This is a genomic window from Pseudomonas sp. UW4 (assembly GCF_000316175.1).
Classification (GTDB): domain Bacteria; phylum Pseudomonadota; class Gammaproteobacteria; order Pseudomonadales; family Pseudomonadaceae; genus Aquipseudomonas; species Aquipseudomonas laurylsulfatiphila.
This window is the reverse complement of record NC_019670.1, coordinates 4780755-4837240: the sequence shown is the minus strand read 5'-3', so window position 1 is coordinate 4837240 and position 56486 is coordinate 4780755. Positions and strand designations below refer to the sequence as shown.

Here is a 56486-nt window from a genome sequence, read left to right as displayed (position 1 = left end):
CAGCCCGGGCTTGTGCAGGGCGTTGCCCTCGGCGATGTCGATGATTTCATCAAGGGTCAGAATCTTCAGGCCGGCGAAGGCAGGACGCGCGCGATCCGGGTAGGCGGCATTGAACCAACTGCCCGCATCCAGGGTTTTCAGCTCGGCCATGGTGAATGCATTGGCCGGGCTGTCCTTGCGCTCGGGGAATTTGCTGGCGACGTCGGTCGTGCGTTGCAGGTTGTTGTCGTGCAGGGCGAACAGTACGCCGTCCTTGCTGCGCTGCAGATCCAGTTCCAGGTAATCGGCGCCCAGGTCGCGGGCCGTCTTGTAGGCAGCGGCGGTGGATTCCGGCGCATCGAAAGACGCGCCACGGTGGGCGATCACCGCTGGGTGCGGAATGCCCAAACGGGTCGCCAGTTCCGTGGGACCGGGTTCGTTGGCGGCCTGTGCCTGGCCGAGGCCTAGCAACAGGCTCAACAACAGGGCGCTTTTAGTAAAGGTGGCGGGCATGCTTGAGATCCTTTCGCAATGAGTGAGCGGTCCCTTTTAACAACTCATCTTTGCGGGCGCTATCGCGAGACCGACATAAATCTGCCTGAAGCTGATTTTCGTCAGCACTTTTGTGCGCCCGTTTGCAGTACGCTGGGCCTTGCAATTTCCCCGGCAGAGGGAAACGCAGGCCCTGCGTGTAAACCAACGATCACCATTGCGGGGTTTACCATGCGCATCACTTCCCAACTGATCTGCCAGGCGGCCGACCAACTCAAAGGCTTCGTCGGCCTCAACCGCAAGACCGGCCATTACCTCGTGCGCTTCAGCGAAGACTCGTTCGGCATGGACGTGGCGGATGACGGCATCATCCCGACCAGCGAATTCGTCTGGGGGGCTGGGCCCGGGCAGGCGATGACGCTCAAGCGCGAATTGATCCAGTTGTTGCTGGACCAGAACATCGATGACCGGATCAACATCACCGAGCCATTGCGGGTGTACATGAACCGGGGGGAAGTGCCGGAGATATCGGCGGTTCGCAGTCTGGTTCGGGGTTGAGTTTTTTGGGGTGACTGTTCTGGCCTCTTCGCGGGCAAGCCCGCTCCCACAGGTTTTTGCGTTGGGAACATATCTTGTGTACACCCGCGTCCCCTGTGGGAGCGGGCTTGCTCGCGAAGACAGCTTCAAAAACACCGCATCATTTACAGACTGAACCCGTAGGCCCGCTCAACCCGACACACCCGCGTATGACACCGCGCATACCAGGTCGAACGCCCACGCTCGCGAATCGCCGTATGCTCTGGATGCTGCTTCCACGCCAGAATCGCCGCCTCGCTGGCCCAGTACGACACCGTAATTCCAAGCCCATCCTCACCCCGCGCCGACTCCACACCAAGAAACCCCGGCTGTTCACGGGCCAGTTCCAGCATCCTTGCGGCCGCTTCGGCATAACCCTGATCGTCCTCGGTGCGCAGCGAAGTGAAGATCACCGCGTAATAAGGCGCCGTTGGGGTATTGGCGATCATGACGAGCGTCTCGCACAGGTTTCGACAAAGGCGCCAACCAGCGGCGGCAAGATGCCCCCGAGTGCCGACCGCTCGGGCTGAAACAAGGTCGCGACAAAGAACGGATGGCCGCTGAGTTCGACCGCGCGCAGTCCCTGTTGTGAATCGTGGCCGACGGCGTGCAGCTCGCGCTTGAGCAGCTCTCCTTCGAACTGCGGATTCACCCCATAGCGACAGCGATAGCCTTCACGAATCTCGGCGCTTTCGTACGCCTGTGCGATCAACGAGCCTTCAGCCAGATGAATCGAATCGATGGTCTCGACCAGCGCACACGACAGTGGCGTCAGCATCGCCCGTGCTGCATCGGGTGCCGTCTCGCCGTGTTCGGCATCCGACCAGCCCAGCACATTGCGCGCATATTCCAGCACCGCGTGTTGAAAACCGCCGCAGGTGCCGAGGAAAGGTCGCCGTTGTTCACGGGCAAAACGGATCGCCAGCAATGCACCGTCCATGTTGCGATACGGACTGGCCGGCACACACCAGAAGCCATCGAACGGGTGCAGCGGAGTCTCGGCGTGGATTTCATCGGTGGCCAGCCATTGCCATTGCACCTTCAGGCCGCTGTGTTCAGCAGCCATTTCAAGGGCTGCGGGAATGGCCTGGTGGGCGGTGACTTGCGGGTCGTAGTCGCCGATCAGGGCGATGCGAATCGGACGGTTTTCCATGAGTGGCCTCTGCACTTGTTGATTCCTGAGGCCCACTATAGATTGGCGTTCACGCACTCAATATTGGCATTTTCCCAAGTGATCAATGCAGCAACGCACTATCGACTGGACTACCCGGACCTGGCCCTGATCCTCGCATTGGTGCGCGGCGGCTCTCTGGCCCGCGCCGCACAGCTGTTGAAGGTGGACGTCTCGACGGTGTTTCGAGCGGTGCGCCGGCTGGAGGCTGCGCTGGGTCAGCAATTGTTCGAAAAAAGCCGCGCCGGTTACCTGTCCACCACCCTGGCGCAGTCACTGGCCGAGCAGGCCGAGCGCGCTGAACAGGCGCTGGAGGCGGCGCGCATCGGTGTGGAGCAGGGCGGTGAAGTGATCAGCGGCATCGTGCGCCTGACCTGTACCGATTCGGTCCTGCAAGGTTTGCTGTTGCCGGCGCTGGCGCAGTTCATGCCGAACTATCCGGCCCTGACGCTCGAGCTCAGCACGTCCAATGATTTTGCCAACCTCAGCCGCCGGGATGCCGATATCGCCCTGCGCCTGACCCGCACGCCACCGGAGCACCTTGTAGGACGGCGACTGGCGGACATTGCCTACCGCGTGTGCGCCAGCGAGCGATACCTGCAATCGGTCAACACCACAGACCTGGCCTCATTGACCTGGATCGCCCCGGATGACTTCCTGCCGGACCACCCGACCGTTACCTGGCGTCGCCAGGCCTTGCCGGGCGTAACGCCGGGTTACCGTTGCAACAGCATGCTGTCGGTTACCGAGCTGGTCAGGGCGGGGCTGGGTGTCGCGGCGTTGCCGGACTTCTTGATTGGCGAGGGACTGCGCCCGCTGGGCGAGCCCTTGCACGGATATGACACCGCGCTGTGGCTGCTGACCCGTCCCGACTGCCGCGCCTTGCGCTCGGTGGTCACCTTGTTCGATGAGCTGGGGCGGGCGCTGAAACTGCCGTGAAACCGTTCAGGCCTGTGGCTTATCCTTGGGCACGAACTGCTCATGCATTTGCGTCGTCAGGTTTTCGATGCGCTCGGTGAGGGCCTTGGTCATCTCCGTGAGGCGGGTGTTCTGCTCAAGCAGCTCCAGCAGTTGCGCGGAGTTTTTCGCGGCTTCTGCCTGCCGCTCACTGTTGGCGGTCGCCAGCGCTTCACGGTGCTGCGCATCGGCATCGGATTGGGCCTTGTCCCGCGCGGCCTGACGCGTCTGGGCCAACAGAATCAAAGGCGCGGCATAGGCCGATTGCAGGCTGAACGCCAGGTTGAGCAGGATGAACGGGTACGCATCGAAGTGGGTGACACCGAACAGGTTGAGGCACACCCAGATCACCACGATCAGCGTTTGGGCGCCGAGAAAGGTCGGGGTACCGAAGAACCGCGCAAAGGCTTCGGCGCGCAGGGCAAACTTGTCATTGCCAAAGGTCGGCGCCAGATGGGCGTGATGGCGATGGAAACGCAGGTGATCGACGGGGGCGGCGGTGGCGTTGTCTGTTGGCGTGGTGTTCATGGTGCTCTCTGCCTGGCGCTGGGACTGAGGCTCACTATAGCCCCGGCGTCATTCGAGCAGCGTAATCGCCAAGCTATCGCATCATGCGTTCGACGTTTCCAGGCTGGTGTTGTTTGTGCTGACACTGACCTTGTTGCGTCCGGTATTTTTCGCGGTGTACAGGGCTTTGTCCGCGTCATCGAGCCAGGCCGTTGCATCGGTAAACGACGGTTGGTAGGCCGCCAGACCGATACTCAGGCTGACCCGCAGTCCGGGCACTTCCCCATGCCGATAGTCTTGCAACACGCTGCGCAAACGCTCCATCACGTCCACGGCCTGATTCAGCGGCATGTTGGGCAGAATCACGCAAAATTCATCACCGCCATAGCGACCGGCCAGGTCGCTTTCGCGCAGGTTGCATTTGAGCTCGAAGCTCAACTGGCGCAGCACCGAGTCACCGATGAGATGACCGTAGGTGTCATTGATGGCCTTGAAATGGTCGATGTCGATCAGTGCGATGACGGCCTGCTCATGACGCTTGCTGCACTCGCGAAACTTCAGTTGCAGCAAGTCCTTCCAGGCACCGTGGTTGAGCAATCCGGTCAAACTGTCGGTGCGGCTCAGGGCGCTCAGGGTGCGTTTATGTTCTGAAAGCTTGATCGCCAACCGGTAGCAGACCATGCCCAGCGCCAAGGGGTAGAGCGACAGCATCGGCAAGCAGGCCCACACCTGCAATTGCGTGGTCGACAGGGTGAATGCCGCGCCGAACAGCGACCAGGCAATCAGCACGCCCGCCGCTTGGCTCAGGCTACCCAACAGAAACATCCGTTGGCCGCCGGCGGCGACATTGTTCATCGCCATCATCGCCAGAATGGTCACGGTGCAAAGCGGATTGAACTGGAACGTCGCGACCCAAAAACCACCGCACAACGAATCGTAAAGCAGATTGCGGCGTTCGGCCTTGTAGGGAAAGGCCGAGCGGCTCGACAGTTGATAAGCGAGATGTGGCCAGACAAATCCATTGAGCGCCAACAAAACCCAGACCCACACCGGCAAGTGCAACGGATACAGGGCAGCGGCCACACTCAAACTGCCGATGCCCAAGCCTATGGTTCGAGGCATGTAGATGCGTCTGGCAAATGACAAACCCTTGCCGTGTTGTTTATCCATAATTTCCTGCGCCAGATTCATTCTGAAACACTTTACTGCATGGGAGGCAGAATTACCGTTCATCGGTAAAAGCAGCGCACATTGTCATTTATTCCAGCCGGAATAATCAGTGTCCTTCGAAGCCATTTATTGTCGGCAAGTGCTGAAAACGGCTGGACTAGAGCTGGTAATAGCCCAGGAACATGTCCAGCGCGGAATCCGCCACCGTGTTTTGCTCCTCGGCTGACAAGCCGGGTTGGCCCATGGAAATCTGCGGCCAGAATGCAAAAGACTTGAGCAGGCCATGGATCTGTTGCGCAGCGAACTCGGGAGCCACGGTTTTCAATCGGCCATCCGCCTGAGCGGCACGAATCCACACCGTCAGCCCCTCTTCGCGTTCGCCCATTCGCGCCACCATATCCTGCGCCCGCTCCGGGGAATGAATGGTCGCCGCTATCGCCACCCGGGCCAGATCGAGAAAATTGTCATCGCCCAACATTTGCAGCTTGGCCATCAGCAATACGCGCAATTGGTCGCGCAACGGCAGGTCGGGGCGGTAGGCCATTTCCTGTTCGGCCGTCACCCGGATCCATAACTGATTGAGGATCTCGGCGAACAACTCTTCCTTGCTGGGAAAGTGGTTGTACACCGTGCGCTTCGACACACCGGCAGTGGCCGCAATCTTGTCCATGCTGGTGATCTCGAAACCGTTGTTACGGAACTCGATGATCGCGGCTTGAATGATCGCTTGGCGTTTTCGGTCGGTGAGGCGCTGTGGAGCTGTCATAAGTACGCTTCGGCAGGAAGAAAAGGGAAACTACACTCAGCAGTTTACTTGTCATCGACTTTGATGCAACCTAGAAACTACACTGTGCAGTGTAATGTTTTGTTAATCCTGCCCGGTAAAAAATAGAAAGTCCGGCTGATGCGTGCGTGCCTTGGCCCTTTATCGTCCCAAAACGGAGAATCGCGTCAAACGCGGTTTTTCTGGAGTCATTCAGTCATGGCCAATTCAAACTCCCCGGCGGATAACGCCTCCACACCTGAAGCGTCCCGACAGGCTCAAGGCCAGTACCAGAACTTCACGCCGGTTCAACCTTTAAGCTTTGGCAAAACCATGGGCATCCTGTGGAACGCGCTGTTCCACAAACCGCAAAACACCCGCCCGAGCGCCCCCGTCCCGGTGCAAGCCCTGACGCAAGCCGCGCTGATCGCAGCGCCCAACCACAGCGTCTATCGCCTGGGCCACTCCACGGTGCTGCTCAAGTTGCGCGACAAATTCTGGATCACCGACCCGGTCTTCGCCGAGCGCGCCTCGCCCGTGCAATGGGCCGGCCCCAAGCGTTTCCACCAGCCACCGATCAGCCTGGAGGCATTGCCGCCGATCGAAGCGGTGATCCTGTCCCACGACCACTACGACCACCTGGATCATGCGGCTGTGTTGAAACTCGCGGACAAGACCAAACATTTCCTGGCCCCGCTGGGCGTAGGCGACACCCTGATCAAGTGGGGCATCGACCCCAGCAAAGTCCGCCAACTGGATTGGTGGCAAGGCACGGAAGTCGATGGCATCCGGTTCATCGCCACCCCGTCGCAACACTTCTCCGGCCGTGGCCTGTTCGACAGCAACAGCACCCTCTGGGCCTCGTGGGTGATGATCGACGCTGACACGCGCATTTTCTTCAGCGGCGACAGCGGCTACTTCGACGGCTTCAAACGCATCGGCGAACAGTACGGCCCATTCGACCTGACCCTGATGGAAACCGGCGCCTACAACGTCGACTGGCCGCACGTGCACATGCAACCCGAACAAACCCTGCAAGCCCACCTCGACCTCAAGGGCCGCTGGCTACTGCCGATCCACAACGGCACCTTCGACCTGTCGATGCACGCCTGGTACGAACCCTTCGACCGCATCCTGGCCCTGGCCTGGGAGCGCAACGTATCGATCACCACTCCGCAGATGGGAGAGGCGTTCAACCTGATGCATCCGCAGCGTGGTGGTGCGTGGTGGCTGGCGGTGGAAGGGGAGAGTGAGCAAGTGGTGGTGCAGAACGCCCTGTAGGAGCGAGCCTGCTCGCGATGGACGTTAACGATAACGCGCAAATCCTGGATAAACGCGGTGTCCTTGAGTCCATCGCGAGCAGGCTCGCTCCTACAGGAGGCCATTTATCGTCAGTCGGTGAGTTGGCTCACTCCACCATCGCAAAATCCGCCCGCCCGACCGGATTCGGCGTCGACCCTTTCACATTCATACCTCGACCCGGTGCAAACCCGGGGAAGAACACCAACCCTTCCGATTCGAACCGATAGGCCAATGCCAGGCGCGTGACATCCAGTACTTCCTGGCGTGCCTCGAAGCGTTGAATGGCCTCCACCGAGACTCGGGACTCGCGCGACAACTCTTCCACACTCCAGCCCAGCATCGCTCGGGCCTGGGCGCAGTGGGCCGGGGTGAATTGGAAGAGGGCGATACGTTCCAGGGTGATTTTCATCGCTTGAGAGGCCATGGTGTTCTCCGGGCTCGAGAGTGTTGGTCAAAATATACTGTGTTTTTGTACAGTTGTTTTGAGCCCGGATCAAACGCAATTTTTGATTATTCTTTTCAGGCAGACGAACGGCACTGCACTTATTTGTCCGCCAACCCCGGCGCCTCCCGCACGATAAAGTGATCCAGATTCTCGATGTTGGCGCTAAACACCCCGAACGTCTGCTCGGGGTTTTTCTTGCTCGGCACCTGCTTCAGCTCCGGCGTCACGCCATAAAAGAAGCAGTACAACTCACGCCCGCTCTCGATGGCGTGCTTGATCTCCTCGAGGAACGCCTTGCGCTTGCGGTAGCTGTCGATGAGTTTTTTGCTCAGGTAGACATTGACCGAGTAAGGCCTCTTTTCGAACCAGACCTTCTTCTCGAAATCGATGCGAAAACTCTGGGTGTAGTCCTTGATCTCCTTGACCTTGCCCCAGTAAATCAGCCCCTTGTTGTCCTGCAGGTATTCGATCTTCTTGAAAAACGAGCCATAAGGCGCGGTGTGCTCGCCGATCTTCAGCGGCACGCGCTTGAGCAAATCCTTGTCGTCGAAGTTCGATACGAAACACTCCACCGGGTGGGCGAAGACGCTGGTCTTGTCCGGGGCCGACTCTTTGCCCGGTTGTTCGATATTACTAGCCCCCTTAGGCGCCACTGGCTCATCCCGAACCACATCGGCAATCACCTCCGGGCTGGACGGCTTACGCACATACTCACGTCGAGTCAGTAACAATTCCGACGGGAAATTTTCCTCGCGGCTGTCATCCGTTTCCGCCTCTTCCACACCCGACGCCGGCGCCTTCAAGCTGACATAAGGGCAGCCCTCGACATGCCGCGTACTCGGCAAGTTCTTGAAGTGCGGCGTGCGCACGTAATTCACATTCTTGGCGTTGAACGTGCCCAGCTCATTGGCCGCATCGAACGCCAGGCGACAGGCATCGTTGGGGCACTGGAAGTGTTCCCTGGCGGAGTCGAAGTCCATCGTCTCGTCGAAATTCAGATCCCGAACGTCGTAAATCGACAACTTGTCGTTGAGGCTGAGGCAGTAGGCGAGGTCGAATTTCATGTCGGCTTCCAGGTCCTTTAGGTGAACAGCTTCCAGTGATGGCGCATTCGAAGCAATAGCTACACTGAGATCACTTCGATATCGCCGAGTCTGTCCATTAACGAGGGCGATTCATGAGCCATCCAGATGCTTCGCCCCCTCTCCCGGAACCGGGCCGCATAGCCCGCCGGGACGAACAGACCGGTTGGCGCCGCTGGCTGCCGGGATTGGGCGTGCTGCGCGAATACAAATGGGCGTGGTTGCGTTACGACATCGTGGCCGGCCTGGTGCTGACCACGATGCTGGTGCCCGTCGGTATCGCCTACGCGGTGGCATCGGGCGTGCCCGGCATTTATGGCCTCTACGCGACCATCGTTCCGCTGCTGTTCTATGCCCTGTTCGGCCCCAGCCGGATCCTGGTGATGGGGCCGGACTCCTCCCTGGTGGCCGTCATCCTGGCCGTCATCATTCCACTCTCCGGCGGCGACCCGCAGCGTGCCGTGGCCCTGGCGGGGATGATGGCGATCGTCTCGGGAGCGGTGTGCATCCTGGCCGGTATGGCGCGCCTGGGTTTTATCACCGAGCTGCTGTCCAAACCGATCCGCTACGGCTACATGAACGGCATCGCACTGACTGTATTGATCAGCCAGTTGCCCAAGCTGTTCGGTTTTTCCATTGAGTCCGACGGCCCATTGAGAAACATAGGGGCCATCGCCTCGGCGCTGATGGAGGGAAATGTCAACTGGGCTGCCTTCACGGTAGGCGGGCTCACCCTGGCGGTGATCCTGCTACTCAAAAGATGGCCGCGACTGCCGGGCATCCTGATCGCCGTGGTCGGCGCGACGGTCGCCGTGGGAGTCCTCGACCTGGCGACACGTGCCGGTGTGTCGGTCCTCGGTTCGCTCCCCCAAGGCCTGCCCGGATTCGCCATCCCCTGGATCACCACCGCCGACATCGTCCCGGTGGTGATCGGCGGGTGCGCCGTCGCACTGGTCTCGTTCGCCGACACCAGCGTGCTCTCCCGTGTCTATGCGGCGCGGACCCGAACCTACGTCAACCCGAACCAGGAAATGGTCGGCCTCGGCATCGCCAACCTGGCGGCCGGACTTTTCCAGGGCTTCCCGATCAGCAGCAGCTCGTCACGCACGCCCGTGGCCGAAGCCGCCGGCGCCAAAACCCAAATGACCGGCGTCGTCGGCGCACTGGCGGTTGCCTTGCTGCTGGTGGTGGCACCGGACCTGCTGCAACATCTACCGTCCAGCGCCCTGGCGGCCGTCGTGATCGCCTCGGCCATCGGCCTGATCGAAATCACCGACCTGCGCCGGATCTATCGCATCCAGCGCTGGGAATGCTGGCTATCGATCGTCTGCACCGTCGGCGTGGCCGTGTTCGGCGCGATCGAAGGCATCGGCCTGGCCATCGTGATCGCGATCATCGAATTCCTCTGGGACGCCTGGCGCCCGTACTCCGCCGTATTGGGCCGCGCCGACGGGGTCAAGGGCTACCACGACATCAAACGCTACCCCGACGCACACCTGATCCCCGGCCTGGTCCTGTTCCGCTGGGATGCGCCCTTGTTCTTCGCCAACGCCGAACTGTTCAGCGACCGCGTGCTGGACGCCGTCGCGGCATCGCCCACACCCGTGCGCTGGCTGGTGGTCGCCGCAGAACCGGTCACCAGCGTCGACGTGACCTCCGCGGACATGCTCGCCGAACTGGACGACACCCTGCACGCGGCGGGTATCGAGTTGTGCTTTGCCGAGATGAAGGATCCAGTGAAGGACAAGATGAAGCGGTTTGGGTTGTTAGCGCGGTTGGGGGAGACGGCGTTTTTTTCCTACGATTGGGACGGCGGTGGATAGTTATGTGGCGAATTATCGGGTGGACTGGATGGAAGGGGAGATGGATCGATGAGCAGGGCTGGCTTGCGGTGTGCGCCGCCAATCTCCTGTGGGAGCGAGCCTGCTCGCGATGGCGATCTCCCATGCAATGAGCAAAGAGGCCGAGCCATCGATATCGTGTTAGGCGCGCTTAATGGGCGTGCATGGTGAGTAATTGGATGCGCTCTTTTATGCGGTTGAGATCTTTCAGCTCACATTCCCAAATCACATCAACCCGCCAATCCATCAGTTTTAGTTTGTTGATGCATCGCTCGTCCCGGCTGGCGTTGGTGTCGAATTTCTGTGTCCAGTACTCGGGGCGAGTTTTTGGGGTAGAGGCATATTTGCACCCATGCCGATGCCAAAAACAGCCGTGAACAAACAAGCACAAACGATGTTTGGGGAAGACTAAATCGGGCGTTCCAGGCAAGTCACGCCGATGCAATCGAAAGCGTAACCCCATCGCATGGCATATGGATCGAACGATCATCTCAGGCTTTGTGTTTTTGCCTTTTATCCGCGCCATTAATTTAGAGCGTTGCTCTGCCGTGACCGTGTCAGCACACATTCGGATCGCCCTCCCGACTGCTACGCATCTGAAGTGAGCATGCAAACGTTACGGCAGTCAGGTCAAGGGAGGACTGAGCGAGCGGCTCAACCGTTTATTCACGAAGCAGTCGTTCGATCCTCGAGTACAGCGATTCTGTGTACTCAGCCCGATCATTCGAGTGGTGACAACGCTGATGACAGTTCGGGCACAACGCTACGGCGTTGGTGGTGCGATCCGATCCTTTTTCGGCGAGAGGCTTAACATGGTGGACTTCTAGATAAGGCAAACCACGCTTCTGGAATGGAGCGGGTTGACCACAGCCTTCGCAATGACCTTCTGCTTCATTGCGAACCCAGGCTCTCACCTCGGGATCGCGTACATAGGTTGTGCTAGAGCTTGGCGCCTTCTTCGGTTTCAAAATGCCTTTTGGTACATGTTCAAATTTTTGTTTTTGAAGCACAGCTGCACGTCGTTCGAGTGTCTCTTCATCGGCTGTTGGAGATGATTCGTCTCCAGCCAATATGCCTCGATCCGCCAACACGTCGCGAATGGCGTTTTCAACATTTGAGCCGACATGCGGTGCCGGTTTGTATCCATGGATGCGTTTTTTACCCATCCTTTCGAGTACGGTTGAAATGTTCAGCATCCGGAACTCCACGGAGCCTTCGGTACGACCAGACAAAGCACCTTCCCGCAGGACGCGGTTTACATGGGCCTTGTTGAACTTTTGCCCACTCTTTTCCAGCTCTAACATTTTCAGATAAGCATCAACCGCAGCTTCAAGCTCAGTGACGCTCCAATCGGTGTTGTTTGTCTCAATGTCCATAAGTTCGCCGAGGGTTGAAACCCTCGGACGATACTGAGTGGCCATTACGGATGTCTACGAAATTTCCTACAAAAAATAGCGACGGATCTGACTATCGATCCTACAGGCACGTCAGCTACCCCATCGAATGCTTCGAAGACTGAAATACCTGTGCAACTCTCCGCCACCAAGGTTTAACCACCGTCGACCGTCGCTGTGGCTGATCGTGCAGCAGGTATGGCACGTCCCGCAGCCGAATCCAACCCTCATCCTGCCAATACAGCATGCTCAGCGACATTTCCGGCCAATCCAACAAACTCAGCATAGGCCGATCCGAACTGCCTTGCGGTTCGGCGTCGCGCAAGGCCGGCACCACCTGATTGGTTAACCACTCGCGTAGTAAACGATTCTCTGGAATGTAGTGATAAACCAACAGTGCATACACGCCGGACTCGCTGAGCATCAGCTGTTTTTCCGGTTTCCGGAAATACTCAATCCACAAAATGCGGCGTTGATCCTTATCTAGCTTGCTCACCATACGATCACTCAGATGAACACCCATCAAGCGGCCAATATCGCGGGCACAGAACCAGGGTTGATTTTCAAGGAGTAGGGTGTGAAGAGCGAGGGTATAGCGGGTGAAGACTGTGGGGTTGTGTAAATCAGGCATGGCAGGCCTCCAGATACGGAAGCGGGCGAACTATAGGGCGGTTGGAGCTGTTTAGCTTCGTGAAGGAGGCGATATTTCTAGGCATGTCCATTACCTCTGTGTGATGTCAGCTTTCTTAGGGCTGGGTGCCGGGAGTTAAGAAACCCCACACAGAGGGCCGGACATATTCCCCTTTCGGGTCTTGTATTAGCCCACTCCCGGCATAACAGAGATTTTTTGCGGCGCACGGGGGAGCCGTGGGCACAAAAAAGCCGCTACTGTCGGGTGCGGTCAGTCCGCTGTGTGAGGTGTTTCTTAGGCACCGGAGGTGCAGGCTAAGTGGTCAGTTAATGAGAGTCAACAGGCAAATCAAAAGATAAAAATGTGTCACAAATTGTGCTTTCGTGTAATTTACGATCATGGCACTTGGCCCGTGTCGGGATAGCTTGATGGTTTCGGCGATACATAGATTTTACGATTATTTAGTTTTTAGGCGGAAGTAGTATTTGTTTTAAAGATTAAGTGCGGCTTTTTGTTGACTCAGGTGTGCATCTTCAAGCGCCCTTATGGAGGGGAAAATGAAGGAGTTGAGGATGGAAAATGGGCGTCAACTGCGCAGCGATGGAAGTGTTCTTCATTTTAAAGTTAGTTCCGCCCTTAAGACTCTCATTGGTAGAGATTTAATAACCGATGAGTTTGTGGCGATTTTCGAATTAGTTAAAAACTCTTTTGATGCTCGGGCAACTCGAGTAGATATTCTTTTTGATCAAGGCCGAGTTTATATCGCCGATAATGGCAAAGGAATGTCTTTTGATGATATTAGGGATAAATGGCTATTTGTTGCATATTCAGCTAAGGGTGATGGTACAGAGGATTTAGATTACAGGGAGCAGATAAATTCATCAAAATCTTATGCTGGAAGTAAAGGAGTAGGTAGATTTTCGTGCGATAGATTGGGGCGTACGCTTTTTATGCAAACCAAAACCGCACTAGCTTCGCAGTTTGAGATTGTTGAGGTTGAGTGGGATTTGTTCGAGGGTAACTCAAAGGACGAGATTGCAACTATACCATTGTTCCATAGTACTAGAGCTGCAATCGAAGTGCCGAAAAGTTTATCTTGGTTTGAGTTCGGTACGATTTTAGAGGTGGGTGAGCTACGTGAGGTATGGTCTCGTGAGAAATATTTGAAGTTGAGGTCCGCGCTTGCAAAGCTAATCAATCCATTTGGGGGTGGGGATGGTTTTGAAATAAATCTCACCGTGCCCGAAGAGGAAAAAGGCGATATTTCTGTTTTAAGTGATCTTAAGTCTGGTGATGAAGTTAATCCTTTGTACCTTGTTAATGGTCCAATTCAAAATTTCATTTTTGAAACGCTTAAAGATAAAACAACACACCTGCAGGTTGAAATATCTGATGGCGGAAGTTATATCACTTCCATACTAACGGATAGATCAGAAATGATTTATAAGGTTAGAGAGAAAAACCCCTATCCCCTTTTGAAGGAGGCTAGTTTTAATTCGAATCTTTACTATTTGAATCGTTCGGCAAAACAAACCTTTTCGCGCCGGATGGGGGTCCCATCAGTCCGTTTCGGTTCAATTTTTCTATTTAAAAATGGGTTTCGTGTTTTTCCTATAGGTGAGGAGGGGGTTGATACTTTCGGTATAGATCGGAGAAAGCAGCAGGGATATGCAAGGTTCTTGGGGACGCGAGATGTTATTGGACGTATAGATATCATTGGGGTAGATGACAGATTCCGAGAATCTACTAGTCGAGACCAAGGGCTAATAGATACTCCTGCGTATAGACAGTTAGTTGATTGTTTTGAAGATAAATGTTTCAAAAGGCTGGAGCGTTATGTCGTTGGGGTTAATTGGAAAGATGCGCTCGACTTAGATGTTGAAGATACATCTAGAATACGGGGTGAGGCTGCATCCGCACGCATTACTGCAATTGTTGCCCAGTTGGCGGGTGGAGAGGGAGTTGAGCTACTAGATTTTAGTCGTGAACTCATCAGGATTCTGAATGAACGTTCCGATGACTTCAAAGAGTCGTTGGCAGGTCTTAGAACTCTTGCAGAAAAGTCAGGTGATAAAAACTTACTTGAAGAGTTAGACGCTGCATCATACCGATACAACGAATTACAGCGAGCAGAGGCTGCTGCCCGCGATATCGCGGATCGCGAACGTACTGCGAGGCGTGATGCCGAACGCAACGCCGCTGAATCTGCTCAGCGAGCCGACGCCGCAACTAAAAGTTATGAGGAAGAGCGAAAGCGTAATCTGTTTCTTACATCTATTTCTAATCTAGATAAAGATACTATTGAGATTTTACATCACCAAATAATAATACATGCGTCCGCTGTTAACGAAATAATAAATGGGCAGTTCGATCGTCTTCGGCATGATCGAGATTTTAGTATAGATGATGTAAAAGTTGCTTTGGAAAATATTTCGTTTCAAAATAGAAAGATACTATCAATTGCTCGATTTGCTACGAAGGCGAATTTTAGGATGGAGTCTGAGACGATTACAGATGATCTAGTATCTTACATTGAGCAGTATATAAATCAAGTCGCGCCAATGCTAGCGGAAACAGGGATTAGTATATCTGTTATTAATAATGCTAAGTCGCTAGTAAGAACGTTCAAACCAATAGAAATTTCTATAATGATTGATAACTTTATAAGTAATGCAGGCCGAGCTGAGGCTGACAAGATAGTTTTTTCATTGAGGCAGATCTCAGTTAAGGAGCTACAAATTAATGCGGTCGACAATGGTCGAGGGTTTGATGCTGGTATTGTTGATCTCAATCGCCTGTTCGAAAAAGGATACTCTACATCGACGGGATCTGGGCTGGGACTTTATCACGTGCAGCAAATTATAGACTCCTTAGGTGGGTCAATTGCAGCTGAGCGTGGGGGCTCAGGAGCCGAGTTTGTCTTAAGGATAAAAGGATAGGAATGATGCATCTCGAATATAGGATTCTGTGGTTTGAAGATCAAATTGCAAACATCAAACCATATCAGGACAATATACGTAACGCTATTTCTCGGTTGGGTTTCAACCCTAAGATTGAAACTCGTGAAGTAGTAACAGGTGCCGGGGATCCTTTAGCTGACTTGCCGCTGTCTCGAGATGTTGATCTCGTGATGATGGATTGGAAGCTGGGCGGAGGTTTTGATGGTGCTAAGTTAGCAAAGCGTTTGAAAGTTTATTATCGCGACACAGATATGGTTTTCTATAGTTCTGAGTCTGCTGCGACATTGAGGAGGCTGATATTTGATCAGGATATTGACGGGGTGTTTTGTTTTCATAGGACTAATTTGAGCGATAGAACCATTGGGCTAGTTCAGTCTCAACTTAGAAAGATGCTCGATCTTAATCATATGCGTGGCATTGTTATGGCCGCAACTAGTGATTTAGATCAGGCAATGATCGAATGTCTTGAAAAAATTCAGCCATTAATAAGTGCTGAAGATAAAGACGCATTCGTTAAAGGGATTGGCACAAAAATCTCTGAAAGTCTCAGAAGCAAAGCGAACGAAATAGATAGACTCATGGAGCGAGGCCGTCTAGATAAGCTATTAAAAGAGCCGTCTTTCGGTGCTGCGCTCCGACTGAGTATTCTACAGGATGAAATTGCGAAAATAGCAGATCGTATTTCTGAGGTTCATCTTTTGGAGCGTCTTGCCCTGTATCGTGATGAGGTCATCGGCCCGAGAAATGATTTTGCGCACAGGCGTGCAGTGCTTGCAAATGATCAATTGGTGTTGGAAGGAAGAACTCAACCGTTTACTCAAGAGTCTATGATTGCACTACGTCTAAAGCTATTGTCTCACTTTGATAATCTGAGTGGCTTGATTAGCTTGCTTGCGGAACTCGGTGAGTCACCCAGCTCCTCCCAGTCTGCAGTTCTTCAGGATATAAAAGAAGATTTAATGGGCGCGATTGTAAATCCTGATAGTTAATGGTTTTGCTATAGTTAGTTGCATAAGGATTTGATTGTGGGCAGTGTGAAGGAAGCATCTCCCTTTCCTTCACTTATTGCGTACGTTAATATGCACCACGTTTGAAAAAATTAAGCATCGTTAATTTTTTCATTCATGAACGTTGGTGAAAGTCAATTTGTTTGCGCTCTGGATAGATGAAAACTAGGTTGAATTATGCGGTTTATTGACGTTTTTGCCGGCTGCGGCGGGCTTTCTCTAGGGCTGCTTAAGGCTGGTTGCCAGGGCGTTGCAGCTATTGAAAAAAATCCGATGGCCTTTCAAACCCTTAAGCATAACCTAATTGATGGCGATCGCTATCGGTTTAATTGGCCTTCTTGGCTGCCTATTGAAGCTATGAGTTGTGAGGCTTTTTTAGAAAACTATAAATCACACCTACTAAAGCTAGCTGGTACTATCGATTTAATGGTGGGGGGGCCACCCTGTCAGGGGTTTTCAACGGCCGGGCGTCGTAATCCGGAAGACCCACGGAATAAAATGGCTGAGCAGTATCTTGAGCTAGTTAAGATAATAAGGCCTAACTTTATAGTTATCGAAAACGTAAGTGGATTTAATAGCAGGTTTACTCGTAAAAATAGCGATGCTGAAGTGGATGGTAAGTACATCACGCAGTCGTATGCGGATTTTATTTGTGAGTCACTTTCTTCCTTGGGGTATGCGGTCTCGCGTGGAAAAATAAACTGCGCTGATTTTGGTGTTCCTCAAAATAGGCATAGATATCTAATCGTCTGCTCTTTAGTTGATTGTGAAGACTTGTTTCAGCGATTGCGCGATTCTAGTGTGCGTTTTAAAGCTTTAAAAGGATTGGATGTTAATAAGGCTACCACAGTACGAGATGCGATTTTTGATCTGGAAACTACGTCTAAAGTTTTGGTAGACAACTCTGATTCAGGTGTTCGTGGGTTTCGTGAATTGGACTACACTCTTCCCCTTGTTTTGTCGCCTTATTTGAAGCTTATGCGCGATGGGTTTAGTGGTGTTCCTAATAGTATGCGCCTCCCTAATCATAAGGCCAAAACAATAGAGCAATTTGAAAGTATCAGGCAGATGGCAGTGCCAGGAAAGTCGATATCAAAAGCATCTAGAGAGTTTTTGGGGCTAAAAAAACACGCTATTACGGTGTTGACTAGTGGTGAACCTTCCCCGACTATAACAACTTTGCCGGATGATATAATTCACTATAGTGAAAATAGAATCTTGACGGCTCGTGAATCTGCAAGAATACAGTCATTCCCTGATTGGTTTGAGTTTACTGGGAAATATACTACAGGGGGCGCGGCAAGAAAGTTTGATTGCCCTAGATATACTCAGGTAGGAAACGCAGTTCCGCCTCTTTTATCTGAAGCAATTGGAAATATGATACGGGCTGCTTCTGCTGATCAACGCAGTAAGAAATTAGCGGAGGTGGATAGTAAAAGTTGCTGTGTATAGTTTTTGGTTTTCTATATCTCCGATGTGGTAGTTGTGTCAATTTAAAGTATGGCCCATTGTGGGATGTTTGCTTTGATAAGGGCTCGAATCATCTTGGAGGGAGCAGTTCGCCATATTTCGTGTGCTAGTTCCAGCTTTGAATACTTTTCGTCGTTCAGAAATTTTGTCATATGCATACAGCTCTGCAGTTTCATAAAAAAAACAAGCATATGATCGTCTATATAATAAAACTCATTGTGCGCTAATTTTTGTAAGTGTGCGTCTTTTATTAATGAATAAATGTAGTAGGAGGCATCATCTAGGTTGTCTCCACCTTCCATATCTACAGGCATGTTGAGGTTAGGCGAACCATTGAATGTTGCGTGTTGTCGGTTGTGGCATGTAAAGCAAAGCGTAATCCCATTTCCTGGTTGAAACCATCCGTGAGGATAGAGGGATCTACGGAATATATGATGTGCCTGTATTTTTTCTTTCGAGGAACAAACTACGCACTTGTATTGGTCTCTTGCTTTAATGTAGCGACTCCATAATCGTAGTGCCCACTTGTCAGATCTGTTATTTTTAATTGATAGTATCAGGGAGAGTTGCTTGTCAATTAAATTTAATTTGTGTTCGTCCATGATTTTGCTCTTCTTTTTAACATTCTTTAAAAAAAACCCTGAAATTATTCAGGGTTTTTTATTAGGAATGATGGCTGTCTAGAAGTTAATCCCAGCTAAGCGCACCACCAGTCTGATACTCAATAACCCGAGTCTCAAAGAAATTTTTCTCTTTCTTCAAGTCCATAATCTCGCTCATCCAAGGGAACGGGTTAGTCGTCCCTGGATACTCTTCCTTCAAACCAATCTGGCTCAAACGACGGTTAGCGATGAACTTCAGGTAGTCCTCCATCATCGCCGCGTTCATGCCCAACACGCCGCGAGGCATGGTGTCACGGGCGTATTCGATCTCCAGCTGAGTGCCTTGCAGAATCATCTGCGAAGCTTCTTCCTTCATCTCGGCATCCCACAAGTGCGGGTTTTCGATTTTGATCTGGTTGATCACGTCGATGCCGAAGTTCAGGTGCATGGATTCGTCGCGCAGGATGTATTGGAACTGCTCGGCGACGCCGGTCATTTTGTTGCGGCGGCCCATGGAGAGGATCTGGGTGAAGCCGCAGTAGAAGAAGATGCCTTCCAGGACGCAGTAGTAGGCGATCAGGTTGCGCAGCAGTTCTTTGTCGGTTTCGACGGTGCCGGTTTCGAACTTCGGATCGGAGATCGAACGGGTGTATTTCAGGCCCCAGGTGGCTTTTTTCGCGACCGATGGGATCTCGTGGTACATGTTGAAGATTTCGCCTTCATCCATGGCCAGGGATTCGATGCAGTACTGGTAGGCGTGGGTGTGGATCGCCTCTTCGAAGGCCTGGCGCAGGATGTACTGGCGGCATTCCGGGTTGGTGATCAGGCGGTACACGGCCAGGACCAGGTTGTTGGCAACCAGGGAGTCGGCGGTGGAGAAGAAGCCGAGGTTGCGCATCACGATGCGGCGCTCGTCGTCGGTCAGGCCTTCCGGGTTTTTCCAGAGGGCGATGTCGGCGGTCATGTTGACTTCTTGCGGCATCCAGTGGTTTGCGCAACCGTCCAGGTACTTCTGCCAGGCCCAGTCGTACTTGAAGGGTACGAGTTGGTTGAGGTCGGCGCGGCAGTTGATCATGCGCTTTTCGTCAACTGCGACACGGGCGGAGGCGCCTTCGAGTTCGGCGAGGCCTTCGGCGACGTCGAGGGAATCCAGGGCGGCTTTGGCGCGGGCAACGGCGGCGGAGTCAGCGGCGGTCACGGCACGGGCTTCCAGGGCGGCGGCACCGCCAGCGCTGTCGAGACGGTCCATGTTGGCTTCGGTGGCGTGGCCAGCGTTGGCGCTCTTGACTGCTACTTCCGTGTCTTCTTTGTCGAATTCGTCCCAGCTCAGCATGACGTGTCGTCTCCTGCGTGAGGGCCAGAGTGCCCGTGTGAAAATGGATAGGTTGGTTTTCACACGGCCTTACTGGCCGCGTTGGATCTAAAGGAATCGTTTTTTGCAGCAGCTATACGCAGGCATCAAACAGAATTTTGTACGGGGTTCCGAGAGCCACTGATGGGCGCAGCAAGCGGCGAGCGCCTGTGCGGGGCTTCAGACTGGCTTTTCATCCCTGTAAGGGGATATTGCAGGCCCGTTTAAGGCCGCATTATAGGGAAGTTTTGCGTGCTGTGGTGCGGCGAAATGGCTCACGGATCGGTCGACAGGGGCCGTATTTCGGTCGGAGCGAGGGTTTACAGGGCTTTGAACGGTTTTGGCGGGGGAAGATTTTTTTTCTTAATTTTTTGCCCCGGGAATTTTTTGTTCAAGAAATAACCAAAAAAGGCTTTTTTCACTACATCTTGTGTTTCTGTGGGGTTTTCTCAGGCTCCAGACACAACTAAGCCCGACCGAAGTCGGGCTGTGAAGTCACGCGGGTGGATCAGCTCAGGCGACCTGCACCGACGTGGTCGGCACCATCGGCGGCGAGGCGGGCGGCACCGGTGTGGTCAGCGCCGTCGGAAGCCAGTTTGCCGGCGCCTACATGGTCTGCGCCATCGGCGGCGAGGCGGGCTGAACCGGTGTGGTCGTAACCGTCGGAAGCGACAGCCGCTTCAGTGGTGTAGGCGGCCGAGCCGGTGCGGTCGTAACCATCGGCGGCGAAGGTGTTGGCAGCCAGGACGGAGAGGGTCAGGGCGAGGATCAGTTGGGTTTTCATGGTCAGTGCTCCGGATTCGTGGGCGTTGTTTGTCTTGGGTTGAATTTGATACTACGCCGATTAATTCGATTAAAAAGCGCAAATAAATGCTTAAAACAATCGATTTAATCGATTATTAAGGTTCGGCGCTTCATCTGCCTGATCGTGGCGGGTGGGTCGAACCTTATTGGGGGGAGGTGTGAAGCAGGGATCAGCCGTTAGAGCAACCGTTGCCCATCGCGCTGTAACGCAGGATATGTCGTTGACCGTTGGAATCTTCGTATTCCATTTTCATGGGGACAACTTCACAAACATTCGGTGCTTCGCTCATGGAGATGACTTTGGCGATGTCCAGATTCATCGAGTAAGTGTATTCCTCAACGGGCGGTTGTTGCTGCGCGACATCAGTCGGCACCTCGCTTGCCATGGCGGTTGCGCACACGCTGCCGAGGGCCAGAACCCATAAAGCTTTCATTTGAGTTTTACCTTTCTAGGGTCGAGTGGGGGCACGCAATCCTTTTGAGATTGCGTGTGGAGCTTCAGTATCTGGGTGTTTGATTAACTGCCTTCGTGGGGGCTGTATCTTGGTTAATCAGGTTGCCTTGTCGGCGTGGCAGATTTTAGGGGGGACGGATACGTTCATATAGACGTGGTTTTGATAAACACCTTTGACAGATCCTGTAACAATCCCTGAATAGCCTGTTCTTTTGTAGGAGCGAGCCTGCTCGCGATGAGCCAGGGAGCACCGCGGGGTGTCAGATTGGGCGCGTTATCGTTGACGACCATCGCGAGCAGGCTCGCTCCCACAGGTATCGCTTTTGTAGGAGCGAGCTTGCTCGCGATGAGCCAGAGAGCGCCGCGGGGGTGTCAGATTGGGCGCGTTATCGTTGACGACCATCGCGAGCAGGCTCGCTCCCACAGGTGCCGCGGTGGTATTGGGTTTGACGGGTATTCACGACATTTTGTGTGGGCTTGTTACTACCATCGTCGAATGGTTCTATAGGCCCGGCCCGGCTACAACAGGGTCATACAAAAACAACTATTCCACCGAGGTAAGAAAGATGAGTGCGGCTTCCCTGTATCCCGTTCGTCCCGAGGTTCTGGCCAACACCCTGACCGACGAGGCGACCTACAAGGCCATGTACCAGCAGTCGGTCGTCAACCCGGACGGCTTCTGGCGCGAGCAAGCCAAGCGCCTCGACTGGATCAAGCCTTTCACCACGGTGAAGCAGACCTCCTTCGACGATCACCATGTCGACATCAAGTGGTTCGCCGACGGCACCCTGAACGTGTCCTACAACTGCCTCGACCGTCATCTGGCCGAGCGCGGCGACCAGGTCGCGATCATCTGGGAAGGCGATGACCCTGCCGAAAGCCGCAACATCACCTACCGCGAGTTGCACGAACAAGTCTGCAAGTTCGCCAACGCCCTGCGCGGCCAGGACGTGCACCGCGGCGACGTGGTGACGATCTACATGCCGATGATCCCCGAAGCCGTGGTCGCCATGCTGGCCTGTACCCGGATCGGCGCGATCCACTCGGTGGTGTTCGGCGGGTTCTCGCCGGAAGCCCTGGCCGGTCGCATCATCGACTGCAAATCCAAAGTGGTGATCACCGCCGACGAAGGCATTCGTGCCGGCAAGAAGATCCCGCTCAAGGCCAACGTCGACGACGCGCTGACCAACCCGGAAACCAGCAGCATCCAGAAAGTCATCGTGTGCAAGCGCACCGGTGGCCAGATCAAGTGGAACCAGCACCGCGACATCTGGTTCGAGGACCTGATGAAAGTGGCCGGTACCGTGTGCGCGCCGAAAGAGATGGGCGCCGAAGAGGCGCTGTTCATCCTCTACACCTCGGGCTCCACCGGCAAGCCGAAGGGCGTGCAGCACACCACCGGCGGCTACCTGCTGTACGCCGCCATGACCCACGAGCGCGTGTTCGACTACCGTCCGGGCGAAATCTACTGGTGCACCGCCGACGTCGGCTGGGTCACCGGCCACAGCTACATCGTCTACGGCCCGCTGGCCAACGGCGCGACCACCCTGCTGTTCGAAGGCGTGCCGAACTACCCGGACATCACCCGGGTGGCGAAGATCGTCGACAAACACAAGGTCAACATCCTCTACACCGCGCCGACCGCGATCCGCGCCATGATGGCCTCGGGCACCGCCGCTGTTGAAGGCGCCGATGGCAGCAGCCTGCGCCTGTTGGGTTCGGTGGGCGAGCCGATCAACCCGGAAGCCTGGGACTGGTACTACAAGAACGTCGGCAAGTCCCGTTGCCCGATCGTCGACACCTGGTGGCAGACCGAAACCGGAGGCAACATGATGAGCCCGCTGCCGGGCGCCCATGCCCTCAAGCCGGGCTCGGCGGCGCGCCCGTTCTTCGGCGTGGTGCCGGCCCTGGTGGACAACCTGGGCAACATCATCGAAGGCGAGGCCGAGGGCAACCTGGTGATTCTCGATTCGTGGCCAGGCCAGGCGCGTACGCTGTATGGCGATCACGACCGCTTCGTCGACACCTACTTCAAGACCTTCCGCGGCATGTACTTCACCGGTGACGGCGCCCGTCGCGATGCCGATGGCTATTACTGGATCACCGGTCGCGTGGACGACGTGCTCAACGTCTCCGGCCACCGCATGGGCACCGCCGAGATCGAAAGCGCGATGGTCGCGCACCCGAAAGTCGCCGAGGCGGCGGTGGTCGGTGTGCCGCACGACATCAAGGGACAGGGCATTTATGTCTACGTCACCCTGAAAAACGGTGAAGAGCCGAACGAGCAACTGCGCCTGGAGCTGAAGAACTGGGTGCGCAAGGAGATCGGGCCGATTGCCTCGCCGGATGTGATCCAGTGGGCGCCAGGGCTGCCGAAGACTCGCTCGGGCAAGATCATGCGGCGGATTCTGCGCAAGATTGCTACCGCTGAATATGATGGGTTGGGGGATATCTCCACCCTGGCGGATCCGAGTGTGGTGCAGCATTTGATTGATACGCACAAGACCATGAATGTCGCGTAAGCGGCTTCTGAGTCACTGAAGCCCCACCTGGCGTTGCGCCGGGTGGGGCTTTTTTATTCTCTGGTTTTTGTGTTGGGCGGGCTGGCCCCATCGCGAGCAAGCTCGCTCCCACAGGTTTTTGCGGTGTGGCTCAGGTCGTGTGTACACCACGAATCCCTGTGGGAGCGAGCTTGCTCGCGATAGCGGTTTGGCAGGCGCTACAGCAACATCTACCAATAAATATCGGTTTCCTCTGTCGGCGTTTTCCTACTGTTACCCGAGATCTTTCAGGTTACTGAATGTGTAACCGCGTCGGATCAATGCGGGGCATTGGGAAACGCAAGGCCCCACATCGGGGGCTAAAAACCACCGCTGAAAAATAAGACTCCACGCTGCGCTTGCCGGATTAGAAGGGTTTGCCAATAATAGGCCCGCAATTTGCAATATAGATCGGTTCCATATCTTTTGCTCTTGCATGATTTTGCAGGGCTGTCAACGCGCTAAAACGACTTTCTCGGTGCTTCTGTAATTAGTTGTCGCATTGAAGAAATATCGGCCTCGGGCCTCTCGTTAGAATGCCGATCACTCGCTCGTCGTTGCCCGTGTTGAATTTAAACACCGGCTTCCCAGGACGCAGCACTGCTTTCTGGTTCCACTCATTCGCATATTGGGCTGTTGCTCACTCTGCCGTTTTTGCCCTTTACCGATGGAGTCCCAAGATGAAGAAACTCGTGCTGCTTGGCGCCCTGGCACTGTCCGTGCTGTCGCTGCCATCCTTCGCCGATGAAAAGCCTCTGAAAATTGGTATCGAAGCGGCTTACCCTCCGTTCGCTTCCAAAGCACCGGACGGCAGCATCGTTGGTTTCGACTACGACATCGGCAACGCCTTGTGCGAAGAGATGAAGGTCAAGTGCGTGTGGGTCGAGCAAGAGTTCGACGGCCTGATCCCGGCACTGAAAGTGCGCAAGATCGACGCGATCCTGTCGTCCATGTCGATCACTGAAGATCGCAAGAAGTCCGTGGACTTCACCAACAAGTACTACAACACCCCGGCTCGCCTGGTCATGAAGGCCGGCACCCAGGTCAGCGAAGGCCTGACCGAGCTCAAGGGCAAGAACATCGGCGTACAGCGTGGTTCGATCCACGAGCGTTTCGCCCGTGAAGTCCTGGCCCCGCTGGGTGCCGAGATCAAGCCATATGGCTCGCAGAACGAAATTTACCTCGATGTGGCCGCCGGCCGCCTCGACGGCACCGTGGCAGACGCTACGCTTCTGGATGACGGTTTCCTGAAAACCGACGCCGGTAAAGGTTTCGCCTTCGTCGGCCCTGCATTCACCGACGTCAAATACTTCGGCGACGGTGTAGGCATCGCGGTGCGCAAGGGCGACAAGGCTGAGCTGGACAAGCTCAACGCCGCCATCGCCGCCATTCGCGAGAACGGCAAGTACAAGCAAATCCAGGACAAGTACTTCGCCTTCGATATCTACGGCAAGTAATACGCCCCGGCGACAAGTCCGAAATGGCGCAAGCAGCAGGATCTCTGAGGTTTGCGCCATTTTTTCATCCCAACTTTCGAGGACCTGAATCATGTTGAAAGGCTACGGGGCTGTCATCCTCGATGGCGCTTGGCTGACGCTTCAGCTCGCCTTGTCGTCCATGGCCATGGCCATCGTTCTGGGCCTGATCGGCGTGGCACTGCGTCTGTCGCCGGTGCGCTGGCTGGCCTGGCTGGGCGACCTGTATTCCACGGTGATCCGCGGTATTCCCGACCTGGTGCTGATCCTGCTGATTTTCTACGGCGGCCAGGACTTGCTCAACCGCGTCGCACCGCTGCTCGGCTTTGACGAGTACATTGACCTGAATCCGTTGGCTGCCGGTATCGGCACCCTGGGTTTCATCTTCGGTGCGTACCTGTCTGAAACCTTCCGGGGTGCGTTCATGGCGATCCCCAAGGGTCAGGCCGAAGCCGGCATGGCGTACGGCATGAGCAGTTTCCAGGTGTTCTTCCGGGTGTTGGTGCCACAGATGATTCGCCTGGCGATTCCGGGTTTCACCAACAACTGGCTGGTATTGACCAAGGCGACCGCGCTGATTTCGGTGGTCGGCCTGCAGGACATGATGTTCAAGGCCAAGCAGGCGGCCGATGCCACCCGCGAGCCTTTCACCTTCTTCCTCGCAGTGGCGGCGATGTACCTGGTGATCACCAGTGTGTCGTTGCTGGCATTGCGTCACCTTGAGAAGCGCTACTCGGTAGGCGTAAGGGCGGCTGATCTATGATCTTCGACTACAACGTCATTTGGGAGGCCTTGCCGCTGTACTTCGGCGGCCTGGTGACCACCCTCAAACTGCTTGCGCTGTCGCTGTTCTTCGGCTTGCTGTGCGCATTGCCGCTGGGCCTGATGCGCGTCTCGAAGAACCCGGTGGTCAACATGTCCGCCTGGCTCTATACCTACGTGATCCGCGGCACACCGATGCTGGTGCAGCTGTTTTTGATCTACTACGGTCTGGCGCAGTTCGAAGCGGTGCGTGAGAGCTTCCTCTGGCCGTGGCTGTCCAGCGCAACCTTCTGTGCGTGCCTGGCATTCGCGATCAACACCAGCGCCTACACCGCCGAGATCATCGCCGGCAGCCTGCGGGCCACGCCGAACGGCGAGATCGAAGCGGCCAAGGCCATGGGCATGTCGCGCTTCAAGATGTACAAGCGCATCCTGCTGCCGTCGGCCCTGCGCCGGGCGCTGCCGCAGTACAGCAACGAAGTGATCATGATGCTGCAGACCACCAGTCTGGCGTCCATCGTGACCCTGATCGACATCACCGGTGCCGCGCGCACGGTCAACGCTCAGTTCTACCTGCCGTTCGAGGCCTACATCACCGCCGGCGTGTTCTACCTGTGCCTGACCTTCATCCTGGTGAAGCTGTTCAAGATGGCCGAGCGCCGCTGGCTGGGCTACCTGGCCCCGCGGAAGCACTGATATGGAACGCATCGATCATGCTTTGCCGTGGAGCCACCTGGGCAGCGAACGCCGGATTTCGGTGTTCCGCTTTGGTAGTGGCGAGCGCAAGGCGTATATCCAGGCCAGCCTGCACGCCGATGAGCTGCCGGGCATGCGCACGGCGTTCGAGCTGAAAAAGCGTCTGGCCGAACTCGAAGCAAAGGGCTTGCTCAACGGTGTGGTCGAACTGGTGCCGGTGGCTAATCCACTGGGGCTGGGTCAACTGCTTCAGGGCAATCATCAAGGGCGTTTCGAGGCGGGCAGCGGCAAGAACTTCAACCGCGATTTCGTCGAGTTGAGCGCACCTGTGGCGGCTGCACTGGCAGAAAGCCTGGGTGACGATCCGCACGCCAACATTCGCCTGATCCGTCAGGCGATGGTCGATCATCTGGCCGCTTTGCCAGAGGCGAGCAGCCAGTTGCAAGGCATGCAGCGGGTTCTGCTCAGCCACGCCTGCACCGCCGATGTGGTACTGGATCTGCATTGCGACGCCGAAGCGGCGCTGCACATGTACGCCTTGCCGCAGCACTGGCCGCAGTGGCGTTCGCTGGCTGCGCACCTGAATGTGCGGGTCGGTTTGCTGGCGGAAGATTCCGGCGGCAGTTCGTTCGACGAAGCCTGTTCGTTGCCGTGGTTGCGCCTGTCGCGTCTGTTCCCGGATGCACAGATTCCACTGGCGTGTCTGGCGACTACCATTGAATTAGGGGGGCAGGCCGATACCGGTCGCGCCGAGGCTTGCGCCCATGCCGAAGGCATTCTGGCCTTCCTTGCCGAGCAAGGATTGATCAGTGGCGAATGGCCGAAGCCTGCGCAAGACCCTTGCGAAGGCATGCCATTCGAAGGCACTGAATTGTTGTTGGCACCACACCCCGGTGTGGTGAGTTTCCTGCGTAAGCCCGGTGAGTGGGTTGAAGCGGGTGACGAGATTTTTGAAGTGATCGATCCGTTGGCGGATCGGGTCAGCACGGTGTGTGCTGGTACGTCCGGGGTGCTGTTTGCCATTGAACGGCTGCGTTATGCCCAACCCGGTTTCTGGCTGGCCAAGGTGGCGGGGCGCGAAGCGCTGCGTCACGGGCGCTTGCTCAACGACTGACTGACTGTTTTTGTGAGAACCGATCGCATGTACAAACTTGAAGTCCAAGACCTGCATAAACGCTACGGCAGTCACGAAGTGCTCAAGGGCGTGTCCCTGAAAGCGGCAGCCGGCGATGTGATCAGCATCATCGGCTCCAGTGGCTCCGGCAAAAGTACCTTCCTGCGCTGCATCAACCTGCTGGAGCAGCCGCACGCGGGCAAGATCCTGCTCAACAACGAAGAGTTGAAGCTGGTGGCGAACAAGGACGGCGCGTTGAAAGCCGCCGACCCGAAACAGCTGCAACGCATGCGTTCGCGCCTGTCGATGGTGTTCCAGCATTTCAACCTGTGGTCGCACATGACCGCGCTGGAAAACATCATGGAAGCGCCGGTGCACGTGCTCGGCGTGTCCAAGGCCGAAGCCCGCGAAAAAGCCGAACACTACCTGAACAAGGTCGGCGTGGCCCATCGCAAAGACGCTTACCCGGGCCACATGTCCGGCGGTGAGCAGCAGCGCGTGGCGATTGCCCGTGCACTGGCGATGGAGCCTGAGGTGATGCTGTTCGACGAACCGACCTCGGCCCTCGACCCGGAGCTGGTGGGCGACGTGTTGAAGGTCATGCAGGCCCTGGCCCAGGAAGGCCGGACCATGGTGGTGGTGACCCACGAAATGGGCTTCGCCCGTGAAGTGTCGAACCAGCTGGTGTTCCTGCACAAAGGTGTGGTCGAAGAAAGCGGCAACCCGCGCGAAGTGCTGGTGAACCCGCAATCGGAGCGTCTGCAGCAATTCCTCTCGGGCAGCCTAAAGTAATCAGGGCTGCCGTTGTGCACCGGGATAGTGCATGCTTCGCAACCTAAAGGCCAGCCCCGATCCCTTGTGGGAGCGAGCCTGCTCGCGAATGCGGTGTGACATTCAATACAGATGTCGACTGATCTACCGCTTTCGCGAGCAGGCTCGCTCCCACATTTGATCTCTGTTGGTTTCGAGATTTGCGTTCATTTACGGGCTAGCATTGGCCCATGCCTTCATCACTGTTCTTCGTTTCGGATTGCCCGCCATGACTGCCCATCGAATTGGTTTCCTGATTTGGCCCAGCACTAAAGCACTGACGCTTGCGCTGGCTGAGGAGGCCTTGCGTGTTGCTCAGCGTGTGCATCCGGACGTGGTTTACGAACTGTCGTTCCTGCAGGCCGAAGCCATTACAGAGGCCGCGGCCGACAGCGCCTGGCAATTGCCGGGTGAGGCATGGACCGGCAAGCTGGAAAACTTCCAGAAACTGTTCCTGCTCGCTGACGAGCCACCGACCGCACTGGCGCCGGCGCTCAGCAGTGCGCTCAAACAGCTGGTGCGTTCCGGTTGCGTGATCGGCGGTCTGTCGGCCGGTGTTTACCCGTTGGCGCAACTCGGTTTGCTCGATGGCTATCGCGCGGCCGTGCATTGGCGCTGGCAGGACGATTTCGCCGAACGTTTCCCCAAGGTCATCGCCACCAGTCACCTGTTCGACTGGGATCGCGATCGCCTGACCGCGTGCGGCGGCATGTCGGTGCTCGACTTGTTGCTGGCGGTGTTGGCCCGCGACCATGGCGCGGAGCTGGCGGGTGCGGTCTCCGAAGAACTGGTGGTCGAGCGCATCCGCGAGGGCGGCGAGCGCCAGCGTATCCCGTTGCAGAACCGTCTCGGCTCCAGCCATCCGAAGCTCACGCAAGCCGTGTTGCTGATGGAGGCCAACATCGAAGAGCCGCTGACCACCGACGAAATCGCCCAGCATGTGTGCGTGTCCCGTCGGCAGCTGGAGCGGATCTTCAAGCAATACCTCAACCGTGTGCCGAGCCAGTATTACCTGGAACTTCGCTTGAACAAGGCCCGGCAGATGTTGATGCAAACCAGCAAGTCGATCATCCAGATCGGCCTGTCCTGTGGCTTCTCCTCGGGGCCGCATTTCTCCAGCGCCTATCGCAACTTCTTCGGTGCCACGCCGCGGGAAGATCGCAACCAGCGGCGCAGCAGCAGCCCGTTCGAATTGTCATCGGTGCCACCGGAACGCGGGTAGCCAGTACTCAGTCTTCAATGTCGGTGTCGGGCGCTCCATCCTCCGGCACCGGCATGTCGGCTATCTCGTCGATACCCAGATCATTCTCGGTTGCGCGAAAGTACGCAGCGATGCGTTGCAAGCTTTGCGCATTGAACGGGTTGCCGCTGAAGTCAAAGCTTTCTCCGACACCCGGGTCCACCTCCATGAGTTCGGGCGGCATCTCGGTAATGGCGTTGAAGCTCAGGTCGACGTCGGTCCAGGTCGTGATGCTCAGCACTCCCTTGGGGATTTCAGTGATGCCCGTGTGACTCAAGTCCAGTGAGGATATTTCTGTCATGTGGCTAAGGTCAGGGCTTAGACCGAGTGGATTGTTCCGCAGATTCAAGTGGTCAAGGCTATCCATGCCCGCCAAGGCCTCTACGGTTTCCTGAGTCAGGGTAATGCCGCACTCCGACAAGCTCAGCACTGACAATCTGCCCATTCTGAAGATGGCTTCGGGAAGATTGCCCAGGTGGTATCCCCGTATGGTCAGGGTGTCCAGGTTGGCAAAACTGTCCAGGAACCGGCCAAGTCCAGGTGCAATGCCATGGGTGGTCGTCAGGTACATTTCGGGCACATGACTGAAGTCGGCTGACAGCGTCGGCAGGTCACCCAAGATTGGCAGGTGTGAGACGAATCCGTACTCACCCACGGCAATGTTTTCGATGGGGATCTGGCGCCAGCAGCGTTCCAGGTTTTGCTTGAATTCGTCTCTTTTGACGTGCTCGGCAAACATCTCGTTGGCCGTCAGCGGGGCGCCAGTATCGGAATGGGTGTCGGGCACATCGGCCGTCCACCGGCTCAGCTCGGTACCGAGTCGGGTGAGTTCTAGCTCGCGACGGGTCAGGTCAGCTCGACCCTCTGCGAGGGTGCCGGGTAAGCGATAGACGAAGTCGCTGGCCTCTTCGTTGTCCAGACTTGGGTAGAGGGCTTTGACGCGATCGATATCGACCTGTTCGGCATGGACTCCAAAGTCCTTTTCGGTTCGCTGATAGTGACGCTTGATGTGTTCCCGGGTGCTCGGGGACAGAGGGTTGTTGCCAAAATCAAATCCCTCGCTGATGTCGCCGGGCAGATCGAAGAGGGCGGTGGGCAATTCGGTGATCTGGTTGTCATTCAAAATGGCGGTTCGAATGCTCGGGTGATTCACCAGACCCTCGGGAATGCGGGTAATTCCGGTACCGGAAAGATCGACGTAGTTCAGCTTCGGCATGTTTTCCAGAGAAGGGCACACACCGAGCGGGTTTTTGTACAGGTCGAGCGCAGTCAATTGGTTCAGGGCAGACAGGGTGGCGCAACTCTGTTCTGTGAGGGTCACGGCGCAGTCGCTGAGGATGAGTGCGTCGAGTTGGGGCCATTGGGCAATGGCGTCCGGCAACTGCCCCAGTTCGAAGTTGCGTAGCGCCAGGCGGTCGAGGCTGGAAAACCCCTTCAAAAAATCATTCACGCCCTGGGTGGCACGATGACCTTCAAGCGTCACGCTGCGCACCTGAGGGAAATCGACGTTCAACTTTGGCAGCTCGCCAACGACCGGCTGGGAGAATTCAAAGGAAACCGGTACGCCACGGGTGCTGTCGTAGGTGGCCTGACGCCGCCAGCAGTCGAGCAATCTGGCTATCATTTGCCGGCGTGCATACCGTTGACTGGCGAGCTGCTCGACGCTCAAGCGGATTTGCGTGCCCGGAACATACAACGGGATCTCGTCGCACCAGGTGCTCAATTGCTCAAGCAATTGCGCGTGTTGGTTAAACAGGCGCTGGAGTTCTGCGCGCGGTCCGCCGGGATTGGCTTGCAATCGTGCGGCAAAGGCTTGCAGTTCCTCTGCGCTCAGATGGGGAAATAGCCGATAGATGTGGCTTTGTAACGAAGGGGTATTGACCGGCATCCGGTGATAACCATCGCCCCCGCCCAGCAAACGCATGACCGCCGGATCGTAGGCAGGCTTGAGATTCGGCCGTTGCGCCAGCAGCGCACGCAGTGCTTCACGAGTGACGGCGTGGGTGCGAATCAGCCGCTTGAGCCTTTCGCCCTCTCCGATGTTGATGTTCAGGGCGATTCGCTCGCTGTCGGGCAGCGCCTGTAACAGGCTGGAATAAAGGGTGTCAGTGCTACTGAGCTGTTCGCCGGCGTCGTCGTAGGCCTGATACGCCCCTTCATCGGTCAACACCAGCACCTTGCGCAAGGGCGCGTCCGGCTCGCCGATGCTGTCGATCAGCGGCCCATTGTGGGTGTATTGGCGGATTTCCAGGCGCAGTTGTCCCGACCAGCCAGGCAAGCGTTCCAGGGTGTGTAACGCCAGGCGATCGGTGTCGAGATGGTTGCGCGTCGAGTACAGGTAGAGCCCTTCATAAGCGCGAGTGACGCGCACCTGCAGGCCGGCCTCCTGTGCCAGTTCCGTGAGGCGTTTGGACAATGTTCCACGCTCCAGTTGCTCGCGTTCGGCGGCACTGGCGCTGTCGAGCAGTGCTTCGGCGAGGCTGGTTGGCAAACCGGGTTCGCTGTCGATAATGCGCTGGACCAAGGGGCGCGCACCTTGTTCGATTTTGCGGTAGCGCTGGCTGAAGAGGTTTTCCCGTTTGTCGGCGGCAAGCGTTGTCAGGTAGCGGCGCACTGAGCGTGCGTCGGTGTTGTCGAGGTGTTGCAACAGGGTGTTGATCAGGTCGCCATCGTCCAGTTGCGCTAGGTTGATCTGCACCACGACCTGGTTGCCCACGCCGCGCTCCCAGAGGGTTTCTCCTGTTGCATCGACCAGTCGCAGCCCCTTGTCCGCTGGCCAGTTACCGTAGTCGCAGAGCAGTTCCAGTTGCATCAGCGGATCAGCCTTCAGGTAATCGTCCGCACGATTGCTGCCGATTTGATCAATGAAGATCTGCAGGTCCTGATCAATTTTGAAGCGTTTGAGGGTGTCGGCCAGCAGCGGCGGTACCTGTTCGGCGTCGACATGCATCTTGCGCAAGGCGTTTTCGTGGCAGCCGCTGATGCTGAGGATACGCTCGCGTTCGCTCGCGGAAAAACGCTGCATGTCCGGGCCGATACGCCGCAGCAGGGTGGCCTGGTCCCAGGTCAGTGGCTGCTCGAGTTCGGTGTGCCAGGCCCCTTTTCCGTTGTGCCTCAGAGTGGGTTTGTAAGCTTCGGGACGCGTGGGGTGCTGGATGCGATGGCGCCCCGTCAACGGATCCTCGGTCACGGAGTAACGGCTGTTGTCCAGTGTCAGCAGGGTTTTGCCTTGATGGGTGTGCAGTCCCGTCGAGTCGGGTTTCGCGTCGTTGGGGGTCGTGACGGTTTGTTCGTAAGGCGTCAGGTCGGGCTTCCAATAGCGGGTTTCGCCATTGGGGCGTTTCACGGCGTTGAAGCGGTCGATGAATTGCACGACTTCCCGGGGCAGGACCGCGCGAAATTCGCTGACGGCGATCATGCCACCTGCCGCGAAAGTGCCCAGTTGCACTGCAGATTCAACCATCCCCATGAAATGCTCGAAGGCTTCGTTGGTCAGGCCTTCTGCCCAGTCGACAACACCTTCGAAGGTGTCATCCAGCAGCTGATAGGCCGTGTAAGCCAGCATCAGCTCGCCAAGGAACGGGACGAACGGCAACGCGATGAAGGCTGCGATGTTCAGCAGCGCCGAGGCGATTTCCGTGAAGGAGTCCCATAACGCCCATCGGGCCTTGCGGTCGACCGTGGCCGTCGACACTGCGATCACGCGCGCGTCATTGAGGATCTTGTCGAGTTTGCGTTGATAGAGATGAACCCACAGGTCGCCTCTGATCGGCGTTACTGCCATTTGCAGGTCGGGACGCTGGTTGGGGTTTTCTCTCCAGGTCGGCCGTGGATCGCCGGGTGGGACCGGTTGCCAGGTGATGGGATCGAGGCGGTTGTTCAGTTCGGCGAAGAAGTAACCGCGGTCTTCATGATTGATAAATCGACTGAAAAACTGTTGATAGTCGGGCTCTCGCAGGCGCTGGCTCAGTTCCTCGGCGAATGCCGCCGATGAGGGGTATTGCTTGATGGGATGTTCCGGGTCGTCAGGAATGTAGGCCACTACCCGGACCGTTTCGCGGGCGCGCTCCAGTTCCGGGGCGAACAGCACGATGCCGGTCAGGCGGGCATTCATGATCGTCAGGTCATGGCATCGCCAGGATAGGTCGTGGCCATCGGAGAGCAGGCGAAGGAGCGGCTGATGAACGTCGCTGGCCAGCAGGTTTTGCATCTGCGCCATCTGCAGGGCGGCTGTCAGGGCGGTTTTTTGGCTTTCGCGAATTTTCGGTTGCAGGATCGCCGCAGCCACCGGGTTGCTGATGCCAAGGTTGTCTTCCAGGTATCTTTTATAGCGCTCGCCAATGTCGAGTTCGCGGCACAGTTGGGTGAACGCCGTGATGGGCATCTTCGCCAGAATCTGTGGCAGGGTGCTGAAGTGCCCGGTGGAAGAGGGTGCAGTGATGTAAGTCGAGGCGGGCTCAAAGGCGTCGACTTCGGTTTCGGCGCTTTCGAAGTTGTGCAGCGCGGCGTCCAGCAACGACACGGTCCAGGTGCGCGCGGCTCCGGACTTCAGGCGCAGCCAGGGTATGTGCGCGGGAATGTAAAGACGCAGAAAGGTTTTACTGACGTCCGCTTCCAGGCCGAAACGTGTCTTGAGTGCGCCCTTGAGCATGGGTTCGGCGAAGTCTGCGGGGTTCAGCAGATTCGCCAGGGCCTGATCGACCCGGTTCTGGCTTGTCGTCTGCAGGGTAATGAGTCGACCGAGTTCGGCGTGCTGATCTTTAGGTGCATCCCTGATGGGGCTGGGCAACACCGGCTTGATGTTGCGCAGCGCTTCACGCCGTTTTGGCGTGGTTTGGCGAAGCCAGGGCGCAATGACGTTCATCAGGTGCTGATAATGCGCGTCGGACCTGAAAGTCTCAGGGATGTCGGGATTTTCGGTATTCATGGGGATAGGTCCACCATCGTGGTTGATAGACCGTCAGGAAAACCCGTAATCAAAGAGGACGCGCGGTACATATCTACCGCATTCCTTGAATCGGCATGGGTTACGCACAGCGACCTGCCGCAAACGCCCGCCGCCAGTTAAACTGCGCCTTTGCGACCCTATATGTCGCATTGCCGTAAACCCGGGAAAATCCGGGGTTTGCGCTATAAGAAGTTGTCGCTTGGCGGCAAGGCCGGGCTGAAAACTGTCCTTACAATCCTCACCAAGCTCGCCAGTTTCAGGCGAGTGTTTTCTCTTCAGGAGACTCCGATGTCCGTTGAGCACGCTGCGGTACAACGCGCCGATTTCGATCAGGTAATGGTTCCCAACTATGCGCCTGCCGCATTCATTCCTGTGCGTGGCGCCGGTTCCCGCGTCTGGGACCAGTCCGGTCGCGAGCTGATCGACTTCGCCGGCGGGATTGCCGTTAACGTATTGGGCCACGCGCATCCGGCGCTGGTCGGTGCCTTGACCGAACAAGCGAACAAGCTGTGGCACGTGTCCAACGTGTTCACCAATGAGCCGGCCCTGCGCCTGGCGCACAAGCTGGTCGACGCCACCTTTGCCGACCGCGCCTTCTTCTGCAACTCCGGCGCCGAAGCCAACGAGGCCGCCTTCAAGCTGGCCCGTCGTGTCGGTTTCGACCGTTTCGGCAGCGAGAAGTACGAGATCATCGCCGCGCTCAACAGCTTCCACGGCCGTACCCTGTTCACCGTGAACGTCGGTGGCCAGTCGAAGTACTCCGATGGCTTCGGTCCGAAGATCACCGGCATCACCCATGTGCCGTACAACGATCTGGCCGCGCTGAAAGCCGCCATTTCCGACAAGACTTGCGCTGTGGTGCTGGAGCCGATCCAGGGCGAAAGCGGTGTCATCCCGGCTGAACTCGAATACCTGCAAGGTGCCCGCGAACTGTGCACCGCGCACAACGCATTGCTGATCTTCGACGAAGTGCAAACCGGCATGGGCCGCACCGGCCACCTGTTCGCCTACCAGCATTACGGCGTGACTCCGGACATCCTGACCAGCGCCAAGAGCCTGGGCGGTGGTTTCCCGATCGCTGCCATGTTGACCACTGAAGAGCTGGCCAAGCACCTGGTCGTCGGCACCCACGGCACCACCTACGGCGGTAACCCGCTGGCGTGTGCGGTCGCGGAAGCTGTGATCGACGTGATCAACACCCCTGAAGTGCTGGCTGGCGTCAAGGCCAAGCACGACAAGTTCAAGGCGCGCCTTGAGCAGATCGGCGAAAAGTACGGCTTGTTCACCAAGGTCCGTGGCATGGGCCTGTTGATCGGCTGCGTGTTGAGCGATGCGTGGAAAGGCAAGGCCAAGGACATCTTCAACGCCGCTGAAAAAGAAGGCCTGATGGTCCTGCAAGCCGGCCCGGACGTGGTGCGTTTCGCGCCAAGCCTGGTGGTGGAAGACGCCGATATCGATGCCGGCCTGGACCGCTTCGAACGTGCTGCGGCAAAACTGACGCAAGCCTGATAGACCCTTCGACGCCTGACCGTTCAGGCGTCGAACCCAATTTTGATGCCGGGCACGATCAAATGTGGGAGCGGGCTTGCTCGCGAAAGCGGTGTATCAGTCAACATTTTTACTGTCTGACCCACCGCTTTCGCGAGCAAGCCCGCTCCCACACTGATCTCTGTGTAGGCCCGGGATTTTTCTTCTGTAAGTTCTGAGATTAAGGAGTGACACCATGCTGGTGATGCGCCCCGCGCAAATGGCTGATCTGGGCGAGGTACAGCGTCTGGCTGCGGACAGTCCGATTGGTGTCACTTCCTTGCCGGATGACGTTGAGCGCCTGAGCGACAAGATCGCGGCAAGCGAAGCCTCGTTCGCCGCCGAAGTGAGCTTCAACGGTGAGGAAAGCTATTTCTTCGTCCTCGAAGACAGTGCCACCGGCAAGCTGGTCGGTTGCTCGGCCATCGTCGCGTCGGCCGGTTACTCCGAGCCGTTCTACAGCTTTCGCAACGAAACCTTCGTCCACGCTTCGCGCGAGCTGAAGATTCACAACAAGATCCACGTGCTCTCCCAGTGCCACGACCTGACCGGCAACAGCTTGCTGACCAGTTTCTACGTGCAGCGCGATCTGGTGGGTTCGCCGTGGTCGGAACTCAACTCCCGTGGCCGCTTGCTGTTCGTGGCCAGCCATCCGGAGCGTTTTGCCGATTCCGTGGTGACCGAGATCGTCGGTTACAGCGATGAAAACGGCGACTCGCCATTCTGGGATGCCATCGGGCGCAACTTTTTCGACCTCAACTACGCTGAAGCCGAGCGTCTGTGCGGCCTCAAGAGCCGTACGTTCCTCGCCGAACTGATGCCGCATTACCCGATCTACGTGCCCCTGCTGCCGGACTCCGCTCAAGAAGCGATGGGCCAGGTGCACCCGCGGGCGCAGATCACCTTCGACATCCTGATGCGCGAAGGCTTCGAGACCGATCACTACATCGACATTTTCGACGGCGGCCCGACCCTGCATGCCCGCGTCTCGGGGATCCGTTCGATCGCCCAGAGCCGCGTGGTGCCGGTGAAGATCGGCGAGCCGGTCAAAGGTGTCGGTCGCCAATACCTGGTGGCCAACGCCCAGTTGCAGGATTACCGCGCGGTCATGCTCGAGCTTGACTACGCACCGGGTAAACCGGTGACCCTGGACCTGGAAGCGGCCGAAGCCCTGGGCGTCGGCGAAGGTGCCAGCGTGCGCCTGGTGGCGGTTTAACGCCTGCTGCTATGCCTATAAAGATTGAATGCTTAGTAAAGCAGCGAGTTTCACGGGTGGCGCAAGCCGCCCGTTTGAGGAGATAGCATGATCGTTCGTCCCGTACGCAGCAGCGATTTACCCGCTCTGATCGACCTGGCCCGCAGCACCGGCACCGGCCTGACCACCTTGCCGGCCAACGAAGAACGTCTGGCCCATCGGGTCGGCTGGGCCGAGAAGACCTTTCGCGGCGAAGCCGGGCGGGGCGACGCGGACTACCTGTTCGTGCTCGAAGACGACGACGGTCGCGTGGTGGGCATTTCCGCCATTGCCGGCGCCGTCGGCCTGCGTGAGCCCTGGTACAACTTTCGGGTCGGTCTGACGGTCAGCGCTTCCCAAGAGCTGAACATCTATCGCGAAATCCCGACGCTGTTCCTGGCCAACGACCTGACCGGCAACTCCGAGCTGTGCTCGCTGTTCCTGCATGCCGATTACCGCAGCGGTCTCAATGGCCGCATGCTGTCCAAGGCGCGGATGCTGTTCATCGCCGAATTCCCGCAACTGTTCGGCAACAAGATCATCGCCGAAATGCGCGGTGTTTCCGACGAAGCCGGGCGTTCGCCGTTCTGGGAAAGCCTGGGCCGTCACTTCTTCAAGATGGAATTCAGCCAGGCCGATTACCTGACCGGTGTGGGCAACAAGGCGTTCATCGCCGAACTGATGCCGAAATTCCCGTTGTACACCTGCTTCCTGTCGCCGGATGCGCGCAACGTGATCGGTCAGGTTCACCCGGACACCGAACCGGCGCTAGCCATGCTCAAGAGCGAAGGTTTCAGCTACCAGGGCTACGTCGACATTTTCGACGCAGGCCCGGCCATCGAATGCGAAACCGGCAAGATCCGCGCGGTACGCGACAGCCAGGCGCTGGTGCTGGCCGTCGGCACGCCGGGTGACGACGCCACGCCATTCATCATCCACAACCGCAAGCGCGAAGACTGCCGCATCACTGCTGCGCCGGCACGTCTGGCCGCCGGCACCCTGGTGGTCGATCAGCAGACCGCCAAACGTCTTCAACTCAACGCTGGTGATCAAGTGCGCGCCGTAGCGTTGTCCGCAGCTCGGGAGTCGAAATAATGAAGTCGCTTTACATCGCAGGTGAATGGCTGGCAGGTCAGGGCGAAGCCTTCGAGTCGCTGAACCCGGTGACCCAGCAGGTGCTGTGGTCCGGCGTCGGTGCCACCGCCGCTCAGGTCGAATCGGCTGTGCAAGCTGCGCGTCAGGCGTTTCCGGGCTGGGCGCGGCGTACCCTGGAAGAGCGTATCTCGGTGCTGGAAGCCTTTGCTGCCGCGCTGAAGAATCATGCGGACGAACTGGCCCGCACCATCGGCGAGGAAACCGGCAAGCCACTGTGGGAAGCGGCGACCGAAGTCACCAGCATGGTCAACAAGATCGCCATCTCGGTGCAGAGCTACCGCGAGCGTACCGGCGAGAAGAGCGGCCCGCTGGGCGACGCCACCGCTGTGCTGCGCCACAAGCCTCACGGTGTCGTCGCGGTATTTGGCCCTTACAACTTCCCGGGCCACTTGCCGAACGGCCACATCGTACCGGCACTGCTGGCCGGTAACAGCGTGCTGTTCAAGCCCAGCGAGCTGACACCGAAAGTGGCCGAACTGACGGTCAAGTGCTGGATCGAAGCCGGTCTGCCGGCGGGCGTGTTGAACCTGCTGCAAGGCGCTCGCGAAACCGGTATCGCCCTGGCGGCGAACCCGGGCATCGACGGCCTGTTCTTCACCGGTTCCAGCCGTACCGGCAACCACCTGCACCAGCAATTCGCCGGTCGTCCGGACAAGATCCTCGCGCTGGAAATGGGCGGTAACAACCCGCTGGTGGTCGATCAGGTCGCCGACCTCGATGCCGCGGTGTACACCATCATCCAGTCGGCGTTCATCTCCGCCGGCCAGCGTTGCACCTGTGCCCGCCGCTTGCTGGTGCCGCAAGGCGCCTGGGGCGACTCGCTGCTGGCGCGCCTGGTGGCCGTCAGCGCGACAATTGAAGTCGGTGCCTTTGATCAACAGCCGGCACCGTTCATGGGCTCGGTGGTTTCCCTCGGCGCAGCAAAAGCACTGATGGATGCCCAGCAACACCTGCTGGCCAATGGCGCCGTGGCGCTGCTGGAAATGACCCAGCCTCAGGCTCAGTCGGCCTTGCTGACCCCTGGCATCCTGGACGTGACCGCCGTCGCCGATCGTCCTGACGAAGAGCTGTTCGGCCCGTTGCTGCAAGTGATCCGCTACGCTGATTTTGAAGCAGCGATCGCTGAAGCCAACGACACCGCGTACGGCTTGGCCGCCGGTCTGCTGTCGGACTCCGAAGCGCGTTACCAGCAATTCTGGCTGGAAAGCCGTGCCGGTATCGTCAACTGGAACAAGCAACTGACCGGTGCCGCGAGCAGCGCACCATTCGGCGGCGTCGGCGCCTCGGGCAACCATCGCGCCAGCGCTTACTATGCGGCAGATTACTGCGCGTACCCGGTGGCCTCGCTGGAAACGCCGAACCTGGTGTTGCCTGCGGCCCTGACGCCGGGCGTGAAAATGGCGTGATGCCCATTCGCGAGCAGGCTCGTTCCCACAGGGAAATGCATTCCAATGTGGGAGCGAGCCTGCTCGCGAAGGCCGCGCCTCGGTCTCAAATCTAGTTACTGAAGCCTATAACAACAGATTCTCGTGGAGCCTCGCTGATGAAATCCTATGAAGTCAATTTTGACGGTCTAGTGGGGCCGACCCATAACTACGGCGGCCTGTCCTACGGCAACGTCGCGTCCCAGAGCAACAGCCAGCAGTCTTCCAACCCCAAGGAAGCGGCGCTGCAAGGCCTGGCGAAGATGAAAGCGCTGATGGAAATGGGTTTCCAGCAAGGCGTGCTGGCACCGCAGGAGCGCCCGGATGTGGCCGCGCTGCGTCGCCTGGGCTTTGGCGGCACCGACGCTCAAGTGATCGAGCGCGCTGCCAAAGACGCGATGCCGCTGCTGGTGGCCAGTTGCTCGGCCTCGAGCATGTGGGTGGCCAACGCCGCCACCGTCAGCCCGAGTGCCGATACCGCTGACGGCCGTGTGCATTTCACCGCTGCCAACCTCAACTGCAAATATCACCGCAGCATCGAACACCCGACCACCAGCCGCGTGCTGGGTGCGATGTTCGCTGACCAGAAACACTTCGCCCACCATGCCGCCTTGCCGGCCGTGGCGCAGTTCGGTGACGAAGGTGCGGCCAACCACACGCGTTTCTGCCGTGAATACGGCGAAGCCGGTGTCGAGTTCTTCGTGTTCGGCCGCAGCGCGTTCGACACCCGCTACCCGGCTCCGCAGAAGTACCCGGCGCGCCAGACCCTCGAAGCGTCCCAGGCGGTTGCCCGTCTGCACGGCTTGAGCGATGACGGCGTGGTCTACGCCCAGCAGAACCCATCGGTGATCGATCAGGGCGTGTTCCACAACGACGTGATCGCCGTGGGTAATGGCGAGGTGCTGTTCTATCACGAGGACGCGTTCCTCGAGACCGAGAAGATGCTCGCTGAATTGCAGAGCAAACTCGCCAAGGCCGGTGGGAAATTTCAGTCGATCTGCGTACCGCGTTCCGCAGTAAGTGTGGAAGATGCGGTTCGTTCCTACCTGTTCAATAGCCAGCTGCTGTCGCGTCCTGACGGCTCCATGCTGTTGATCGTGCCGGAAGAATGCCGTGGCAACGAGCGTGTCTGGCAATACTTGCAGGGTTTGACCAGTTCCGGCGGGCTGATCCGCGAAGTGAAAGTCTTCGATCTCAAGCAGAGCATGCAGAACGGCGGTGGCCCGGCTTGCCTGCGGTTGCGCGTCGCACTCAACGAAACCGAACTGGCGGCCGTCAACCCAGGGGTTATCATGACGGCACCGTTGTACGGCACTCTGACCGAATGGGTCGAGAAGCACTACCGCGACCGCATGACCGAAAACGATCTGGCGGACCCGCAATTGTTGCTTGAGTGCCGGACGGCACTGGATGAACTGACGCAAATCCTTAAACTGGGCGCGGTTTATCCATTCCAGATCAATTGATCAACGACGCGCTGCCCGGATGGCAGCGCGTCGCTTCATCTCAAACGAGAGCGTAAACACATGAGCGATACCCTGCAGCTGATCCTTGAAGACACCGACGGCACGCAACTGGAGACGTCCTGCACCCGCGTCGCGGTCCTGTGGCAAGGCAAAGAGCTGTGGATCCAGCAGGACGGCCGTGGCCAGTTGCTGATCGGCGTGGACGTCGAAGAAGGCGATGCCGAATACGCCAACCTGCTGCTGCGCCCATTGGCGACTAATCTGGTAAGTCTGCAACTGGAGATGGAACCTGCCGACCTCACCGACGAGGACCATGTTCACGGCCCGGACTGCAACCACGATAACTAAGGAAACCGCTCTATGCTCGCCCTCGGCAAACTGCTTGAACTGACCCTCGCCGGCCGCGAACCGGCGGAGAAGACTCAACTGACTGTCGAAGGCGTGCGCATGCGCTGGTTGAGCGAAGGTGCGCTGGAAGTCCGGCCACCGCAAGCGCGTGACAATGGCTTGGACCTGCTGCTGTCGGCGGGGATCCACGGCAACGAAACAGCGCCGATCGAGTTGCTCGATCGCCTGTTGCACGACATTGCCCGCGGCGATCTGAAGCCGCGCGCACGTATTCTGTTCCTGTTCGGCAACCCCGAAGCGATTCGCAAAGGCGAGCGCTTTGTCGAGCAAGACGTCAATCGGCTGTTCAATGGCCGTCACGAACAAAGCAGCGGATCCGAAGCCTTGCGCGCCTGTGAGCTGGAGCGTTTGGCGGCCAGCTTCTTCAACCTGCCGGACCGTCAGCGTTTGCACTACGACCTGCACACGGCGATTCGTGGCTCGAAAATCGAGCAGTTCGCCCTGTACCCGTGGAAAGAAGACCGCCAGCATTCGCGCCAGGAACTGGCGCGCCTGCGTGCCGCCGGTATGGAAGCGGTGTTGCTGCAGAACAAACCGTCCATCGTGTTCAGCGCCTACACCTACGACAAGCTCGGTGCCGAGGCCTTCACCCTGGAATTGGGCAAGGCGCGGCCGTTCGGGCAGAACGCCGGGGTCAACGTGTCGCTGCTGGAGGCGCGCCTCAAGCAGATCATCGAAGGTACCGAGCCGGAACTGACTGAAGCGGCACTGGACGGTTTGCAGCTTTACAGCGTGGCGCGGGAAATCATCAAGCACAGCGACAGCTTTCGCCTGAACCTGCCGGCGGACGTCGAGAATTTCTCGGAGCTGGAAGTGGGTTACCTGCTGGCGGAAGACATCGCCAACACCCGCTGGATCATCGAGGAGGAGGGCGCCCGGATCATCTTCCCGAACCCCAAGGTGAAGAATGGTTTGCGTGCCGGCATCCTGGTGGTGCCGACCACCGACGAAAACCTGGCCTGATCTGATAACTCCTGTAGGAGCGAGCTTGCTCGCGATGGACTTGAGAGCGCCGCGGGGTATCAGATACCCAGCGTTATCGTTGAAGACCATCGCGAGCAAGCTCGCTCCTACAGGGGATTGCGGTGTTAGACAGCTACAGCACGTGGCTCGCTACGGCGCAGGCTACGGATCTTGTGCAACGTATCTGCACAGGTCTTCGCCGCTTCCTGGCCTTTATGCACGAAATGCTCGAAGAAGAACTTCTGGTGCTCTTCGCCGGCATGGAAGTGGTGCGGGGTCAGGGATACCGAGAACACCGGCACTTCGGTTTCCAGTTGAACCTGCATCAGGCCGCTGACCACCGACTGGGCGACGAACTCGTGTCGGTAGATCCCGCCGTCCACGACCAGGGCTGCCGCGACGATGCCGGCATAACGACCGGTCTTGGCCAGCAACTTGGCGTGCAGGGGCATTTCGAAGGCGCCGCCGACTTCGAAGAAGTCGATGTCGGATTCCTGATAACCCTGGGCAATCATTTCGGCGAGGAAACCTTTACGGCTCTGATCGACGATTTCCTTGTGCCAGCAGGCCTGGATGAACGCAACGCGCTCGCCGTGATGGTGTTTGCTTTTGCTGTCAATTGCGGTGGGTTGCATGTTCTGACTCCTGTTTGTGTGAAAAACAGGGCGTTATGAATCGAAGGGGATCTGAGGGTACGCACGCTCGCACGAATGCCGGCGGAAGGCCCTCTGGTGTCAATCCCGTTCTCTCTTCATCCGGACTATGACCGTCGGCCCCGGGATCACACCGGGTCTGCTGACCTTGCTGTCAGGCACCGCCGAAGCCGTGCTGCCATCAAGCGCTCGCGGGCTATGCGCATTGCGCGCAATTACCGCCGGTGGGGAGTTGCACCCCGCCCTGAGAACGTTTTTTGCCGCCGGAATGTTTGGCGGCGCAGCGTTTTTATCACATATTTGCGATATGCGCATGACCCCTTTTGGATGATTGTCATCGACTTTTCCGTTGTTTTAATCGGTCTTTTCCTAAGCAAGGGTTGATTAATCGTCGCCATGACCGCAGTAATTCTTTCCTGAAAGGGATTTCCCCTGCTTACCGAGGCCAGATTCATGAGCGTTATCGATCTTCGCAGCGACACCGTCACCCAACCTTGCGCCGGCATGCTGGACGCGATGGCCAGCGCCGTCACCGGCGACGACGTGTATGGCGAAGATCCGACGGTCAATCGTCTGGAGGCCGAACTGGCCAAGCGCCTGGGGTTTGCCGCGGCGCTGTTCGTGCCGACCGGGACCATGAGCAATCTGCTGGGGTTGATGGCCCACTGCGAGCGCGGTGACGAGTACATCGTCGGCCAGCAGGCCCACACCTATAAGTACGAAGGTGGCGGCGCAGCGGTGCTCGGCTCGATCCAGCCGCAGCCTCTGGAAGTGCAGGCCGATGGCTCGCTGGACCTGGCACAGGTCGCGGCGGCGATCAAACCGGACGACTTCCACTTCGCCCGCACCCGCTTGCTGGCGCTGGAAAACACCATGCAGGGCAAGGTTCTGCCGCTGGAATACCTGGCCCGGGCGCGGAGTTTTACCCGCGAGCAGGGTTTGCAGCTGCACCTGGACGGCGCACGCCTGTACAACGCAGCAGTGAAGCTGGGTGTGGATGCCCGGGAAATCACCCGGTATTTCGATTCGGTCTCGGTGTGCCTGTCCAAAGGGCTGGGCGCACCGGTCGGTTCGGTGTTGTGCGGCTCGGTCGAGCTGATCGGCAAGGCTCGGCGCCTGCGCAAGATGGTCGGTGGCGGCATGCGGCAGGCCGGTATTCTGGCGGCGGCGGGCCTGTATGCGCTGGATCACAACGTTCAGCGCCTGGCCGATGACCATGCCAACGCGCAGTTGCTGGCCGAAGGCCTTCGTGCGGCGGGCTTCGAGGTCGAGCCGGTGCAGACCAATATGGTATATGTGCAAATGGGCGACCAGGCCGAGGCGCTCAAGGCCTTTGCCGCCGAGCGCGGGATCAGGCTCAGTGCGGCCGCGCGTCTGCGCATGGTCACGCACATGGACGTCAGCCGTGGGCAAATCGAGCAAGTCGTCGCGACATTCGTCGACTTTTCGCGCAAGTGATAGCGTTAGCGCTCCAATTGACCGTTTCTATCGTATAAACACGCTGTACCCCGCGCGCAGGGCCGATATAATGCGGCCCTTTGCCGTCGCTTCGTCTGTTGACGTTTCGAACAGGCCTTTGGCCGCAGCCTCCGTGGAAGAACCTAATGAAAAGCGCAGAAATCCGTGAAGCCTTCCTTCGCTTCTTCGAAGAGCAAGGCCACACCCGTGTAGCCTCCAGCTCTTTGATTCCGGGCAACGACCCAACCCTGCTGTTCACCAACGCGGGGATGAACCAGTTCAAGGACTGCTTCCTGGGCCAGGAAAAACGCGCGTACACCCGCGCGGTCAGCAGCCAGAAATGCGTGCGCGCCGGCGGCAAGCACAACGACCTGGAAAACGTCGGTTATACCGCTCGTCACCACACCTTCTTCGAAATGCTGGGTAACTTCAGCTTTGGCGATTATTTCAAGCGTGATGCCATCAGCTACGCCTGGAACTTCCTGACTTCCGACAAGTGGCTGAACCTGCCGAAGGAAAAGCTCTGGGTCACCGTCTATGCCAGCGATGACGAGGCCTACGACATCTGGACCAAGGAAATCGGCGTTCCTGCCGAGCGCATGGTGCGCATCGGCGACAACAAGGGCGCACCTTACGCCTCCGACAACTTCTGGACCATGGGCGATACCGGCCCGTGCGGTCCTTGCACCGAGATTTTCTATGATCACGGCGCCGACATCTGGGGCGGCCCACCGGGCTCGCCGGAAGAAGACGGCGACCGTTACATCGAAATCTGGAACAACGTGTTCATGCAGTTCAACCGCACCGCCGATGGCGTGTTGCATCCGCTGCCAGCGCCGTCGGTGGACACCGGCATGGGCCTGGAGCGGATCAGTGCCGTGCTGCAGCACGTTCACTCGAACTATGAAATCGACCTGTTCCAGAGCCTGCTGAGCGCTTCGGCCAAGGCCATCGGCTGCACCAACGACGCCCAGGCATCGCTGAAAGTCGTGGCTGACCACATCCGTTCCTGCGGTTTCCTGATCGCCGACGGCGTGCTGCCGTCCAACGAAGGCCGCGGCTACGTGCTGCGCCGGATCATCCGTCGCGCCTGCCGTCACGGTAACAAGCTGGGCGCCAAGGGCAGCTTCTTCTACCAGATCGTCGCGGCCCTGGTCGCCGAGATGGGCGAGGCCTTCCCTGAGCTGAAATCCCAGCAGGCGCACATCGAGCGCGTGCTGAAGGCCGAAGAAGAGCAATTCGCTAAGACCCTGGAGCAGGGCCTGAAGATCCTCGAGCAGGATCTGGCTGAACTCAAGGGCGACGTGGTGCCGGGCGACGTGGTGTTCAAACTCTACGACACCTACGGTTTCCCGATGGACCTGACCGGCGACATCGCTCGCGAGCGCAGCCTGACCATCGACGAAGAAGGTTTCGAGCGTGAAATGGAAGCCCAGCGCGTCCGTGCCCGTTCCGCCAGCTCCTTCGGCATGGACTACAACAGCCTGGTCAAGGTCGATGTGGACACCGAGTTCACCGGTTACACCGCTCACAGCGGTTCCGCCAAAATCGTTGCTCTTTATAAAGACGGGCAATCGGTTGACGTACTGAGCGAAGGCGAAGAGGGCGTGATCGTCCTCGATCAGACGCCGTTCTATGCGGAGTCCGGTGGCCAGATCGGTGATTGCGGTTTCCTGCAGGCCGGTGCTGCGCGTTTCGACGTGCGCGACACCACCAAGACCGGTGGTGCGTTCCTGCACCACGGCGTGCTGGACTCGGGCAGCCTGATCGTAGGTACTCCGGTGGAGACTCATGTCGACGCCGAAGTGCGTCACGCGACTTCGCTGAATCACTCGGCGACTCACTTGCTGCACGCCGCATTGCGCCAGGTACTGGGCGACCACGTCCAGCAGAAAGGTTCGTTGGTCGACAGTCAGCGCCTGCGCTTTGACTTCAGCCACTTTGAAGCGATCAAGCCTGAGCAACTGAAAGCGCTGGAAGAGATCGTCAACGCCGAGATTCGCAAGAATTCCGAGGTTGAAACCGAAGAAACCGATATCGAAACCGCCAAGCAGAAAGGCGCCATGGCGCTGTTCGGCGAGAAGTACGGCGATAGCGTGCGCGTACTGAGCATGGGCGATTTCTCCGTCGAACTGTGCGGCGGTATCCACGCCAACCGTACCGGCGACATCGGCCTGCTGAAAATCATCAGCGAAGGCGGTGTGGCATCGGGTGTGCGTCGTATTGAAGCCGTCACCGGTGCGCAAGCGCTGGCTTACTTGAACGCGGCGGAAGAACAACTCAAGGAAGCGGCGAGCCTGGTCAAGGGCAGCCGCGACAACCTGATCGACAAGCTGTCGGCTGTGCTTGAGCGCAACCGTCTGCTGGAGAAGCAACTCGAGCAGTTGCAAGCCAAGGCAGCCAGTGCCGCGGGCGACGATCTGTCGGCCCAGGCGCAGGACGTCAAGGGTGTGAAAGTGCTGGCCGTGCGTCTGGACGGTCAGGATGGCAAGGCGCTGCTGGCGCTGGTCGATCAACTGAAAAACAAACTCGGCCGCGCAGTGATCCTGCTCGGCAGTGTCCATGAGGAAAAGGTCGTTCTGGTTGCAGGCGTAACCAAAGACCTGACTGGCCAACTCAAAGCCGGTGATTTGATGAAGCAAGCCGCTGCGGCAGTGGGCGGGAAGGGCGGTGGTCGTCCAGACATGGCGCAAGGCGGCGGTACCGACGCTGGCGCACTGGATGCAGCACTGGCGCTGACCGTTCCGTTTGTAGAGCAGGGTCTATAAGGCAGTGTTTGCGGCTCGTAGTCTAGTGGCGGGCCGCAACGCTGTTTGAGTGATTATTTGGGCGCCCTTCATGGGCAGAGGCGGCTTTGAAATGGCTTTGATCGTACAGAAATTTGGAGGCACCTCGGTCGGCACTGTCGAGAGAATCGAGCAGGTCGCCGACAAGGTTAAGAAATTCCGCGATGCCGGCGATGACCTGGTGGTTGTGCTGTCTGCAATGAGCGGCGAAACCAACCGTCTGATCGATCTGGCCAAGCAAATCAGTGGCGACGGCCAACCGGTTCCGCGCGAGCTGGACGTGATCGTCTCCACCGGTGAGCAGGTGACGATTGCCCTGTTGGCCATGGCGCTGATCAAGCGCGGCGTGCCGGCGGTGTCGTACACCGGCAACCAGGTGCGGATTCTGACGGATAGCGCGCACAATAAAGCGCGTATCTTGCAGATTGATGACCAGAAGATTCGCGGTGACCTGAAGGCAGGTCGTGTGGTGGTTGTCGCCGGTTTCCAGGGCGTCGACGAGCACGGCAACATCACCACCCTCGGTCGTGGCGGTTCCGACACCACCGGCGTGGCGCTGGCGGCGGCCCTGAAGGCTGACGAGTGCCAGATCTACACCGACGTCGACGGCGTCTACACCACCGACCCGCGTGTGGTGTCCGTGGCCCAGCGCCTGGACAAGATCACCTTCGAAGAGATGCTGGAAATGGCCAGCCTCGGTTCCAAGGTGTTGCAGATCCGCGCGGTCGAGTTCGCCGGCAAGTACAACGTTCCGCTGCGCGTACTGCACAGCTTCAAGGAGGGTCCGGGCACCCTCATTACTATTGATGAAGAGGAAACCATGGAACAGCCGATCATTTCCGGTATCGCTTTCAACCGCGATGAAGCCAAGCTGACCATCCGTGGCGTGCCAGACATCCCGGGCGTTGCCTTCAAGATTCTCGGCCCGATCAGTGCCGCGAACATCGAAGTCGACATGATCGTGCAGAACGTCGCGCACGATAACACCACCGACTTCACCTTCACCGTGCACCGTAACGACTACCAGGCGGCGCAAGCCGTGCTGGAAAAAACCGCTGGCGAGCTGGGTGCCCGTGAAGTCGTGGGCGACACCAAGATCGCCAAGGTCTCGATCGTCGGCGTCGGCATGCGCTCTCACGCAGGCGTGGCCAGCCGCATGTTCGAATCCCTGGCCAAGGAAAGCATCAACATCCAGATGATCTCGACCTCGGAAATCAAAGTCTCCGTAGTGATCGAAGAGAAGTACCTGGAACTGGCTGTGCGCGCTCTGCACACGGCTTTCGAACTGGACGCACCGGCCCGCCAGGGCGAGTGATGCGTTTGCCAAAAGGCGCGGTCTGACCGCGCCTTTTGTTTTTTTGAATGGCGTGACCCTCGAGCCTGTTCTTTTGCTCGCGCTAGTCAATACTCAGGCATGTAGGGCTGCGACCGCTCCGGTTGTGGGTCGAGTGCCTTTTTTTTGCAGACTGTTGTCCCTGAAATGAAATGCGTGAGGAGAAAGGTATGCTGATTCTGACTCGTCGGTGTGCAGAAAGCCTGATTATCGGTGATGGCGAAATCACCGTGACCGTACTCGGCGTCAAAGGAAATCAAGTGCGCATCGGTGTTAATGCCCCCAAAGAGGTAGCTGTTCACCGGGAAGAAATTTACCTGCGTATCAAGAAAGAGAAGGACGAAGAACCAAGCCATTAATTTTTATCGTTTTTTATGTTTGCAAACGGGGAAGAAGCTGGTTAATATACGCCCCGTGTTGCGGAGAGCTGGCCGAGTGGCCGAAGGCGCTCCCCTGCTAAGGGAGTACACCTCAAAAGGGTGTCGGGGGTTCGAATCCCCCGTTCTCCGCCATTATTTGCTTAGTACGTTGTAATCTGGCTTTTTCGGTAAGTTGTTGAAATTACTAGAAAAAGTGTTTGACATAGAGATTAGACGGCCTATAATGCGCGGCAACAAATGCACTCGTAGCTCAGCTGGATAGAGTACTCGGCTACGAACCGAGCGGTCACAGGTTCGAATCCTGTCGAGTGCACCATTTAAGAGTCATCTGCAGTAATGTGAATGACTTGGCTTCAACCAGTTGTGATCTGGTCTAAAAACACAAATTGCACTCGTAGCTCAGCTGGATAGAGTACTCGGCTACGAACCGAGCGGTCACAGGTTCGAATCCTGTCGAGTGCACCATACAACAAAAAGCCCGCATTTAATGCGGGCTTTTTGCCGTCCGGGATTTGGCTTTTTCCTTCTTGCATCCCTTCCCGTCGAACGCCACGCGTGCCTGACGTCTTGCTGGCTCTTGCCGGTTGAAGATCGCCTCTGCGTGCTCCCGGGCGTCCTGCGTGACATTCCTTTTCAAGGCAAGCGACTACAATTTTCGAAGGGACGTGTGTTTTCTTTTCAGAATACGTCGTCGCACTTTCACTGGTCAGGACGATGCTCAGGTTTGTTGTGCAAGCGCTTGTTTCAGCCAAGATTTTTTAACGTTTAAAACCGTCAGGCGGTGTATCATTGCGCCCGTCAGCCCCGCCGGGGCTTGTGGAATACCTCCATGGACTTACCCAGTAGTTACTCAGTACCCCGTTTCACCAATCATGAATTGACTGATTGATCCTTCCGGCGTGCCCCGCTGCTGGGAGTGGAGTTCGCCTATGTCCGAAGTTGAAGTAAAGAAAACGCAGGAAAGCTTGCAGGATCGCCTGGCTCAGGTGGTTGAGTTGCTGCAGCGCCAGCGAGTGGTTGAAGACCTGACTCACCGCCAGGAAGGCCCGCATCATGACCGGGTCGAGAACCTGGTCCACCGGCAGAACCTCGTCGAGTTGCAACGCAAGCTCGATGACCTGCACTCCGCCGACGTCGCCTATATCCTTGAAGCCTTGCCGCTGGACGATCGTCTGACGCTCTGGCAATTGGTCAAGGCCGATCGCGACGGCGACATCCTGCTTGAAGTATCCGATTCGGTCCGTGAATCGCTGATCGCCGACATGGACGATCACGAGCTCCTGGCAGCCGCCAAGGACATGGATGCCGACGAACTCGCTGACCTGGCCTCCGAGCTGCCGCGAGACGTCGTCCATGAGCTCATGGAGACCCTCGACCAGCAACAACGCGAACGCGTGCGTTCGGCACTGTCCTACGACGAGGAACAGGTCGGTGCGCTGATGGACTTCGAGATGGTGACTATCCGCGAGGATGTCAGCCTTGAAGTAGTCTTGCGTTATCTGCGTCGTCTGAAAGAGCTGCCGGGCCACACCGACAAGCTGTTCGTGGTCGATTACGACGGCGTCCTCAAGGGCGTGCTGCCGATCAAGCGTTTGCTGGTCAACGATCCGGACAAACAGGTTTCGGAGGTGATGGCCAGCGATCCGGTGAGTTTTCACCCGGACGAAGACGCCTACGATGCCGCTCAGGCGTTCGAGCGTTACGACTTGATCTCCGCGCCCGTGGTCGACAAGAACGGCAAGCTGATCGGTCGTCTGACCATCGATGAAATGGTCGACCTGATCCGTGAAGAGAGCGAAAGCGAAGTTCTCAACATGGCGGGTCTGCGAGAAGAAGAAGACATTTTTGCGTCGGTCTGGAAATCCCTGCGTAACCGCTGGGCCTGGCTGGCGATCAACCTGATTACCGCGTTCGTGGCTTCTCGGGTCATCGGTTTGTTCGAGGGTTCGATCGAGAAGCTCGTGGCGCTGGCGGCGTTGATGCCGATCGTGGCGGGCATCGGTGGTAACTCGGGCAACCAGACCATCACCATGATTGTTCGGGCCATGGCGCTGGACCAGGTGAGCACCGGCAATACCTCGCGCCTGATGCGCAAAGAGTTGGCAGTCGCCTTGATCAACGGTGTGATATGGGGCGGGGTGATCGGTGTGGTCGCCTATCTGCTGTATGGCAGCTGGTCGCTTGGGGTGGTGATGACCGCCGCGATGACGCTCAACCTGTTGCTGGCGGCATTGATGGGGGTCTTGATTCCGATGACCCTGGCGAAGATGGGCCGCGATCCAGCGATGGGTGCCAGTGTGATGATTACGGCCATGACCGACAGCGGAGGCTTTTTCATCTTCCTCGGGTTGGCGACAATTTTCCTGCTCTGATGCCCAGCTCACTGAAAACCCGCCTTCTGGCGGGTTTTTTGTGCCCGGATTTCAGGCAAAAAGGTTCTTCACGCATTCCCGGGAAACTGTAGGAGCCAGCCTGCTGGCGATGGACTCAAGTGCGCCGCGTTTATCCAGTTCACCCGCGTTATCGTTAACGACCATCGCTGGCAAGCCAGCTCCCACAGGGGGCCATGCCCACGCTGAAACTGTAGGAGCCAGCCTGCTGGCGATGGACTCAAGTGCGCCGCGTTTATCCAGTTCACCCGCGTAATCGTTAACGACCATCGCTGGCAAGCCAGCTCCCACAGGGGGCCATGCCCACGCTGAAACTGTAGGAGCCAGCCTGCTGGCGATGGACTCAAGTGCGCCGCGTTTATCCAGTTCACCCGCGTAATCGTTAACGACCATCGCTGGCAAGCCAGCTCCCACAGGGGGCCATGCCCACGCTGAAACTGTAGGAGCCAGCCTGCTGGCGATGGACTGAAACTGTAGGAGCCAGCCTGCTGGCGATGGACTCAAGTGCGCCGCGTTTATCCAGTTCACCCACGTTATCGTTAACGACCATCGCCAGCACAAGGGGCCGTGCCCATGCTCAAGCCAGTGAAATAAGCAAAAAAAAGCCAGCGATCAGGCTGGCTTGAGCTTTCTGGCTGAATCAGGACGCGTCGGCGGTCATTTCAGCGTCATGAGCGATCAGTGAAACCAGGGCGTTCTGCTGTCGATGGGAGAGTTGGCGGAAGCGCTGCAACAGCTCCCGTTCGTGCAAGGAAAGCTCCGGGCTGTCCAGGCGCATGCTCAACTCTTCTCCCAGTGCGCCTTCCTGAATGAGACTCTGCTCAAGGCGCGCAATGATTTCGGAGTTCATGCTGCGATGATGATTGCGAGCCACCTCGGCAATGCGTTCACGCATTCCGTCTGGCAGACGTACGACGAACTTGTCAGCCGTACGGCTGGAATAAATTGCCTGTTTCAATGGGCGCATATATTTAACCGGTTAGTTCAGGGGAGCGGTTTTCGGGATTGGCCGCAGGATGTCTGATAGGACAAGCTCTCTGACCAAATGTTCAACCTGAATTGATAGAGGCGCGCATCATGCCTCAAATAAGCCAGATCCTTGGCGTCAATTCTGTGACAAATATTGAGCTGGATAAAGGCGTTCTGCCAGCACCAATTATCAGAAATGCGCACTGGTTTGAAAAGTTTGACCGGGCCGTTTCGCTTTGCGTTTTCTCCGACCGACGAAAGGTCTCTGGCGGGAGGATAAAGCGGACTCGATTCCTGTTCCCTACCCTTACAGAATAGTGGCAAATGGCCGATTTACTAGGAGAGGTCGTATTGAGCGGCTGAATTCAGGATGGATGGCAGGCCCTTGCACTGAATCTGCCAAGCCAGGGTCAACGCAATACCGGATCAAACTTGATCTTTCGTCCGGCAATCAATGCGAGCACGAACAGAGCGGTGAATACACCACAGGCGATCAGGGGGAGGGTGACGACCATGTCCTGGGTCAATGACAGATGAAAAATGCCGCTCAACAAGGCGAGGATTAAGAAACTCGCGGCTGATCTGGACATGCGGTGCTCCTGGTGGGGGATTCAAAATACCAAACGTTCAGCAGGCGGGTTCGGCGCCGTTATGTTTTCCTGGCTGACAAAGCCGTGCTGGTCGCTTATCGCTGCCAGTTGCGGAGCCTTCTGCAACTGAAGGTAATGCGGCATGCGTTGGGCAACCTGCGTAGCGCTGCTCTCGGGAAAAAAATGAAATCCCGATAAAACTGCCAGCGCGATTGCATTCAAGAGTAAAAGGGCGCATTGCATGGCGCGGACCTCGGTTGTTCTGTGAGAACAGCAGAAGCAGCTCGCATGCCAGAGTTTATCGACAATTAAATTCTTTAAAAACAATGAATTAAGTTATTTTTGGTAAAGCTCCATATTGCATTTTGCAATGATGGCTTTTTGCGGTGATGCAATTTGCACGGTAAACAAGTCCGCGCCCGGTCGAGGCGTCTGCCTACACTTAAAAAGCCCACGGACGACATGACAAAAGCCAACCCGGCCGTTAACATGCACGCCGTCCATCGCACCGCGTTTCTTCGCGGCCGACTTGTGTCTCAGTAGCTCAATTGGATAGAGCATCCCCCTCCTAAGGGGAAGGTTGGCAGTTCGAACCTGCCCTGGGACACCATATAATTCGGGCCTCTCAAGACTTTTCCCTGAAAGATCGGTTCAGCTGTGACAGCAGGGTGGCAGCAGGCAAAAGAAAGCCCTGCCGGGCAGTGCTCGGGCGGGGCTTTTTATTCCACGTACATTCGGGGCGAAGATTACCCATCACCCGCATGATGGGTGTGAGCCTGCAACGAATCCGGGACCCCGGTGGTGGATCAACTGGCTCCTCCAATTCGCTTTAGGGTCGTTTGATAGGCGCGTTGCAGCAACTGATCGGTCTGTCGGAAATTGAACATTGAAGCGTTCAGCGGACACAACGGCGCGACCGCCAGGCAATTGCACAGAATCGCCTACCTATTTGCATTCAATTTGGGCCGAGTATTGAATTGCCTTTGAACCTCGCCAAGAGTGTGTCAATTGCCTCTGTCACCCGCCGCGTCGCCGCGTCGCTGCTTCGACGCTAGACGGGACGGCAGGGTCGAAATTGATTGTCTCCAGTTCCTGATCAAGACGCTTTAATAGCGGTTCCGCTTCCCGCATTTGGGCGCGAACTACGTCTAGAGTCGAATGCATTTTTTGATCATCCTTGAGTGCGGCAGTAAAACGGTATTCAAAACTGCTATAGAAGAGATTCGATTTCTGATGTACGAGCATGCTCCTGTCAAAACGTGACGCCCTTCAGCGGGTAGCAACTGCGCATCCTCCTCATGACCATGGCAGGCGCTAAACGCCTGCCATGGTTTCGAGTGCACTGCTGTGGGCGTGTGTGGCTTCGATCAAACCCCGTTCTTGGTGTTATGCGCCCCGCGTGGCTGTTGGGTTGCATCAGCCACGTCCGCTGTCTTGTCCTGGGTCTTGTGCACCGCCTGGATGATGACGTTGGCCACGTCGGCCGGACGCGACTGCTGCGGTACATGACTGGCTTCGACTTCAGTGACTTGTGCACCGATTTTCTTCGCGAACGCACGCTGCAGATCGGGTTGGATCATGCGGTCCTCACGGGCAACGACGTACCATGACGGCTTCCCTTTCCAGGCGGCGGCGGTGGTCATGTCACCAAACGCCGAAGCACGAATCGGTCCCTGTGTGGCGGTCATGATGTCGGTCTGCGCGGTTGGAAGATCTTGCGCGAAGCCAGTAGCCATACCCTGGCGAGTCATGTACAGAAAGCCGTTCTTATCGGCGGCGATGTCTTTCACGCCGGGCGGTGCCGGGAAGTCTTTGCCCAGATCTTTACTGGCCTGACCCGCATCAGGGGCGAACGCAGCAACGTACACCAGGCCGCGAACTTTCTGGTCAGTGCCGACCTGACTGATTACTGTACCTCCCCAGGAGTGGCCGACCAGAACGACACCGTTGTCCTGGTTGTTCAGTACGCGTTGAGTAGCTGCCACGTCATCGGCCAGCGAGGTCAGCGGGTTTTGCACCACGGTGACCTTGATGCCTTCGGCTTGCAGCAGCGGAACGACCTTGGCCCAGTCTGAGCCGTCGGCGAAAGCACCGTGTACGATCACCACCGAGGGTTGCGGGGTGGCGGCGTGGCTGCCCACAGCGAAAAATGAAGTCGTCATGGCGAGTGCGAGGGCGATAGCCTTGGGTTTGAACATAGTTGAGTCTCCTGTGTTTGGTGTCAGCCAGTTTCAATAGAACGGGAAGAATCCGGTATCGGTCGTTTATCCGAGGCTGGCCAAAGAGCAGGCGAATGGGAGAGAGCGCTATGCGGGAAAGTGAAGGCATCGAACTGGAGAGTGCGATCGTGGCATTGTCCATGGTCGGGGACCTGAGCATGGGGCAGCCCACTGACCAGTCACGTCGCACAGCGCGTTTGGTCCAAATGCTTGCCCAGGCCTGCAATGGTGTCGGCGAACACACAGAGGTCGCGCGTCAGGTGGCCTTGCTGCGCTGGTCAGGTTGTACCGCTAATGCCGAAGGCTTCACGCGCCTGCTGGGCGATGACGTAGGAGGGCGTAACGCGATGCTCAGTCAGACGTTAGGGGCGGCGGGCCTGCGCGCGATGCGCAAGTCCTCTCCTTTGGCGGTGGTGCATTGCGAGGTGTCGGGCGACATCGCGCGTACGTTGGGCCTGAGCGCGCCGGTCGAGCGGGGGCTGCGCCATGTGTTCGAGCAGTTCGATGGCGAAGGCAAGCCTTTCGGTTTACGCCACCCCGAGGTGCCTGAGGTGGTGTATCAAGTGTTGCTGGCGGGTGATCTGGAAATCCTTTCGCGGGTTCATGGACTGGAGGCTGCTTTGGAATGGATTGCGACCAAGGGCAATAGTCGCTATCCGGCCGCGCTGGTCGCGTTGCTCGTGCAACATGCCGAGGATTGGCTGGAGTCGTTGCGCCAGCCGCAGGTTACTACTGGAGCGCTGTGCGAAGACGGCACGAAGGTGCCGCTCACGCTGATTGGTGACGTAATTGACCTCAAGTTGCCTTGGTTGGCGGGTTATTCACGACGGTCGGCCGAACTTGTCCGAGAGGCCGTCAGGCTTTGGGGCCTGTCGGAGCAGTCGGCGGATCAGACGAGCAGGGCGGCCTTGATCCACGGTCTCGGCCGGGCGGCAGTTCCCAACCGAATCTGGAACACGGCGGGCGTGTTGCTTGATGGTGATCTCGA

At 57.5% G+C, this 56486-nt stretch carries 47 protein-coding genes, 4 tRNA genes, 2 pseudogenes and 1 riboswitch (2 of these 54 cut by a window edge); of the genes and pseudogenes, 31 read left to right on the top strand and 22 right to left on the bottom strand.

Features of this window, described 5'->3' with window-relative positions:
* Positions 1–492: the 5' portion of a glycerophosphodiester phosphodiesterase gene (locus PPUTUW4_RS21350; protein WP_015096527.1), read on the bottom strand. 636 nt of this gene lie to the left of the window's left edge; 492 of the gene's 1128 nt are visible here — the first part of the coding sequence; it begins with the start codon at positions 490–492; its stop codon lies off the left edge, out of view.
* Between the two features lie 210 nt (positions 493–702).
* On the opposite strand from PPUTUW4_RS21350, the gene PPUTUW4_RS21345 reads away from it, so the two are divergent.
* The gene (locus PPUTUW4_RS21345; RefSeq protein WP_015096526.1) at positions 703–1029 is read left to right on the top strand and encodes a DUF2025 family protein; all 327 of its coding nucleotides are present in this window, start codon (positions 703–705) and stop codon (positions 1027–1029) included.
* A gap of 143 nt (positions 1030–1172) precedes the next feature.
* On the opposite strand, the gene PPUTUW4_RS21340 is transcribed toward PPUTUW4_RS21345, so the two are convergent.
* Entirely contained in the window at positions 1173–1496 is a 324-nt protein-coding gene (locus tag PPUTUW4_RS21340) for an antibiotic biosynthesis monooxygenase (RefSeq protein WP_015096525.1), read from the bottom strand.
* On the bottom strand, positions 1493–2200 hold the full coding sequence (locus PPUTUW4_RS21335; protein WP_015096524.1) for a CTP synthase: 708 nt from the start codon (positions 2198–2200) through the stop codon (positions 1493–1495). The genes PPUTUW4_RS21340 and PPUTUW4_RS21335 overlap by 4 nt, the downstream gene beginning before the upstream one ends.
* Before the next feature lie 15 nt (positions 2201–2215).
* Between PPUTUW4_RS21335 and PPUTUW4_RS21330 the strand changes: the two genes are divergently transcribed.
* The gene (locus PPUTUW4_RS21330; protein ID WP_041474944.1) at positions 2216–3157 is read left to right on the top strand and encodes a LysR family transcriptional regulator; all 942 of its coding nucleotides are present in this window, start codon (positions 2216–2218) and stop codon (positions 3155–3157) included.
* Positions 3158–3163: 6 nt separating this feature from the next.
* Here PPUTUW4_RS21330 and PPUTUW4_RS21325 read toward each other — a convergent pair whose 3' ends face one another.
* The 3 genes from PPUTUW4_RS21325 to PPUTUW4_RS21315 all read right to left on the bottom strand — a co-directional run bounded on the left by PPUTUW4_RS21325 (position 3164) and on the right by PPUTUW4_RS21315 (position 5618).
* Positions 3164–3703, bottom strand: a complete 540-nt coding sequence (locus PPUTUW4_RS21325; protein WP_015096522.1) for a DUF1003 domain-containing protein — start codon at positions 3701–3703, stop codon at positions 3164–3166.
* Between the two features lie 81 nt (positions 3704–3784).
* On the bottom strand, positions 3785–4852 hold the full coding sequence (locus PPUTUW4_RS21320) for a diguanylate cyclase (RefSeq protein WP_015096521.1): 1068 nt from the start codon (positions 4850–4852) through the stop codon (positions 3785–3787).
* 157 nt (positions 4853–5009) lie between these two features.
* The gene (locus PPUTUW4_RS21315; protein ID WP_015096520.1) at positions 5010–5618 is read right to left on the bottom strand and encodes a TetR/AcrR family transcriptional regulator; all 609 of its coding nucleotides are present in this window, start codon (positions 5616–5618) and stop codon (positions 5010–5012) included.
* Between the two features lie 216 nt (positions 5619–5834).
* Between PPUTUW4_RS21315 and PPUTUW4_RS21310 the strand changes: the two genes are divergently transcribed.
* Positions 5835–6896: an MBL fold metallo-hydrolase gene (locus PPUTUW4_RS21310; RefSeq protein WP_015096519.1), complete on the top strand. Its 1062-nt coding sequence runs from the start codon at positions 5835–5837 to the stop codon at positions 6894–6896.
* A gap of 127 nt (positions 6897–7023) precedes the next feature.
* Here PPUTUW4_RS21310 and PPUTUW4_RS21305 read toward each other — a convergent pair whose 3' ends face one another.
* The gene (locus PPUTUW4_RS21305) at positions 7024–7341 is read right to left on the bottom strand and encodes a hypothetical protein (RefSeq protein ID WP_007978167.1); all 318 of its coding nucleotides are present in this window, start codon (positions 7339–7341) and stop codon (positions 7024–7026) included.
* A gap of 119 nt (positions 7342–7460) precedes the next feature.
* A complete protein-coding gene (locus PPUTUW4_RS21300; protein WP_015096518.1) occupies positions 7461–8426 on the bottom strand; it encodes a hypothetical protein in 966 nt (321 codons plus the stop codon).
* 113 nt (positions 8427–8539) lie between these two features.
* Here PPUTUW4_RS21300 and PPUTUW4_RS21295 point away from each other — a divergent pair.
* Positions 8540–10319, top strand: a pseudogene (locus PPUTUW4_RS21295) (SulP family inorganic anion transporter).
* Positions 10320–10436: 117 nt separating this feature from the next.
* Here PPUTUW4_RS21295 and PPUTUW4_RS21290 read toward each other — a convergent pair.
* The 3 genes from PPUTUW4_RS21290 to PPUTUW4_RS21280 all read right to left on the bottom strand — a co-directional run bounded on the left by PPUTUW4_RS21290 (position 10437) and on the right by PPUTUW4_RS21280 (position 12310).
* On the bottom strand, positions 10437–10853 hold the full coding sequence (locus PPUTUW4_RS21290) for a very short patch repair endonuclease (RefSeq protein ID WP_015096516.1): 417 nt from the start codon (positions 10851–10853) through the stop codon (positions 10437–10439).
* A 94-nt stretch (positions 10854–10947) separates the two neighbouring features.
* The gene (locus PPUTUW4_RS28390) at positions 10948–11661 is read right to left on the bottom strand and encodes an HNH endonuclease (protein WP_015096515.1); all 714 of its coding nucleotides are present in this window, start codon (positions 11659–11661) and stop codon (positions 10948–10950) included.
* Positions 11662–11776: 115 nt separating this feature from the next.
* On the bottom strand, positions 11777–12310 hold the full coding sequence (locus PPUTUW4_RS21280; protein WP_015096514.1) for a Bro-N domain-containing protein: 534 nt from the start codon (positions 12308–12310) through the stop codon (positions 11777–11779).
* A gap of 572 nt (positions 12311–12882) precedes the next feature.
* On the opposite strand from PPUTUW4_RS21280, the gene PPUTUW4_RS21275 reads away from it, so the two are divergent.
* From PPUTUW4_RS21275 to PPUTUW4_RS28385, 3 genes are all read left to right on the top strand, one after another.
* Entirely contained in the window at positions 12883–15249 is a 2367-nt protein-coding gene (locus tag PPUTUW4_RS21275; RefSeq protein ID WP_015096513.1) for a sensor histidine kinase, read from the top strand.
* A 2-nt stretch (positions 15250–15251) separates the two neighbouring features.
* Positions 15252–16259 carry a hypothetical protein gene (locus PPUTUW4_RS21270; RefSeq protein WP_015096512.1) on the top strand — a complete coding sequence of 336 codons (1008 nt, stop codon included), beginning with the start codon at positions 15252–15254 and terminating at the stop codon, positions 16257–16259.
* A gap of 195 nt (positions 16260–16454) precedes the next feature.
* On the top strand, positions 16455–17729 hold the full coding sequence (locus PPUTUW4_RS28385; protein ID WP_015096511.1) for a DNA cytosine methyltransferase: 1275 nt from the start codon (positions 16455–16457) through the stop codon (positions 17727–17729).
* A gap of 41 nt (positions 17730–17770) precedes the next feature.
* Here the strand turns inward: PPUTUW4_RS28385 and PPUTUW4_RS29625 are convergent, their stop codons facing one another.
* The 5 genes and pseudogenes from PPUTUW4_RS29625 to PPUTUW4_RS30400 form a co-directional block, all read right to left on the bottom strand.
* Positions 17771–18349 carry an HNH endonuclease gene (locus tag PPUTUW4_RS29625; protein ID WP_015096510.1) on the bottom strand — a complete coding sequence of 193 codons (579 nt, stop codon included), beginning with the start codon at positions 18347–18349 and terminating at the stop codon, positions 17771–17773.
* Positions 18350–18434: 85 nt separating this feature from the next.
* Positions 18435–19682 (bottom strand): ribonucleotide-diphosphate reductase subunit beta, encoded by a 1248-nt coding sequence (locus PPUTUW4_RS21260; protein WP_007978181.1) that lies wholly within the window; start codon positions 19680–19682, stop codon positions 18435–18437.
* Between the two features lie 526 nt (positions 19683–20208).
* Entirely contained in the window at positions 20209–20484 is a 276-nt protein-coding gene (locus tag PPUTUW4_RS21255) for a hypothetical protein (protein ID WP_015096509.1), read from the bottom strand.
* A 190-nt stretch (positions 20485–20674) separates the two neighbouring features.
* The gene (locus PPUTUW4_RS21250; protein WP_015096508.1) at positions 20675–20938 is read right to left on the bottom strand and encodes a DUF2790 domain-containing protein; all 264 of its coding nucleotides are present in this window, start codon (positions 20936–20938) and stop codon (positions 20675–20677) included.
* Positions 20939–21171: 233 nt separating this feature from the next.
* Positions 21172–21249: pseudogene (locus PPUTUW4_RS30400) on the bottom strand (outer membrane lipoprotein carrier protein LolA); the annotation flags it as partial.
* A 275-nt stretch (positions 21250–21524) separates the two neighbouring features.
* Between PPUTUW4_RS30400 and acs the strand changes: the two are divergent.
* From acs to argR, 7 genes are all read left to right on the top strand, one after another.
* Positions 21525–23480 (top strand): acetate--CoA ligase, encoded by a 1956-nt coding sequence (gene acs / locus PPUTUW4_RS21245; protein ID WP_015096507.1) that lies wholly within the window; start codon positions 21525–21527, stop codon positions 23478–23480.
* 698 nt (positions 23481–24178) lie between these two features.
* Positions 24179–24955 carry an ABC transporter substrate-binding protein gene (locus PPUTUW4_RS21240; protein WP_008049550.1) on the top strand — a complete coding sequence of 259 codons (777 nt, stop codon included), beginning with the start codon at positions 24179–24181 and terminating at the stop codon, positions 24953–24955.
* A 91-nt stretch (positions 24956–25046) separates the two neighbouring features.
* Positions 25047–25736: an ABC transporter permease gene (locus PPUTUW4_RS21235; protein ID WP_015096506.1), complete on the top strand. Its 690-nt coding sequence runs from the start codon at positions 25047–25049 to the stop codon at positions 25734–25736.
* Entirely contained in the window at positions 25733–26431 is a 699-nt protein-coding gene (locus PPUTUW4_RS21230; RefSeq protein ID WP_015096505.1) for an ABC transporter permease, read from the top strand. The genes PPUTUW4_RS21235 and PPUTUW4_RS21230 overlap by 4 nt, the downstream gene beginning before the upstream one ends.
* A 1-nt stretch (position 26432) precedes the next feature.
* Positions 26433–27545 carry a M14 family metallopeptidase gene (locus PPUTUW4_RS21225; protein WP_015096504.1) on the top strand — a complete coding sequence of 371 codons (1113 nt, stop codon included), beginning with the start codon at positions 26433–26435 and terminating at the stop codon, positions 27543–27545.
* A 27-nt stretch (positions 27546–27572) separates the two neighbouring features.
* On the top strand, positions 27573–28337 hold the full coding sequence (locus PPUTUW4_RS21220; protein WP_007971015.1) for an ATP-binding cassette domain-containing protein: 765 nt from the start codon (positions 27573–27575) through the stop codon (positions 28335–28337).
* A gap of 247 nt (positions 28338–28584) precedes the next feature.
* Positions 28585–29577 carry a transcriptional regulator ArgR gene (gene argR, locus PPUTUW4_RS21215; protein ID WP_015096503.1) on the top strand — a complete coding sequence of 331 codons (993 nt, stop codon included), beginning with the start codon at positions 28585–28587 and terminating at the stop codon, positions 29575–29577.
* Between the two features lie 7 nt (positions 29578–29584).
* On the opposite strand, the gene PPUTUW4_RS21210 is transcribed toward argR, so the two are convergent.
* A complete protein-coding gene (locus PPUTUW4_RS21210) occupies positions 29585–34522 on the bottom strand; it encodes a DUF6543 domain-containing protein (protein ID WP_015096502.1) in 4938 nt (1645 codons plus the stop codon).
* Between the two features lie 309 nt (positions 34523–34831).
* Between PPUTUW4_RS21210 and PPUTUW4_RS21205 the strand changes: the two genes are divergently transcribed.
* The 7 genes from PPUTUW4_RS21205 (at position 34832) to astE (ending at position 42720) form a co-directional block, all read left to right on the top strand.
* Positions 34832–36052, top strand: a complete 1221-nt coding sequence (locus tag PPUTUW4_RS21205; RefSeq protein ID WP_015096501.1) for an aspartate aminotransferase family protein — start codon at positions 34832–34834, stop codon at positions 36050–36052.
* A 214-nt stretch (positions 36053–36266) separates the two neighbouring features.
* Complete coding sequence (gene aruF / locus PPUTUW4_RS21200; protein ID WP_007971023.1) at positions 36267–37286, top strand: arginine/ornithine succinyltransferase subunit alpha; 1020 nt, start codon at positions 36267–36269, stop codon at positions 37284–37286.
* Positions 37287–37373: 87 nt separating this feature from the next.
* Positions 37374–38399: an arginine N-succinyltransferase gene (astA, locus tag PPUTUW4_RS21195; RefSeq protein WP_007971025.1), complete on the top strand. Its 1026-nt coding sequence runs from the start codon at positions 37374–37376 to the stop codon at positions 38397–38399.
* Complete coding sequence (gene astD, locus PPUTUW4_RS21190; protein WP_177325121.1) at positions 38396–39865, top strand: succinylglutamate-semialdehyde dehydrogenase; 1470 nt, start codon at positions 38396–38398, stop codon at positions 39863–39865. Before astA ends, astD begins: the two co-directional genes overlap by 4 nt.
* 137 nt (positions 39866–40002) lie before the next feature.
* A complete protein-coding gene (astB, locus tag PPUTUW4_RS21185) occupies positions 40003–41349 on the top strand; it encodes an N-succinylarginine dihydrolase (RefSeq protein ID WP_015096499.1) in 1347 nt (448 codons plus the stop codon).
* Between the two features lie 60 nt (positions 41350–41409).
* Complete coding sequence (locus PPUTUW4_RS21180) at positions 41410–41697, top strand: hypothetical protein (protein ID WP_015096498.1); 288 nt, start codon at positions 41410–41412, stop codon at positions 41695–41697.
* Positions 41698–41709: 12 nt separating this feature from the next.
* On the top strand, positions 41710–42720 hold the full coding sequence (astE, locus tag PPUTUW4_RS21175) for a succinylglutamate desuccinylase (RefSeq protein ID WP_015096497.1): 1011 nt from the start codon (positions 41710–41712) through the stop codon (positions 42718–42720).
* Positions 42721–42845: 125 nt separating this feature from the next.
* Here astE and PPUTUW4_RS21170 read toward each other — a convergent pair whose 3' ends face one another.
* Positions 42846–43355, bottom strand: a complete 510-nt coding sequence (locus PPUTUW4_RS21170; RefSeq protein ID WP_015096496.1) for a 6,7-dimethyl-8-ribityllumazine synthase — start codon at positions 43353–43355, stop codon at positions 42846–42848.
* A gap of 103 nt (positions 43356–43458) precedes the next feature.
* A riboswitch (FMN riboswitch) is annotated at positions 43459–43629 on the bottom strand.
* 197 nt (positions 43630–43826) lie between these two features.
* On the opposite strand from PPUTUW4_RS21170, the gene ltaE reads away from it, so the two are divergent.
* From ltaE to mgtE, 8 genes are all read left to right on the top strand, one after another.
* The gene (gene ltaE, locus PPUTUW4_RS21165; RefSeq protein WP_015096494.1) at positions 43827–44831 is read left to right on the top strand and encodes a low-specificity L-threonine aldolase; all 1005 of its coding nucleotides are present in this window, start codon (positions 43827–43829) and stop codon (positions 44829–44831) included.
* 146 nt (positions 44832–44977) lie between these two features.
* On the top strand, positions 44978–47599 hold the full coding sequence (alaS, locus tag PPUTUW4_RS21160; protein WP_015096493.1) for an alanine--tRNA ligase: 2622 nt from the start codon (positions 44978–44980) through the stop codon (positions 47597–47599).
* A 91-nt stretch (positions 47600–47690) separates the two neighbouring features.
* Positions 47691–48932, top strand: coding sequence for an aspartate kinase (locus tag PPUTUW4_RS21155; protein WP_007971040.1), 1242 nt, complete (start codon positions 47691–47693; stop codon positions 48930–48932).
* A gap of 188 nt (positions 48933–49120) precedes the next feature.
* On the top strand, positions 49121–49309 hold the full coding sequence (gene csrA, locus PPUTUW4_RS21150) for a carbon storage regulator CsrA (protein WP_002554426.1): 189 nt from the start codon (positions 49121–49123) through the stop codon (positions 49307–49309).
* Positions 49310–49371: 62 nt separating this feature from the next.
* Positions 49372–49462 (top strand) — tRNA-Ser (locus tag PPUTUW4_RS21145).
* 107 nt (positions 49463–49569) lie between these two features.
* Positions 49570–49646: transfer RNA gene (locus PPUTUW4_RS21140), tRNA-Arg, on the top strand.
* 72 nt (positions 49647–49718) lie between these two features.
* A tRNA-Arg gene (locus PPUTUW4_RS21135) sits at positions 49719–49795 on the top strand.
* 464 nt (positions 49796–50259) lie between these two features.
* The gene (gene mgtE / locus PPUTUW4_RS21130; RefSeq protein ID WP_007971042.1) at positions 50260–51702 is read left to right on the top strand and encodes a magnesium transporter; all 1443 of its coding nucleotides are present in this window, start codon (positions 50260–50262) and stop codon (positions 51700–51702) included.
* 658 nt (positions 51703–52360) lie between these two features.
* Here mgtE and PPUTUW4_RS21120 read toward each other — a convergent pair.
* From PPUTUW4_RS21120 to PPUTUW4_RS21110, 3 genes are all read right to left on the bottom strand, one after another.
* Positions 52361–52687 carry an Arc family DNA-binding protein gene (locus PPUTUW4_RS21120; RefSeq protein WP_008066583.1) on the bottom strand — a complete coding sequence of 109 codons (327 nt, stop codon included), beginning with the start codon at positions 52685–52687 and terminating at the stop codon, positions 52361–52363.
* A 412-nt stretch (positions 52688–53099) separates the two neighbouring features.
* A complete protein-coding gene (locus PPUTUW4_RS21115; protein WP_007972182.1) occupies positions 53100–53279 on the bottom strand; it encodes a PA3371 family protein in 180 nt (59 codons plus the stop codon).
* A 21-nt stretch (positions 53280–53300) separates the two neighbouring features.
* Complete coding sequence (locus PPUTUW4_RS21110; RefSeq protein ID WP_015096491.1) at positions 53301–53522, bottom strand: hypothetical protein; 222 nt, start codon at positions 53520–53522, stop codon at positions 53301–53303.
* Between the two features lie 290 nt (positions 53523–53812).
* On the opposite strand from PPUTUW4_RS21110, the gene PPUTUW4_RS21105 reads away from it, so the two are divergent.
* Positions 53813–53889, top strand: a tRNA-Arg gene (locus PPUTUW4_RS21105).
* 757 nt (positions 53890–54646) lie between these two features.
* Here the strand turns inward: PPUTUW4_RS21105 and PPUTUW4_RS21095 are convergent.
* Positions 54647–55477 (bottom strand): alpha/beta hydrolase, encoded by an 831-nt coding sequence (locus PPUTUW4_RS21095; protein ID WP_015096490.1) that lies wholly within the window; start codon positions 55475–55477, stop codon positions 54647–54649.
* Between the two features lie 110 nt (positions 55478–55587).
* On the opposite strand from PPUTUW4_RS21095, the gene PPUTUW4_RS21090 reads away from it, so the two are divergent.
* A protein-coding gene (locus tag PPUTUW4_RS21090) for an HD domain-containing phosphohydrolase (RefSeq protein ID WP_015096489.1) crosses the window boundary here: on the top strand, positions 55588–56486 show its 5' portion. It continues 538 nt past the right edge of the window; 899 of the gene's 1437 nt are visible here — the first part of the coding sequence; its start codon is at positions 55588–55590; its stop codon lies off the right edge, out of view.

What these genes read in the sequence shown, in the direction of transcription:
- PPUTUW4_RS21290 (WP_015096516.1), bottom strand. Translation starts at nt 10,853, where the DNA reads ATGTGTGCTGACACGGTCACGGCAGAGCAACGCTCTAAATTAATGGCG.
- alaS (WP_015096493.1), top strand. Translation starts at nt 44,978, where the DNA reads ATGAAAAGCGCAGAAATCCGTGAAGCCTTCCTTCGCTTCTTCGAAGAG.
- csrA (WP_002554426.1), top strand. Translation starts at nt 49,121, where the DNA reads ATGCTGATTCTGACTCGTCGGTGTGCAGAAAGCCTGATTATCGGTGAT.
- PPUTUW4_RS21095 (WP_015096490.1), bottom strand. Translation starts at nt 55,477, where the DNA reads ATGTTCAAACCCAAGGCTATCGCCCTCGCACTCGCCATGACGACTTCA.
- PPUTUW4_RS21340 (WP_015096525.1), bottom strand. Translation starts at nt 1,496, where the DNA reads ATGATCGCCAATACCCCAACGGCGCCTTATTACGCGGTGATCTTCACT.
- PPUTUW4_RS21260 (WP_007978181.1), bottom strand. Translation starts at nt 19,682, where the DNA reads ATGCTGAGCTGGGACGAATTCGACAAAGAAGACACGGAAGTAGCAGTC.
- PPUTUW4_RS21275 (WP_015096513.1), top strand. Translation starts at nt 12,883, where the DNA reads ATGGAAAATGGGCGTCAACTGCGCAGCGATGGAAGTGTTCTTCATTTT.
- astB (WP_015096499.1), top strand. Translation starts at nt 40,003, where the DNA reads ATGAAATCCTATGAAGTCAATTTTGACGGTCTAGTGGGGCCGACCCAT.
- PPUTUW4_RS21270 (WP_015096512.1), top strand. Translation starts at nt 15,252, where the DNA reads ATGATGCATCTCGAATATAGGATTCTGTGGTTTGAAGATCAAATTGCA.
- PPUTUW4_RS21315 (WP_015096520.1), bottom strand. Translation starts at nt 5,618, where the DNA reads ATGACAGCTCCACAGCGCCTCACCGACCGAAAACGCCAAGCGATCATT.
- PPUTUW4_RS21305 (WP_007978167.1), bottom strand. Translation starts at nt 7,341, where the DNA reads ATGGCCTCTCAAGCGATGAAAATCACCCTGGAACGTATCGCCCTCTTC.
- PPUTUW4_RS21170 (WP_015096496.1), bottom strand. Translation starts at nt 43,355, where the DNA reads ATGCAACCCACCGCAATTGACAGCAAAAGCAAACACCATCACGGCGAG.
- ltaE (WP_015096494.1), top strand. Translation starts at nt 43,827, where the DNA reads ATGAGCGTTATCGATCTTCGCAGCGACACCGTCACCCAACCTTGCGCC.
- PPUTUW4_RS21155 (WP_007971040.1), top strand. Translation starts at nt 47,691, where the DNA reads ATGGCTTTGATCGTACAGAAATTTGGAGGCACCTCGGTCGGCACTGTC.
- PPUTUW4_RS21255 (WP_015096509.1), bottom strand. Translation starts at nt 20,484, where the DNA reads ATGAAAACCCAACTGATCCTCGCCCTGACCCTCTCCGTCCTGGCTGCC.
- PPUTUW4_RS21345 (WP_015096526.1), top strand. Translation starts at nt 703, where the DNA reads ATGCGCATCACTTCCCAACTGATCTGCCAGGCGGCCGACCAACTCAAA.
- PPUTUW4_RS21220 (WP_007971015.1), top strand. Translation starts at nt 27,573, where the DNA reads ATGTACAAACTTGAAGTCCAAGACCTGCATAAACGCTACGGCAGTCAC.
- PPUTUW4_RS21325 (WP_015096522.1), bottom strand. Translation starts at nt 3,703, where the DNA reads ATGAACACCACGCCAACAGACAACGCCACCGCCGCCCCCGTCGATCAC.
- PPUTUW4_RS28385 (WP_015096511.1), top strand. Translation starts at nt 16,455, where the DNA reads ATGCGGTTTATTGACGTTTTTGCCGGCTGCGGCGGGCTTTCTCTAGGG.
- acs (WP_015096507.1), top strand. Translation starts at nt 21,525, where the DNA reads ATGAGTGCGGCTTCCCTGTATCCCGTTCGTCCCGAGGTTCTGGCCAAC.
- PPUTUW4_RS21110 (WP_015096491.1), bottom strand. Translation starts at nt 53,522, where the DNA reads ATGCAATGCGCCCTTTTACTCTTGAATGCAATCGCGCTGGCAGTTTTA.
- astE (WP_015096497.1), top strand. Translation starts at nt 41,710, where the DNA reads ATGCTCGCCCTCGGCAAACTGCTTGAACTGACCCTCGCCGGCCGCGAA.
- PPUTUW4_RS21180 (WP_015096498.1), top strand. Translation starts at nt 41,410, where the DNA reads ATGAGCGATACCCTGCAGCTGATCCTTGAAGACACCGACGGCACGCAA.
- PPUTUW4_RS21115 (WP_007972182.1), bottom strand. Translation starts at nt 53,279, where the DNA reads ATGTCCAGATCAGCCGCGAGTTTCTTAATCCTCGCCTTGTTGAGCGGC.
- PPUTUW4_RS21235 (WP_015096506.1), top strand. Translation starts at nt 25,047, where the DNA reads ATGTTGAAAGGCTACGGGGCTGTCATCCTCGATGGCGCTTGGCTGACG.
- PPUTUW4_RS21320 (WP_015096521.1), bottom strand. Translation starts at nt 4,852, where the DNA reads ATGGATAAACAACACGGCAAGGGTTTGTCATTTGCCAGACGCATCTAC.
- PPUTUW4_RS21250 (WP_015096508.1), bottom strand. Translation starts at nt 20,938, where the DNA reads ATGAAAGCTTTATGGGTTCTGGCCCTCGGCAGCGTGTGCGCAACCGCC.
- astA (WP_007971025.1), top strand. Translation starts at nt 37,374, where the DNA reads ATGATCGTTCGTCCCGTACGCAGCAGCGATTTACCCGCTCTGATCGAC.
- PPUTUW4_RS29625 (WP_015096510.1), bottom strand. Translation starts at nt 18,349, where the DNA reads ATGGACGAACACAAATTAAATTTAATTGACAAGCAACTCTCCCTGATA.
- PPUTUW4_RS21240 (WP_008049550.1), top strand. Translation starts at nt 24,179, where the DNA reads ATGAAGAAACTCGTGCTGCTTGGCGCCCTGGCACTGTCCGTGCTGTCG.
- argR (WP_015096503.1), top strand. Translation starts at nt 28,585, where the DNA reads ATGACTGCCCATCGAATTGGTTTCCTGATTTGGCCCAGCACTAAAGCA.
- mgtE (WP_007971042.1), top strand. Translation starts at nt 50,260, where the DNA reads ATGTCCGAAGTTGAAGTAAAGAAAACGCAGGAAAGCTTGCAGGATCGC.
- aruF (WP_007971023.1), top strand. Translation starts at nt 36,267, where the DNA reads ATGCTGGTGATGCGCCCCGCGCAAATGGCTGATCTGGGCGAGGTACAG.
- PPUTUW4_RS21225 (WP_015096504.1), top strand. Translation starts at nt 26,433, where the DNA reads ATGGAACGCATCGATCATGCTTTGCCGTGGAGCCACCTGGGCAGCGAA.
- PPUTUW4_RS21300 (WP_015096518.1), bottom strand. Translation starts at nt 8,426, where the DNA reads ATGAAATTCGACCTCGCCTACTGCCTCAGCCTCAACGACAAGTTGTCG.
- PPUTUW4_RS21310 (WP_015096519.1), top strand. Translation starts at nt 5,835, where the DNA reads ATGGCCAATTCAAACTCCCCGGCGGATAACGCCTCCACACCTGAAGCG.
- PPUTUW4_RS28390 (WP_015096515.1), bottom strand. Translation starts at nt 11,661, where the DNA reads ATGGACATTGAGACAAACAACACCGATTGGAGCGTCACTGAGCTTGAA.
- PPUTUW4_RS21335 (WP_015096524.1), bottom strand. Translation starts at nt 2,200, where the DNA reads ATGGAAAACCGTCCGATTCGCATCGCCCTGATCGGCGACTACGACCCG.
- PPUTUW4_RS21210 (WP_015096502.1), bottom strand. Translation starts at nt 34,522, where the DNA reads ATGAATACCGAAAATCCCGACATCCCTGAGACTTTCAGGTCCGACGCG.
- PPUTUW4_RS21230 (WP_015096505.1), top strand. Translation starts at nt 25,733, where the DNA reads ATGATCTTCGACTACAACGTCATTTGGGAGGCCTTGCCGCTGTACTTC.
- PPUTUW4_RS21280 (WP_015096514.1), bottom strand. Translation starts at nt 12,310, where the DNA reads ATGCCTGATTTACACAACCCCACAGTCTTCACCCGCTATACCCTCGCT.
- PPUTUW4_RS21120 (WP_008066583.1), bottom strand. Translation starts at nt 52,687, where the DNA reads ATGCGCCCATTGAAACAGGCAATTTATTCCAGCCGTACGGCTGACAAG.
- PPUTUW4_RS21205 (WP_015096501.1), top strand. Translation starts at nt 34,832, where the DNA reads ATGTCCGTTGAGCACGCTGCGGTACAACGCGCCGATTTCGATCAGGTA.